Annotated in this window: 51 protein-coding genes and 1 pseudogene (2 of these 52 cut by a window edge); 43 read left to right on the top strand and 9 right to left on the bottom strand. The window is 35.6% G+C overall.

Annotation, left to right across the window (positions count from 1 at the left end; all coding sequences use genetic code 11):
• Both parC and AC0ONG_RS16395 read left to right on the top strand, forming a co-directional pair.
• Positions 1–73: the end of a DNA topoisomerase IV subunit A gene (gene parC, locus AC0ONG_RS16400; RefSeq protein WP_001147460.1), read on the top strand. Its footprint begins 2,351 nt before the window's first position; 73 of the gene's 2,424 nt are visible here — the last part of the coding sequence; the start codon falls outside the window, past its left edge; the stop codon is at positions 71–73.
• A 406-nt stretch (positions 74–479) separates the two neighbouring features.
• Entirely contained in the window at positions 480–1,511 is a 1,032-nt protein-coding gene (locus tag AC0ONG_RS16395; protein WP_000719767.1) for an oxidoreductase, read from the top strand.
• Between the two features lie 56 nt (positions 1,512–1,567).
• Here the strand turns inward: AC0ONG_RS16395 and AC0ONG_RS16390 are convergent, their stop codons facing one another.
• On the bottom strand, positions 1,568–2,011 hold the full coding sequence (locus tag AC0ONG_RS16390) for a VOC family protein (protein ID WP_000171339.1): 444 nt from the start codon (positions 2,009–2,011) through the stop codon (positions 1,568–1,570).
• 59 nt (positions 2,012–2,070) lie between these two features.
• Here AC0ONG_RS16390 and AC0ONG_RS16385 point away from each other — a divergent pair, with 59 nt between their 5' ends.
• Positions 2,071–3,039, top strand: a complete 969-nt coding sequence (locus AC0ONG_RS16385) for a helix-turn-helix transcriptional regulator (protein ID WP_000187492.1) — start codon at positions 2,071–2,073, stop codon at positions 3,037–3,039.
• 92 nt (positions 3,040–3,131) lie between these two features.
• Here the strand turns inward: AC0ONG_RS16385 and AC0ONG_RS16380 are convergent, their stop codons facing one another.
• Positions 3,132–3,734: a TetR/AcrR family transcriptional regulator gene (locus AC0ONG_RS16380; protein WP_003279377.1), complete on the bottom strand. Its 603-nt coding sequence runs from the start codon at positions 3,732–3,734 to the stop codon at positions 3,132–3,134.
• A gap of 155 nt (positions 3,735–3,889) precedes the next feature.
• Between AC0ONG_RS16380 and AC0ONG_RS16375 the strand changes: the two genes are divergently transcribed.
• From AC0ONG_RS16375 to AC0ONG_RS16330, 10 genes and pseudogenes are all read left to right on the top strand, one after another.
• Positions 3,890–4,783: an ABC transporter ATP-binding protein gene (locus tag AC0ONG_RS16375; protein WP_000626571.1), complete on the top strand. Its 894-nt coding sequence runs from the start codon at positions 3,890–3,892 to the stop codon at positions 4,781–4,783.
• Positions 4,776–5,582, top strand: coding sequence for an ABC transporter permease subunit (locus tag AC0ONG_RS16370; protein WP_001041417.1), 807 nt, complete (start codon positions 4,776–4,778; stop codon positions 5,580–5,582). The genes AC0ONG_RS16375 and AC0ONG_RS16370 overlap by 8 nt, the downstream gene beginning before the upstream one ends.
• Positions 5,583–5,777: 195 nt before the next feature.
• On the top strand, positions 5,778–6,311 hold the full coding sequence (locus AC0ONG_RS16365) for an RNA polymerase sigma factor (protein ID WP_000864724.1): 534 nt from the start codon (positions 5,778–5,780) through the stop codon (positions 6,309–6,311).
• 12 nt (positions 6,312–6,323) lie between these two features.
• On the top strand, positions 6,324–7,310 hold the full coding sequence (locus tag AC0ONG_RS16360; protein WP_000376636.1) for a hypothetical protein: 987 nt from the start codon (positions 6,324–6,326) through the stop codon (positions 7,308–7,310).
• A gap of 21 nt (positions 7,311–7,331) precedes the next feature.
• A complete protein-coding gene (locus AC0ONG_RS16355) occupies positions 7,332–8,369 on the top strand; it encodes an LCP family protein (RefSeq protein WP_000526731.1) in 1,038 nt (345 codons plus the stop codon).
• Between the two features lie 199 nt (positions 8,370–8,568).
• Positions 8,569–9,831, top strand: a complete 1,263-nt coding sequence (locus tag AC0ONG_RS16350) for a dicarboxylate/amino acid:cation symporter (protein WP_001216974.1) — start codon at positions 8,569–8,571, stop codon at positions 9,829–9,831.
• Positions 9,832–10,180: 349 nt separating this feature from the next.
• Entirely contained in the window at positions 10,181–11,884 is a 1,704-nt protein-coding gene (locus AC0ONG_RS16345) for a peptide ABC transporter substrate-binding protein (protein WP_016077387.1), read from the top strand.
• A 305-nt stretch (positions 11,885–12,189) separates the two neighbouring features.
• Positions 12,190–13,922, top strand: a pseudogene (locus AC0ONG_RS16340) (peptide ABC transporter substrate-binding protein).
• Positions 13,923–14,295: 373 nt separating this feature from the next.
• Positions 14,296–15,990: a peptide ABC transporter substrate-binding protein gene (locus AC0ONG_RS16335; RefSeq protein ID WP_016077389.1), complete on the top strand. Its 1,695-nt coding sequence runs from the start codon at positions 14,296–14,298 to the stop codon at positions 15,988–15,990.
• Positions 15,991–16,072: 82 nt separating this feature from the next.
• Positions 16,073–16,792 carry a class I SAM-dependent methyltransferase gene (locus AC0ONG_RS16330; RefSeq protein WP_000440865.1) on the top strand — a complete coding sequence of 240 codons (720 nt, stop codon included), beginning with the start codon at positions 16,073–16,075 and terminating at the stop codon, positions 16,790–16,792.
• Between the two features lie 40 nt (positions 16,793–16,832).
• Here AC0ONG_RS16330 and AC0ONG_RS16325 read toward each other — a convergent pair whose 3' ends face one another.
• A complete protein-coding gene (locus tag AC0ONG_RS16325; RefSeq protein ID WP_000555008.1) occupies positions 16,833–17,225 on the bottom strand; it encodes a hypothetical protein in 393 nt (130 codons plus the stop codon).
• A gap of 136 nt (positions 17,226–17,361) precedes the next feature.
• Here AC0ONG_RS16325 and AC0ONG_RS16320 point away from each other — a divergent pair, with 136 nt between their 5' ends.
• The 5 genes from AC0ONG_RS16320 (at position 17,362) to AC0ONG_RS16300 (ending at position 24,095) form a co-directional block, all read left to right on the top strand.
• The gene (locus tag AC0ONG_RS16320) at positions 17,362–17,697 is read left to right on the top strand and encodes a hypothetical protein (protein WP_000842916.1); all 336 of its coding nucleotides are present in this window, start codon (positions 17,362–17,364) and stop codon (positions 17,695–17,697) included.
• 71 nt (positions 17,698–17,768) lie between these two features.
• Complete coding sequence (locus AC0ONG_RS16315) at positions 17,769–18,107, top strand: VOC family protein (RefSeq protein WP_000511532.1); 339 nt, start codon at positions 17,769–17,771, stop codon at positions 18,105–18,107.
• Between the two features lie 257 nt (positions 18,108–18,364).
• Entirely contained in the window at positions 18,365–20,464 is a 2,100-nt protein-coding gene (locus AC0ONG_RS16310) for a vWA domain-containing protein (RefSeq protein ID WP_136996777.1), read from the top strand.
• Between the two features lie 76 nt (positions 20,465–20,540).
• A complete protein-coding gene (locus AC0ONG_RS16305; protein WP_000175112.1) occupies positions 20,541–23,903 on the top strand; it encodes a tubulin-like doman-containing protein in 3,363 nt (1,120 codons plus the stop codon).
• Positions 23,904–23,960: 57 nt separating this feature from the next.
• Positions 23,961–24,095, top strand: a complete 135-nt coding sequence (locus tag AC0ONG_RS16300) for a hypothetical protein (RefSeq protein ID WP_001116178.1) — start codon at positions 23,961–23,963, stop codon at positions 24,093–24,095.
• A 77-nt stretch (positions 24,096–24,172) separates the two neighbouring features.
• On the opposite strand, the gene AC0ONG_RS16295 is transcribed toward AC0ONG_RS16300, so the two are convergent.
• Genes AC0ONG_RS16295 through AC0ONG_RS16285 form a run of 3 tightly spaced genes read right to left on the bottom strand, consistent with a single transcriptional unit; the run spans position 24,173 to position 27,942 of the window.
• On the bottom strand, positions 24,173–25,309 hold the full coding sequence (locus AC0ONG_RS16295; protein WP_136996774.1) for a Ger(x)C family spore germination protein: 1,137 nt from the start codon (positions 25,307–25,309) through the stop codon (positions 24,173–24,175).
• The gene (locus AC0ONG_RS16290; RefSeq protein ID WP_000166526.1) at positions 25,310–26,407 is read right to left on the bottom strand and encodes an endospore germination permease; all 1,098 of its coding nucleotides are present in this window, start codon (positions 26,405–26,407) and stop codon (positions 25,310–25,312) included.
• Positions 26,404–27,942, bottom strand: a complete 1,539-nt coding sequence (locus tag AC0ONG_RS16285) for a spore germination protein (RefSeq protein WP_017763495.1) — start codon at positions 27,940–27,942, stop codon at positions 26,404–26,406. The genes AC0ONG_RS16290 and AC0ONG_RS16285 overlap by 4 nt, the downstream gene beginning before the upstream one ends.
• Before the next feature lie 299 nt (positions 27,943–28,241).
• On the opposite strand from AC0ONG_RS16285, the gene fdhF reads away from it, so the two are divergent.
• The 17 genes from fdhF to AC0ONG_RS16200 all read left to right on the top strand — a co-directional run bounded on the left by fdhF (position 28,242) and on the right by AC0ONG_RS16200 (position 43,732).
• Entirely contained in the window at positions 28,242–31,181 is a 2,940-nt protein-coding gene (gene fdhF / locus AC0ONG_RS16280; RefSeq protein ID WP_136996771.1) for a formate dehydrogenase subunit alpha, read from the top strand.
• Between the two features lie 12 nt (positions 31,182–31,193).
• On the top strand, positions 31,194–31,676 hold the full coding sequence (locus AC0ONG_RS16275) for a helical membrane plugin domain-containing protein (protein WP_000729897.1): 483 nt from the start codon (positions 31,194–31,196) through the stop codon (positions 31,674–31,676).
• A gap of 115 nt (positions 31,677–31,791) precedes the next feature.
• Entirely contained in the window at positions 31,792–32,136 is a 345-nt protein-coding gene (locus AC0ONG_RS16270; protein WP_000039580.1) for a Na-translocating system protein MpsC family protein, read from the top strand.
• A gap of 16 nt (positions 32,137–32,152) precedes the next feature.
• A complete protein-coding gene (fdhD, locus tag AC0ONG_RS16265; protein ID WP_000802662.1) occupies positions 32,153–32,950 on the top strand; it encodes a formate dehydrogenase accessory sulfurtransferase FdhD in 798 nt (265 codons plus the stop codon).
• Between the two features lie 16 nt (positions 32,951–32,966).
• Positions 32,967–33,983, top strand: a complete 1,017-nt coding sequence (gene moaA / locus AC0ONG_RS16260) for a GTP 3',8-cyclase MoaA (protein ID WP_000844115.1) — start codon at positions 32,967–32,969, stop codon at positions 33,981–33,983.
• Positions 33,984–34,174: 191 nt separating this feature from the next.
• Positions 34,175–34,954 (top strand): formate channel, encoded by a 780-nt coding sequence (locus AC0ONG_RS16255; RefSeq protein WP_000863998.1) that lies wholly within the window; start codon positions 34,175–34,177, stop codon positions 34,952–34,954.
• Between the two features lie 24 nt (positions 34,955–34,978).
• Positions 34,979–35,995 carry a molybdopterin-synthase adenylyltransferase MoeB gene (locus tag AC0ONG_RS16250; protein WP_000785263.1) on the top strand — a complete coding sequence of 339 codons (1,017 nt, stop codon included), beginning with the start codon at positions 34,979–34,981 and terminating at the stop codon, positions 35,993–35,995.
• A 17-nt stretch (positions 35,996–36,012) separates the two neighbouring features.
• Positions 36,013–37,320: a molybdopterin molybdotransferase MoeA gene (locus tag AC0ONG_RS16245; RefSeq protein WP_000442187.1), complete on the top strand. Its 1,308-nt coding sequence runs from the start codon at positions 36,013–36,015 to the stop codon at positions 37,318–37,320.
• Positions 37,301–37,765 carry a molybdopterin synthase catalytic subunit MoaE gene (gene moaE / locus AC0ONG_RS16240; protein WP_000531883.1) on the top strand — a complete coding sequence of 155 codons (465 nt, stop codon included), beginning with the start codon at positions 37,301–37,303 and terminating at the stop codon, positions 37,763–37,765. The genes AC0ONG_RS16245 and moaE overlap by 20 nt, the downstream gene beginning before the upstream one ends.
• A 4-nt stretch (positions 37,766–37,769) precedes the next feature.
• Positions 37,770–38,006: a molybdopterin converting factor subunit 1 gene (gene moaD / locus AC0ONG_RS16235; RefSeq protein WP_000628473.1), complete on the top strand. Its 237-nt coding sequence runs from the start codon at positions 37,770–37,772 to the stop codon at positions 38,004–38,006.
• Between the two features lie 72 nt (positions 38,007–38,078).
• Positions 38,079–39,128, top strand: coding sequence for a P-loop NTPase (locus tag AC0ONG_RS16230; protein ID WP_000957495.1), 1,050 nt, complete (start codon positions 38,079–38,081; stop codon positions 39,126–39,128).
• A 15-nt stretch (positions 39,129–39,143) separates the two neighbouring features.
• Complete coding sequence (locus AC0ONG_RS16225; RefSeq protein WP_000752380.1) at positions 39,144–39,368, top strand: hypothetical protein; 225 nt, start codon at positions 39,144–39,146, stop codon at positions 39,366–39,368.
• Positions 39,369–39,410: 42 nt separating this feature from the next.
• Positions 39,411–39,809 (top strand): hypothetical protein, encoded by a 399-nt coding sequence (locus AC0ONG_RS16220; protein WP_001056280.1) that lies wholly within the window; start codon positions 39,411–39,413, stop codon positions 39,807–39,809.
• Between the two features lie 182 nt (positions 39,810–39,991).
• Positions 39,992–40,240, top strand: coding sequence for a DUF1294 domain-containing protein (locus AC0ONG_RS16215; RefSeq protein ID WP_000871349.1), 249 nt, complete (start codon positions 39,992–39,994; stop codon positions 40,238–40,240).
• Between the two features lie 92 nt (positions 40,241–40,332).
• The gene (gene rarD / locus AC0ONG_RS16210) at positions 40,333–41,274 is read left to right on the top strand and encodes an EamA family transporter RarD (protein ID WP_000535543.1); all 942 of its coding nucleotides are present in this window, start codon (positions 40,333–40,335) and stop codon (positions 41,272–41,274) included.
• Between the two features lie 79 nt (positions 41,275–41,353).
• A complete protein-coding gene (locus tag AC0ONG_RS16205; protein WP_000447819.1) occupies positions 41,354–41,779 on the top strand; it encodes a divergent PAP2 family protein in 426 nt (141 codons plus the stop codon).
• A 99-nt stretch (positions 41,780–41,878) separates the two neighbouring features.
• On the top strand, positions 41,879–43,732 hold the full coding sequence (locus tag AC0ONG_RS16200; RefSeq protein WP_000928149.1) for a terpene cyclase/mutase family protein: 1,854 nt from the start codon (positions 41,879–41,881) through the stop codon (positions 43,730–43,732).
• 73 nt (positions 43,733–43,805) lie between these two features.
• Here AC0ONG_RS16200 and AC0ONG_RS16195 read toward each other — a convergent pair whose 3' ends face one another.
• The gene (locus tag AC0ONG_RS16195; protein WP_001035815.1) at positions 43,806–43,955 is read right to left on the bottom strand and encodes a YfhD family protein; all 150 of its coding nucleotides are present in this window, start codon (positions 43,953–43,955) and stop codon (positions 43,806–43,808) included.
• A gap of 132 nt (positions 43,956–44,087) precedes the next feature.
• Between AC0ONG_RS16195 and fabG the strand changes: the two genes are divergently transcribed.
• Positions 44,088–44,828: a 3-oxoacyl-ACP reductase FabG gene (gene fabG / locus AC0ONG_RS16190; RefSeq protein WP_000395038.1), complete on the top strand. Its 741-nt coding sequence runs from the start codon at positions 44,088–44,090 to the stop codon at positions 44,826–44,828.
• 50 nt (positions 44,829–44,878) lie between these two features.
• On the opposite strand, the gene dhaS is transcribed toward fabG, so the two are convergent.
• Positions 44,879–46,363, bottom strand: a complete 1,485-nt coding sequence (gene dhaS / locus AC0ONG_RS16185) for an aldehyde dehydrogenase DhaS (protein WP_136996768.1) — start codon at positions 46,361–46,363, stop codon at positions 44,879–44,881.
• Positions 46,364–46,636: 273 nt separating this feature from the next.
• On the opposite strand from dhaS, the gene AC0ONG_RS16180 reads away from it, so the two are divergent.
• From AC0ONG_RS16180 to AC0ONG_RS16155, 6 genes are all read left to right on the top strand, one after another.
• Entirely contained in the window at positions 46,637–46,915 is a 279-nt protein-coding gene (locus AC0ONG_RS16180; RefSeq protein WP_000656241.1) for a YhdT family protein, read from the top strand.
• Between the two features lie 3 nt (positions 46,916–46,918).
• Positions 46,919–48,352: a sodium/pantothenate symporter gene (gene panF / locus AC0ONG_RS16175; protein WP_001104822.1), complete on the top strand. Its 1,434-nt coding sequence runs from the start codon at positions 46,919–46,921 to the stop codon at positions 48,350–48,352.
• 122 nt (positions 48,353–48,474) lie between these two features.
• A complete protein-coding gene (locus AC0ONG_RS16170; RefSeq protein ID WP_000756467.1) occupies positions 48,475–49,407 on the top strand; it encodes a nucleoside hydrolase in 933 nt (310 codons plus the stop codon).
• A gap of 117 nt (positions 49,408–49,524) precedes the next feature.
• Positions 49,525–50,634: a serine hydrolase gene (locus AC0ONG_RS16165; RefSeq protein WP_000753478.1), complete on the top strand. Its 1,110-nt coding sequence runs from the start codon at positions 49,525–49,527 to the stop codon at positions 50,632–50,634.
• Positions 50,635–50,735: 101 nt separating this feature from the next.
• The gene (gene argH, locus AC0ONG_RS16160) at positions 50,736–52,244 is read left to right on the top strand and encodes an argininosuccinate lyase (RefSeq protein ID WP_000813972.1); all 1,509 of its coding nucleotides are present in this window, start codon (positions 50,736–50,738) and stop codon (positions 52,242–52,244) included.
• 66 nt (positions 52,245–52,310) lie between these two features.
• Entirely contained in the window at positions 52,311–53,144 is an 834-nt protein-coding gene (locus AC0ONG_RS16155) for a GNAT family N-acetyltransferase (RefSeq protein WP_016098797.1), read from the top strand.
• A gap of 35 nt (positions 53,145–53,179) precedes the next feature.
• Here AC0ONG_RS16155 and AC0ONG_RS16150 read toward each other — a convergent pair whose 3' ends face one another.
• Positions 53,180–53,929 (bottom strand): (S)-benzoin forming benzil reductase, encoded by a 750-nt coding sequence (locus tag AC0ONG_RS16150; RefSeq protein WP_001271058.1) that lies wholly within the window; start codon positions 53,927–53,929, stop codon positions 53,180–53,182.
• Between the two features lie 116 nt (positions 53,930–54,045).
• On the opposite strand from AC0ONG_RS16150, the gene AC0ONG_RS16145 reads away from it, so the two are divergent.
• Positions 54,046–57,671, top strand: partial view of a DUF7507 domain-containing protein gene (locus tag AC0ONG_RS16145; RefSeq protein WP_474203618.1) — the start only. It continues 3,847 nt past the right edge of the window; 3,626 of the gene's 7,473 nt are visible here — the first part of the coding sequence; its start codon is at positions 54,046–54,048; its stop codon lies off the right edge, out of view.

The raw sequence follows: 57,671 nt of genomic DNA, 5'->3' as shown, positions 1-57,671 counted from the left end.
TGGTAGCCTAGTGCTAGATGTTAATGATACTGGTGAAGTAGTAGAAACGTGGACGAAAAAACGACCGGAGTAAAGTGAAACTATAATCAGTGGGGATTTTGTTCATCCCCACTGATTATTAGTTGAACCAATCGGACTTTAACGGGCAGTTGGTCTCCCATCTAACTCCTTCGCGGTCGGGAGCCTTACTGCCCGTTCAATCGGGTTAAAAAAAACATCTTGCTATGAATAGTAGCAAGATGCTTTTTTCTAGGCAATTTATTATGTAAATAATAATAATCTTGTTATAATAACTGGATGAAATCGTTCTCATAAAGCGAAACTTTAATCAATGGGGATTTTCTTTATCCCCACTGATTATTAGTTGAACCAATCGGGCTTTAACGAGCAGTTGACTCCTCACCTAATTTCTTAGCTTTCGCTGGATTTTGAGTTAGGAATCTTACTGCCCGTTAAAGCTGGACAAATGGAGGGGCAACATGAAAAAAATAGGTGTAGGGATTGTAGGATTTGGTTTTTCTAGTACGACATTTCATATCCCACTATTACAAACAATAGAAGAATATGATATTCGTGCTGTATTATCCTCAAAAGAAGAGGTAGTAAAAGAAACATTACCAAACGCTAATGTTGTTAGTACAATTGATGAATTGGTGAAGCGAGCTGATGTTGACTTAGTTGTTATTACATCACCTAATACAACTCATTTTCCATATGTAAAAGAAGCAATTTTAAACGGTAAGCATGTTGTTGTAGAAAAACCATTTGTTGTTTCAATTGAAGAAGGGGAAGAGCTTATTTCATTAGCAGAGCAGCATAATGTAATGTTAAGCGTATATCATAATCGTCGTTTTGATAATGATTTCTTAACAATTAAGAAATTGTTAGGAGAAAACAGAGTAGGGAATGTATACGCATATGAATCAAATTTTGATCGTTTCCGTCCACATGTGCGTGATCGATGGAGAGAAAAAAATCTACCAGGTTCCGGTATATTATACGATTTAGGATCGCATTTAATTGACCAAGCGTTATCAATATTTGGGAAACCAGATGCGATAAGTGCAGATGTAATAAAACAACGACCAGGTGCAGAGGTGGATGATTATTTCCACATAGTACTGCATTACGGAGCTAAACGTGTCATTTTACGTAGTAGCAGTTATGTGAAAAAAGCTGGACCGCATTTTATAGTGCATGGAGAGAAAGGTTCTATCGTGAAGTACGGTATGGATTCGCAGGAAGAGCAATTAAAAAATGGAATGAAGCCAGGTGATAATGGTTATGGAGTAGATGATGAAGAGAATTTTGCTACTTTAGAAACAGAAGAAAGCTTAGAGCACATTCCAACAGAAGTCGGTTGTTATGACAATTATTATAAAGGTGTACGAGATAGTATATTAAATGGTGAGAAACTACCTGTAACAGCAAAAGAAGGCTTAGATGTTATTAAACTGATTCAATTAGCGATTGAAAGCAGTGAAAAGGGTAGAGTCATTTCTATAAAATAAAAAAGACACGAAATTCGTGTCTTTTTTATTAGGAATATGTGAATATGATTAATTATTTAGTTTAGTCGTTTATCATACATTAATTGGATTTGTATGCCATAAGGATCTTCAATAATACCATATGCTTCACTAAATATATTTTTTTCTAGGGGAGAGATTATTTTCACATGCTTATCGGAAATTAAATTATTATAAAACCTTTGTATTTCTTCTAAATTAGCGCTTTGAATGCAAAGTGACATGTTATTTCCAACGTTATAACGTTCATTAGGCTTCATTGTATCTTCTGCTATCATTAGCTTTGTATTCCCAATTTGTAAAACAGAGTGAGCAATATGATCTTTATTTTCACTTTTAATTTTAAAAGAACTATCTTTTTTCGCCAGTTCTTCATACGTAACAACCATTAACTTTTTGGCTTCTAAATGACGTGTATAAAAGTTAATTGCCTCCTTTGCTTGCCCATTCATTGAAAGAAAAATAGCTATTTCTAATGTCATAAATATATAACTCCTTTATTAGTTGATAATTATAATATAGATTAAAAGGGTTTCAATACATGACACCTTTTTGGGAGGGAAATATGAAAAAAACGGAACGAATAAATGATATGCTTATTTTCTTAAATAATAAAAGATATTTTAATTTAAAAGATTTAATGGTTAGATATGATATTTCTAAAAGTACCGCTTTGCGAGATATTCAATCATTGGAAGAAATAGGTGTACCCATATATTCTGAATTGGGTAGAAATGGAAGTTATAAAATTATAGAAAATAGTGTTTTATCGCCAATTTATTTTAGTGTGGATGAAATGTATGCCTTATATTTTTCAATTCTTACGCTAAATGGATACAAGACAAAACCATTTAATGTAGAAAGTATTGCGCTTGAAAATAAATTTAAACATGTATTACCTGATAATGCGAGTAAAAATATTTCAATTATGGAACGAACGCTTTCCTTTGAAGTAACAAATCATAGTAATTTTAGTCCGTTCTTAAAAGAAATTTTACAGGGGATTTTTGCTGAGCGAGTTTATCATTTAACATATTTAAAAAAAGGTGAGGAGAAAGCATTGGTTGCCCAATTTATTCGAATAGAATCTAAATTTGGCCAGTGGTATGCTAAAATCTTTAATTTTGAGACGAATAATGTTCAAATAATTAGATGTGATAAAATTCTTTCTATTGTGGAAACGAGCAATATTAATCCAAAAAATCTTGAAGAATTATTAAGTTATCTTACTACTTTTCACAGAAAGCCGGATGCAATTAATTTTAGCGTCATTGTTAATCAAAAAGGAAAAGACATTTTTGATAAAGAGAATTACCCTTCCATGAGGATGCAAAAGGAAAATGAAAATTACATTATAACAGGCTATTTTAACAAGCAAGAATTTGATTTTATTTCAAATTATTTTCTGAATTTCGGTGAAACGATTATTTCAATTCAGCCTGTTATGCTAAAAGAGTTAATCTATAATAAGGTGTTATCTATAAAGAAGCATTTAACTTCTTTAAGATAAAGTTAGTTTTAGACATTTTTTGATATGAAAAAGCCCTTGCGATTTAAATATCCAAAGGGCTTTTTGGTAATTCTATTTGTTCTTTAGAAAAATTATTTTTCTGGGACGGAGAGTCCATAAAAGAACATCGTAACGATATCTTGTATATGTTTTTCACGATCTCCTTCAAGAAGTTGTGCTCCAAATTCATCACCTAATTTTGTAAACATTTGAATGTAAAGTAACATCATTTCTTTAGTAAGGTGAGGATTAATTTCGTTTTTGCGCTGCGCTCGTTCTAATATTTCTAAATACCAGGGCAGGATTTTTTCATTTTGATAACTATAAATAAACTTCCGGAGTTCTTCGTCCCTTTGCATTATTTGTAGTAACATATCAGGTTGAAATAACCCGCCAGTATTCATTTTTCTTACAATCATTTTTTGCATCATATCATGAAAAGGTAATTTTTCTTCTGCAAGCTCTTTATAATATTGAAATTCAGATATGATAAATTCTTGTATAAGCTCCCTAAATAACGCATCTTTACTTCCGAAATGATTATAAATTGTAACTTGAGAAACGTTCGCTTCTTTTGCGATATGTTCTATTTTCACTTCATTAAATCCACGTTCTGAAAATAATACGAATGCTGCTTCTTTAATGGCACGTTTTTTCTTTTCTTTTACTCTTTCAAATCCGTTCAATGCAATCACCTCACTTAAAATATACAAGAAAAAATAATGGAAAACAATAATTTTGAAATATGGACTAATAAATATTTCAAAAAGTTGTTGCGAATATGAAAGATGAGGAGTACAATGATTTTGAAATATCACATATTAAATATTTCAAAAAATGAGGTGGAATTATGATTTCAGTTCAGGATGTCACAAAACAGTTTTCGAATGGAAAAGGTTTGTTTCATATTACATTTGATGTAAAAGAGGGAGAAGTATTTGGTTATTTAGGACCGAATGGTGCCGGGAAATCAACGACGATTCGTAATTTAATGGGATTTATAAAACCGACAGCTGGTAAAGCGACAATTTTTGGATTAGATTGTTGGAATGAAGCAGCGAAAATTCAAAGGGAAGTTGGTTATCTACCGGGTGAAATTTCTTTTATTGAAGGAATGAACGGATTAGAGTTTTTAAAATTAATGCAAGGAATGCGTGGATTAAAGGATACGACAAGACGAGATGAACTGATAGATCGTCTGCAATTTGATGTGAAAACACCGATTCGCAAAATGTCTAAAGGAATGAAGCAAAAAGTGGGGATAGTTGCTGCATTTATGCACGATCCAGAGGTGTTAATTTTAGATGAACCAACATCTGGACTTGATCCACTTATGCAGCAAGTATTTATAGAATTAATATTAGAGGAAAAGCAAAGAGGAAAAACAATCCTAATGTCATCACATATTTTCACTGAAATTGAGCGTACGTGTGATCGAGTAGCGATTATTAAAGATGGTCGACTCGTAACGGTTGAAAATATTCACGATTTACAAAGTATGAGACGACAGGTAATAGATGTAACCGTATCATCGCAAGAAGAGATTGAATCTCTTACAAAGTGTAATTTGCAATTTGAAGTGGTAAAAGGTAGAGAGGCATCTATCATTGTACAAGGAAACTATCAAACTGTTTTACAAACAATTTCAAACTATAATGTAACGGCACTTCAAACGAGAGCGATGGATTTAGAACATTTATTTATGCATTATTACGATAAGAAAGAAGGGGTAACGCATGAATAAGCAATTATTTTTAGCTAGTTTGAAAGAAACACAAAAAAATATTTTGAGTTATGCGTTTGGTGCGGCTTTATATTTGTGGTTATTAATTTGGATATTCCCGTCAATGGTATCAGCGAAAGGGCTAAATGAACTAATAGCTGCCATGCCTGATAGTGTGAAAAAAATCGTTGGTATGGAAAGTCCGATTCAAAACGTAATGGATTTTTTAGCTGGTGAATACTATAGTCTATTGTTTATTATCATTTTAACAATTTTTTGTGTAACAGTTGCAACACATTTAATTGCTCGTCATGTAGATAAAGGAGCAATGGCATACTTGTTAGCAACACCTGTATCTAGAGTGGAAATTGCTATTACACAAGCTGCTGTTCTCATATTGGGACTTCTGATTATTGTATCTGTTACGTATGTAGCTGGGTTAGTAGGTGCAGAATGGTTTTTACAAGATAATAACTTAAATAAAGAATTATTTTTGAAGATAAATGTAGTCGGAGGGCTCATATTTTTAGTCGTTAGTGCGTATTCATTTTTCTTTTCTTGTATATGTAATGACGAAAGAAAGGCACTAAGTTATTCAGCGAGTTTAACTATCTTATTTTTCGTATTGGATATGGTAGGTAAATTAAGTGATAAGTTAGAGTGGATGAGAAGTCTATCATTATTCACGCTGTTTCATCCGAAAGAAATTGCTGAAGGAACGTATAATATATGGCCGGTAAGTATAGGTTTAACTGCTGGAGCACTTTGTATTTTCATAGTAGCAATTGTAGTTTTTAAGAAGAGGGATTTACCGTTGTAAAGTAGAAAGTCCACTGAGAAAGTGGGCTTTTTTTATTTGTAAATTAAATCTAGTATGTTTATTACATAACACTTATAAAGGATATTTGTCTTTTTATTTACAAAAATATTCAAAAAAATGAACCTTTTCCTAGGTTCCTACGTCTAATACATGTAAAGTTAAATTTGAAGTGAGGATGAAACAGGAGGAGCAATTGTGAAAGTAATCCCTTTATATAAAATGATTATAAAAGAAGAAACCGATGTTTCTTTAGCGAAAAAAGGCGATCATGAAGCCTTTATAACGCTTATACATACAGAAAAAGTGAAGATGTATCGAATAGCAAAGGCGATGTTACGTGATGAGACAAATATAGAGGACGCGATACAGACAACAATTTTAAAAGCTTATGAAAATATAAAAAAACTAAAAAAAGAAGAGTTTTTTCAAACTTGGTTAATTCGAATTTTAATGAATGAGTGTAACAATATTATTAGAGCGTATAAAAATGTAATTGTGACAGAAGAGAATGATTACAATATGAGTGCGTGTGATCAGTATGAAGATATAGATTTGTATAATGCGATTCAATCGTTACATGAAGAATTAAGAGCTGTTACGGTGCTTTATTACTATGAAGATATGAATCAAGATAGTATTGCGAAGCTGTTAGAAATACCGAAAGGAACAGTGAAATCAAGATTATCGCGTGCGAGGGAACAACTACAAAAACGATTAAAGATGGAATAGGGGGTGTAAAGGGTGGATAGTGAAAAATTATTTGATGAGAAATTAAAAAAGAGAATAAAAAATGAAAATGTTATAGTACCTCCAGAGTTAAATGAGAAGATTAATGGTACACTACATAATCTTCAGGTAAAAAAGAAGAGTTACAAAATCCATATGATGATAATTAGTGCAGCGGTTTGTATACTTTCAGTGGTATCTATGTCTGAGTTTTCTATACAAAGTTTCGCGCAAAACGGTGGAGTATTTGAATATGTAAAGAAAAAAGCGTTTTCTGATTATGAAAATGAAGAAGAAATAAAATCAAATGTACATTATCCAGATAAAGAAAAGATTCATCAAAAGATGCTAGATTCTATTGATTATTTTAAAAATAGTTCAGGACAATTTGAGGAATATTCTAGCTCATCAAGAATTGCTACAACATATAAGTATGCAATTGATACGGAAAAACAAAGAGGTATCTCTTCGAAAGAAGATAAACTAGCGAAAAAACGAACAATTATATATAACGAGGGCAAGAAAAAAGAGTTTGATGATGAGAAGTATACCTATAAAGAGACAAAATGGAACCCGAAAGAAAGAAACAATGAATTATTAAAGTTAAATCCTACGGAAAGGTTATTGAGAAAATCAGGTGAAAAAAAGCGATATGATGATGAATATGTAGGACTAGCGAAATATAGTATTCAATCAGAATTCGCAGATTTGTTAATTCGATATAAAGATTGGAATTATAAAGAAACGAAATATCTTGGATTAGATTGTTACAAAATTGAAGGAGTCATCAATATAGAGATGCCTGTTAGCACCTCTGAAGATTTAAGAGGGAAATTCGAAATGGTTGTGGAGAAAAATACAGGGATTATGTTGAAATTTCTTAGTTTTCAAGAAGGCTTGATTCAATATTCACTTACGACAGAATGGATACAAATAGATAAGGGATTGAAAGAAAGTATGTTTCAAAAGGATAGCGCTAAATATGAAAAACATATTGGATGAATAGAAACAGGAGGAGAGTAAATGGGGAATCATTCATCTTTAAGGGAAGAGAAAAATAAGCAAAAATATAAAAAGAAAACGATAATAAGTTTACTACTAGCGGTATTGCTATTTGGTGGAATTGGCTATGGAGCCTATGTATATATGAAAACTTCTAGTCTCGTACAAAAATCTAATTTGAATTTAGCACGAGGTGAAAAATCCAATTTACGTGAGAAATCTGTAAAGCCAATTGCAAATCATGTTTCACTTTTAATTATGGGAATTGATGAAAATCAAGAACGACAAAAGGAGTATAATGGTGCATTTCATACAGATGCATTATTGTTAGCGACTTTTAATAAAGACGATAAAACAGTGAAATTAACGAGCATACCGCGTGATACATATACATACGTTCCAGTTGAAAAGAAAAAAGATAAAATAACCCATGCATATGGAAGTGGTTTCGTTAAAAATGGTAAAGATGGAGGACCGCAAGCTTCTGTGGAAGCGGTAGAAAAATTGTTACAGGTGCCCGTTGATTATTTTGTGAAATTTAATTTTGGTTCCTTTACTAAAATTGTTGATGGGTTAGATGGTATTGAAGTAGATGTCCCAGTTGAATTTACGGAGCAAAATAGTAAAGATGAACCTGATGCGATTCATTTGAAAAAAGGATTGCAAAAATTAAATGGGGAAGAAGCACTTGCACTAGCAAGAACGCGCCATATTGATAGTGATGCGATGAGAGGGCAGAGGCAACAACTTGTTATTGAATCGATTTTAAGTAAATTAAAAAGTGTAGGATCGATTACGAAGCTAGAAAAAATAGTTGAGGCAGTTGACGACGATTTTAAAACAAACTTAGTAATGGATGATATTTTATCTTTTTATAAATACGGTTTAAACGGTTCAGTTGAAAAAATACAACTAGCTGGTGATGATTTATATTTACCTAATGGTCCAAATGGGCAACGTGTATATTATTATAATCCTAATAAAAAAGATTTGCAGAGTTTGAGTAATACTCTTAGAACACATCTAGGGTTAAGTGAAAAGCAAATTGAGGAGAATTAAAGCAGACGTAATGTCTGCTTTTTATTGTGTATAATAGTATGTCATTTATTTTTAAATGTTATATACTATTTTCAAATTAAAGATAATAGTGTAACATAAAATTGTGGTTTAAGTTAAATAGCAAGGGGGCTATCACATAGAATAAATGTTATTGCTTAACATAGTTTGGGAGAAATGAAAATACAGGGGAGTAGCAAAAATGAGAATTGCAAAGAATTTAACATTCCAAGTTATTGTGGCCATTATTTGTGGTATTGCAGTAGGGGCAATTTGGCCGAGTGTTGGACAACAAATGAAGCCAATTGGTGAAACATTCATCAATATGATTAAAATGGTTATTGCACCGATTATCTTTTTAACAATTGTGCTCGGTATTGCAAGTATGGGAAGTATGAAAAAGGTAGGCCGTGTTGGTGGGAAGGCACTATTATATTTTGAAATTGTTACAACAGCGGCTTTAATTATTGGTATCATCGTAGCGAATGTTGTGCGTCCCGGAGACGGATTAGATCCCTCAAAACTAAAGGGCGGAGATGTTTCGCAATATGTACAAAGCGGACAAGAAATGAAATGGATGGATTTCTTTTTACATATCGTGCCGTCTAACATGTTTGAAGCATTCGCCAAAGGTGATATTTTACAAGTTCTGTTCTTCTCCATTTTATTCGGCGCAGGGTTAACGATGTTAGGGAAAAATGGACAACCGGTTATTGACTTTTTTGAAAGATTATCGAAAGTATTTTTTAACATTTTATCAATTGTAATGAAATTAGCACCGGTTGGAGCATTCGGTGGGATGGCATTTACAATTGGGAAGTATGGTTTAAGCACGCTCATACCACTTGGCAAATTAATGATTTGTGTATATGCGACAATGGCATTATTTGTTTTTATTGTTTTAAATTTTATTTGTAAACTGTACAAATTTAGTTTGTGGAAATATTTAGCTCACATTAAAGAAGAATTACTCATTGTTCTCGGGACATCGTCATCAGAATCAGTACTGCCGCGAATGATGACAAAGATGGAAGACTTGGGATGTTCGAAGCCAGTAGTAGGTTTAGTCATTCCGACAGGATACTCATTTAATTTAGATGGAACGACAATTTATTTATCGATGGCTACTATATTTTTAGCTCAAGTCTTTCATGTCGATCTTTCACTAGGTCAACAATTAACTATAATAGCTATTTTATTAGTTACATCTAAAGGTGCAGCAGCAGTAACTGGTGGAGGTTTTATTGTGCTAGCATCTACTTTATCTGCAATGAATGTTATCCCATTAGAAGGTTTAGCGCTATTACTTGGTGTAGATCGTTTCATGTCAGAAGCACGTGCTATCGTTAATTTAATTGGTAACGGTATTGCAACTGTAGTTGTTGCAAAAAGTGAAAATGAATTTGATGATGAGAAGTATACGAAAGTAATAGAGGAAATGAAAAGAGAAAAAATAGCCGGGTAAAAAGTCAGTTTTGCTGACTTTTTTTATTTTTGTAGGAAAGGAGTTTCTAAAAATATACATTATTTATTAACAAGAGCTCATAGATATTTAATGTGTAAATATGATAAATACCATTAAAGTGGTACATTTATATGAAAGAGAAATAGAATTTGAAGATCATATGGAATTTTTATGAATATTACTGTAAGAAAATAATTTTTTAAAAATTTTCAATAATAATACTTTACAAATTTTAAAAAATTAGTAGAATAAGAAGTAGTAAGAATCGTCTGATAAATATATAGAGAAAAACAGAATTATCAGAAAATTCTTGAATAGCTATCGTTTAGAATTAGGGAGGGTACAGAAAATGAAAAAGAAACAAATGAAAAAACTAACAGCAGTTGTAGCACCGGTTTTAGCAATGAGCATGGCGTTAACAGCATGTTCTACATCAGGTGGAGATAAGAAGACAAGCACAAATTCTAGCTCTGGTGGAGATAGTAAGTCAGGGGAAAAATTAGCAACGAAACAAGTGCTGAATCGAACAGTAACACAAGAAATTCCAACTATGGATTCTTCTAAATCAACTGATACAGTATCTTCACAAATGCTTGGTAATACGATGGAGGGTTTATATCGTCTTGATAAAGACAATAAGCCGATTCCAGCAGCGGCAGAATCTAGTACGAAAAGTGAAGATGGTAAAAAATATACGTTCAAACTACGTAAAGATGCAAAATGGTCAAATGGAGATCCAGTAACTGCAAAGGATTTCGTATATGCTTGGCAACGTCTGTTAGATCCAAAAACGGCTGCTGAGTATGCATTTATTGCATTCCCGATTAAAAATGCAGAAGTAGTAAATAAAGGAGAAAAACCTGTAACTGAATTAGGTGTGAAGGCGGTAGATGATCTTACACTTGAAGTTGAGTTAGAGCAAGCGGTACCGTACTTCTTAAATTTAGTAGCATTCCCATCATATTATCCATTAAACGAAAAGTTTGTTAAAGAAAAGGGCGAGAAGTTCGGTTTAGAGGCTGATACAACTGTCTATAACGGACCGTTCGTTCTTAAAGATTGGAAGCATGAACAAGGATGGCAATTAAAGAAAAATGATCAATATTGGGATAAAAAGACTGTAAAACTTGAAGAAGTTAACTTTAGTGTTGTTAAAGAGGCTGCAACTTTAGTCAATCTATATGATAGCGGTCAAGTTGACTTTGCTTTATTAAATGGAGAGTTCGTTGATAAATATAGAAGCAAGAAAGATGAATTTGGCACATATTCACAAGTGAGTACGTATTTCATTCGTATGAACCAAAAACGTGATGGACAAGACACGCCATTAAAGAGCAAAAAATTACGTGAAGCAATTGCGCTATCAATTGATAAAAAGAATTTAGCAAATGTAATTTTAAATGATGGATCAAAAGAAGCTGACTTCTTAGTACCAAAAGGATTAGCAACGGGACCAGACGGTAAAGATTTCCAAGAAACATTTAAAAACGGTTTGAAACCAAATCCTAAAAAAGCTGCTGCAGCTTGGGAAGAAGCGAAAAAAGAACTTGGAAAAGATCAAGTTACAATCGAATTCTTAAACTACGATACTGGTAATGCGAAAAAAGTTGGCGAATATATTAAAGATCAGATTGAGAAAAACTTAAAAGGTGTAACAGTTAATATTAAACTTCAACCATTTAAGCAAAAACTAAAATTAGAAACTGAACAACAATATGATATTTCGTATGGCGGATGGAATCCGGATTATGCAGATCCAATGACGTTCTTAGATATGTTTGAGACTGGACATTCACATAACCAAATGAGCTTCTCTGACCCTAAATATGACGGCATGGTGAAAAAAGCTGGGACGGAATTAATGAGTGATGCGAAAAAACGTTGGGAAGAGTTAGGAAAAGCTGAAAAAACATTACTTGAAGAAGATGTAGCGATTGTACCTTTATACCAACGTGGAGATTCTTATGTTTTACAACCAAATGTAAAAGGTGTAGTAAAACACAATATCAGTCCAGAATTCAGCTTTAAGTGGGCATATGTAACTGAAAAATAATAGAGTTGAAAAAGCATTTAAAAGTGGCTTAGCTACTTTTAAATGCTTTTTTTGTGAGCTTAAAATACTAATTTTTAGCATGGTTAAATAGAGGAGAATAAGGTGTATAGTATGTACATATAGTAGATGGGAGATAAATCCTACTAAAAAAATCAGAATATTTAAAATAAGAATATTTGCAATTAGGGAAAAAAGAGTAGAATGACATTAGTTGTAATCTTCTAAAAAAAGTCTTTAGTAAGGGGTCTCTCAAGGGTTGGTAATGTACATATAATTAGGGAGGGTACAAAAATGAAGAGAAAAAAATGAAAAAGTTAACGGCAGTTGTAATACCAGTTTTAGCGATGAGTGTTGCATTGACAGCATGTTCTGGATCAGGTGGGGAAAAGAAAACGACTACTACATCAAATAGTGGGGAAGAAAAAAATCTGATATTAAATATGCAGCGAAACAAGTATTAAATCGTACGGAAAACCAAGAAATTCCGACGATGGATACTTCTAAATCTACTGATACATTAGGTGCGCAAATTTTAGGGAACACGATGGAAGGCCTATATCGCCTTGATAAAGATAATAAGCCAATTCCAGCAGCGGCAGAGTCTAGTACGAAAAGCGAGGATGGCAAAAAATATACATTTAAACTACGTAAAGATGCAAAATGGTCAAACGGTGATCCTGTAACAGCGAAAGATTTCGTATATGGATAGCAACGCTTACTTGATAAAAATACAGCGGCAGAATATGCGTTTATCGCTTTCTATATTAAAAATGCAGAAGCAATTAATAAAGGTGAAAAACCTCTAACAGATTTAGGAGCAAAAGCGGTAGATGATTATACACTAGAAGTAGAATTAGAAAAGCCAGTACCGTATTTCTTGAATTTAATGGCATTCCCATCGTACTATCCTTTAAATGAAAAGTTCGTAAAAGAAAAAGGAGATAAGTTCGGTTTAGAAGCAGATACAACGTTGTATAACGGACCGTTCGTTATGTCTTCATGGAAACATGAACAAGGTTGGCAGCTAAAGAAAAATGATAAGTACTGGGATAAAAAGACTGTGAAATTAGAAGAAATTAACTATAGTGTAGTAAAAGAGGTTGCAACGAAAGTAAACTTATATGATACAGGATCAATTGATTTTACATTACTATCAGGAGAGTTTGTAGATAAATATAAATCGAACAAAGAAGAATATGGTGAGTATGCGGAATCAAGTACATTCTTCTTACGTTTAAATCAAAAACGTAACGGAAAAGATACGCCTTTAAAGAGCAAAAAACTTCGTGAAGCAATTGCATTATCAGTTGATAAAAAAGGCTTAGCGAACGTTATTTTAAATAACGGTTCAAAAGCAACAGATCAATTAGTACCAAAAGGGCTTGCGACAGGGCCTTATGGTGAAAATTACCAAGATGCATTTAAAAATGGTCTAAAATATGATCCGAAAAAAGGTGCAGCAGCTTGGGAAGCAGCGAAAAAAGAACTTGGAAAAGATCAAGTTACAATTGAATTGCTAAGCTATGATGATGGAACTGCGAAAAAGATTGCTGACTATGTAAAAGATCAAATTGAGAAAAATTTAAAAGGTGCAACAATTAATACGAAAATTCAGCCGTTCAAACAAAAATTAAAATTAGAAACTGCGCAAGATTATGAAATTCCTTATGCAGGTTGGAGTCCAGACTATGCGGATCCAATGACATTTATTGATATGTTTGAATCGAAGAGCCCGTACAACCAAATGAGTTATTCAAATCCAAAATACGATGAAATGGTAGGAAAAGCAGGTAATGAATTAATGAGTGATGCGAAAAAACGCTGGGAAACGTTAGGGAAAGCTGAGAAATTATTCCTTGAAGAAGATGCAGGGTCAGTTCCTTTATATCAAACAGGAAGATCGTACGTAATGAAACCGAATGTAAAAGGAATTGTGAAACATAACATCAGTTCAGAATATAGCTTTAAGTGGGCGTATGTAACTGAGGATGGCGGAAAAAATAAAGTGAAATGCTTTTTAGTATGTATAAGGGAATAAATCTCGTTAGCCTATTGAGAATCGGATAGGTAATAAAGAAGGTTCTATCCGAGGAAATTAGAGAGGTCAGTAAGTAGTAAGAAAGATGAATGATAGTAAGAGACCTCATGCTAATAAGAAAAATATAGAACGTAGTAATAGAGTGGAATAAGGGAATGGATGTTTACATATAGTAGACGGGGGATAATTCATATAGTAGTTAAAACAACAAGTTACTATCATAAAAAAATAAATTTTTAGAAAATTTACAAAAATACTTTACAAAACTAGAAAAAACAGTAGAATATTAATTAATAAGAATTTTCTGATAACGAAAGTTAGTAGGGAATCTCTAAATGTTAATAGCGTACATATAATTGGGGAGGGTACAAAAATGAAGAGAAAAAAGATGAAAAAATTAACAGCGGTAGTAGCACCAGTTCTAGTAATGAGTATGGCATTAACAGCTTGCTCTGGATCTGGGGAAAAAGATAAAGCAAGCACAACACCAAAAAGCGGTGAAAAAGAAGGCGGAAAGCTAGCGGCGAAGCAAGTGCTTAATTTAACAGAGTCTCAAGAGATTCCATCTATGGACTCTGCTAAAGCGACAGACCAAGTATCGTTTCTCGCTTTAAACAACGTAATGGAAGGTTTGTATAGACTTGATAAAGATAATAAAGCAACACCAGGGGTTGCTGAATCATATAAAAAGAGTGATGACGGTAAAAAATATACATTTACATTAAATAAAAATGCAAAATGGTCAAATGGAGAGTCTGTAACAGCAAAAGATTTCGTGTTTGCTTGGAAACGTGCGATAGATAAAAATACAGCAGCAGAATATGCATACATTATGTTTGATTTAAAAAATGCACAAGCGATTAATGAAGGAAAAGCTGAACTAGATACGTTAGGAGTAAAAGCTGTAGATGACTATACGTTAGAAGTAGAATTAGAAAATCCAGTTCCTTACTTTGTAGAATTAACTTCATTTGGAACATTTTATCCATTAAACGAGAAGTTTGTAAAAGAAAAAGGAGAAAAGTACGGTTTAGAAGCAGATACAACGTTATACAACGGACCATTTACATTAACAGACTGGAAACATGAAGAAGGTTGGAAGTTAAAGAAAAATGCACAATACTGGGATAATAAAACAGTTAAGTTGGAAGAAATTAACTTTAATGTGGTAAAAGATAGCGGTACACGTGTCAATTTATATGAAAGTGGACAAATTGATCGCTCAGGACTTACATCTGAATTTGTTGACAAATATAAATCAAGCCCCGATTTCTTTACACAAAAAACACCGTCAACGTACTTCTTACGCTTAAACCAAAAACGTGGTGGGCAAGATACAGTGCTAAAGAGCAAAGATTTACGTTTAGCGATTGCAAAAGCGTATGATAAAAAAGGCTTAACGAATGTAATTTTAAATGATGGTTCTACACCTGCAGATTACTTAGTACCAAAAGAATTTGCTAAGAGCCCAGATGGAAAAGACTTCCGTAAAGAAAATGGAGATATTTTAAAAACAGATGTGAAAAAGGCAAAAGAGCATTGGGAAAAAGCGAAAAAAGAACTTGGAAAAGATGCAATTACAGTAGAACTATTAAACTATGATGGTGATGGTGCGAAAAAAGTAGGAGAATTCTTAAAAGGAGAACTTGAGAAAAACTTACCAGGCTTAACAGTGAATTTGAAAAACCAGCCATTTAAACAAAAGTTAAAATTAGAATCAGATCTAGATTATGATTTATCTTACGCTGGTTGGGGCCCTGACTACTTAGATCCAATGACATTCATTGATATGTTCGTTACAAATGGTCCTCATAACCAAACAGGATATTCAAATCCTAAATATGATGAAATTGTGCAAAAAGGTAAAGGCGAGCTATTAACGAAAACGAAAGATCGTTGGGATAGCTTACTGAAAGCGGAGAAAATGTTACTGGAAGATGCAGCAATTGCACCATTATATCAACGTGGTGATGCAATTGTTCAAAGAGCAAAAGTAAAAGGAATTGTTCACCACCCAGTTGGTGGAGATTACAGCTACAAATGGGCATATATCGGTGAGGAAAAATAAGCTGAGGGGGCGCGTGATGCGCCCTTTTTTTATGCACTTTTCATTCTTCCTTGAATATATAAAATAAAAAAGGGAGAATCCCATGGAACGAAATACTTACATCGATTTCTTAGCTTATTACGGAATAGGAAGTGCTCATCCTGGTGGTTTTACGTTAACAAAACAATTGCTAGCACAACTGCCTCTTAGACAAGGAGCGGATGTCCTTGAGATAGGTTGTGGTACAGGGAAAACAGCGGCTTACATGACAAAAGAATTCGGTTATAAAGTAACAGCGGTTGAAAAGAATGAAATTATGATTCAAAAAGCGAAAGATAGATGGTTGTTTGAAAGATTGAATGTACAATTGATTCAAGGTGATGCAGAGCGATTACCTTGTTTAAATGATTCATTTGAGTTTGTGCTTGGGGAATCGATACTCGCTTTTACAGATAAAGAAAGGGTTATATCAGAGTGCTATCGTGTATTACAGAAGGATGGTAAGCTTGTTGTCATTGAAATGATTATTAATACACATATTGAGAAGAGTGAGGAAGAAAAAATTGCCCAATTATATGGCATGAAAGAATTATTAACTGAGAATGAGTGGGTACAACTATTTCAGAAAGCAAATTTCAAAAGAATTACAATTGCTGGCGGTGGTACAATTGCAGAAACGATATCTAGCTATATAGAAGAGCCGGAATGGAATGTATCAACATATATTCCGAATGAGTTATATGAGGCATGGGTACAGCATGAAAATGTACGGCTTATGTACCAACATATTTTAGGGCATCGTATTTTTATATGTGAAAAATAAAGAAAAAGAGTTGGCTAAAGGTAGTCAACTCTTTACTATGTTAAATGAAAAATAATGCAGCTAAAGTAATTCCGAAGATGAAACCAAATCCAAGTTCAACGCCCCAGCCACAACCGCCACCACAGCCGCCACCACCACAATTACCGCAACCACGACCGCCACATCCACAGCTACTGAATCCACCACCGCAACCAAATCCGCAACTATCACACCTGCTAATGCCGCCGCAAAGATCACAACCACCGTTTGCATATGCGTCATAGTATCCGAATCCTGTATCAAAAGATGAGCGCTGTTGCATTGGTTCGATCCATACAGATTCATTTGTCACATCGATTATTTTGCCTAAATGAATGCGACCATCGCGATCTTCAATTCGAACAACTTTACCGAAATAACGTCGGCACGTATCATAACATCTTTGTCTATGCATGTTCTGTCCTCCTTCCCCCTTACAGTAATACGATATGTAAGGGGGACAAGTGCGGCTTGTACGAATGACCTACCTATCATAATTGTTATATGAAAGGGGAAATATAGAGAAAGGATATAGTAAGGAGGGAAAGGCAATGAAATCTACAGATCAGTTTCAAACATACGAAGTACCGTGGAAAGAATTTATAGAAGCATTGCGAGATGAAATGAAGAAACAAGTAGGAGCGGATATTATTGATACAGTAGTTTGCAATTTAGAGGATGGATTTGAAGTGTATACATATATACAGGGGGATTTAGAGTTTGAATATAAAGAAGCGCTTGAAAGAAAATACGGAAGTGATGCTAAGACTCCTAATTTGTTAACAATTATGCTATTAGCCAGCATTTATAATACGAGTGAAGCGAATATACGCTTACATGCAGATAACAAAGATAATCCAATTGTTGAAGTATATGTGAAGCAATGAAACACGCTGTGAAAGGCGTGTTTTTTATTTGTATGATAAAATATTAGAAAATTGAGAAAGAAGGTGGAGGATTGGGAATTAAACATCTTAATTTAACAGTTACAGATGTAACAGCATCTAGAGAGTTTTTAGAGAGGTATTTTGGTTTAATTTGTAGTGGAACAAGGGGGAATGCCTTTGTAGTTATGCGTGATAATGATGGATTTATACTAACTTTAATGAAGGGAAAAGAAGTTCAGTATCCAAAAACATTTCATGTAGGATTTCCACAAGGAAGTGAAGAACAAGTAGATAAGATAAATCAAAGATTGAAGAAAGATGGATTTTTGGTGGAGCCTCCTAAGCATGCCCATGCATATACATTTTACGTTGAAGCACCTGGTGGATTTACAATTGAAGTAATGTGCTAATTAAAAAATCAAACTTTTTGTTGTGTGTTTTTAATATGAAAAGTAGGAAAAGTCTGTTTTAAGTATGAAGCTTAGACAGGCTTTTTTGCTTATATAATTGGATAGAAAATGCTATAAAGAATATTACCAAGTGTATATATATGTTTACATAATAAAGTTATGGTGGGTTAGTTGTCCTAAAATACAAGTCATATATCTTGTTTCCTCTCATAAATTTAAACATAGGAATTTGTCTACAAAGGTGGCGAAGCCTCATCATGAAAATTCGAATTTGTGCCACATTCATGTTGTTTCTATTTATATGGTTACATCCTTATTGGACTTTTGCAAAAGGAGAGGAGGCAAAGGAAAGGGTCGTTTCACTTGTATATGATGATTCGGGCAGCATGAGAAATAACGATCGCTGGAAATATGCCAATTACGCTTTGCAAAGTTTAGTTGCGCTATTAGATGAAAAAGATACATTTTCTTATGTTCCAATGAGCAAGCCGAATAATCCGTTAAACATTTCGTTAACGAAGGATAAAAGGCAAACAGAAATTGAAGGAATTGGAGCGTGGAAAACGTATTTAAATACTCCTTTTAGCGCAGTAGAGACGGCGATGCAATCTATAAAAAAGGAAGCAGATATAGATGGAAAACGTGAATTTTGGCTTATTGTATTAACTGACGGGGCATTTAATGATCTAGAAAAAGATAAAGTTGGCGGAAAAGAACAAATTACACAGAAATTAGCCCAGTTTAAGAAAGAAGTGGATGCAAAAAAGATATCGTTACATCCAGTCTTAATTACGATGGAAGAAGATTTAGGACAACAAGAAAAAGAACAACTAAATACGTTCAAGGAAATATGGAAGAAAGAGATAAACGGAGTTACGATGCCGTCAAGCGGAGAGGATGGCATTGTAAAAAGTGTAAATCAAGTGGCAGCATTAGTTGCGAATCGTGATCCATTCTCCTCAGTTGAATCGATTGTAAAAACGAAAGTAGTAGGAAAGAAAGTAGAGATTACAACGCCGTTCCCATTAAAGCGTATGACGCTTGTACGACAATCGCCTTCGCTGTCTAATTATCAGGTCACACAAATTTCGAAACCATTACAGTTACAGTCTTCTTTTTCCATACATGCACCCGGAGAAGCGAAATTATTCGGAAATATAGTTCATATAAGCACGGAAAATCAGGAAGTCATTAAACCAGGAACATATACGATAGAAGTGGATCGGGATATTGAGAAAGAAGGATTGCAAGTACTTGTTGAACCAGCGCTTAACTATACGGTTTCTACTTATGACAAAGATGATAATAGTCAAAAAAATGTTGAACAAATGTACGAAGGTGTTACTGCTGTTATTGAAGCAAAGCCTACTGAGTTACCAATTCAGTCTTCTTACTTTCAAGCAGAAGTAGAAATAGACGGAAAACAATATCCGATGAAGTGGAACGATAAGAGGCATGTGTTTTATTACGAAACGAAGATTGGTAAAGGGTTAGTACGTGGAAAAGTTCATATGAATATAAAGGGATTTTACAGACAGACGAAAGAATTCAAAATTGAAACAACAGAAAAGCCAAAATTATCACTTCAAACTGTTACGAAAGATTATGAAGAAAAAGTAACGAATTTAGAGAATAGTAAACCGTTTATTTTACAACCAAAGTTAGATGGTAAGCCGATGACAGAAGGGGCTGTAAAGAAACTATTAAAATCTACTGGTGTCACATCTAAACAATCAATCAACTATGAAATAAAACAACGTGGTAATCAAATTTACGTTTATCCTCGTCCTTATTACTCCGACACATTCAATTTCACAGATACTGGCACCGTAGAAGCTACCATCGTTATACAAGATGCGAAATTACAAGAAGTAAAGAAGCAAATATCACTCCATATTCAAAGTGCGCCGTTTTATGAAAAGTATGCGCTTATTTTTAAGTTTGTCATTCCTATCACTTTATTGCTGCTAGTAGTAGGCATAATCGTTTTAGGATGGATTGTTCGTCCAAGATTTCACCGGAAAGCGCTATTGTATTACGAATGGGATCAAGAAGTAGCGAAAGATTGGTTATATCAATCTGAACCAGAATTACTTCGAAATAAATGGTGGAAACATTATTTTGGTATCCCATTTCGAGCAGAAAGAAAAACTGTGCAATCCGTTACGTTTATAGCCAAGAAAGGTTCGAAATCTGTCTTTGTAGCGAAAGAGTCACAAGTAGTAGGAATGATTATTGATGGGATGTTTATAACAGAGGAAGAAGTAGGAATGGAGCATAAGACACTATATCCAAATGAACTTTTATTAATTGATAGAGGATATGGTAAGGAGATTTACAAATATGAATGTGAATAGTAGGTAGGGATAAGAGGGGAGTCTTAGCTTTCTTTCCCTTTCTTTTTAAACAAGCAAGAATAGGAAGGTGGTTCACATGACATTACAAGTTCCAACGATATTAATTGGATTAGGTGGAATCGGTAGTACTGTGACGCATCAAATATATGAAAAACTGCCTGAAGAGCGCCGAAAAAAGGTAGCGATGCACGTATTTGATACAGATGTGAATACATTGAGTAAATTTGATCATATTCGAAAGTTTAAGACACAAACGAGTTCAAGTAAAACGCCTAGAGAGTATATTGCAGGAGATCCAACGATTCCAGAGTGGTTTCCAATGGATCCAACTATACTTGATAAACCATTAACAGAAGGAGCAGGACAGTTACGCGTCATTTCACGTTTAGCGTTACGTGCTGCGATGAAAGAAGATAAATTGACGTCCTTTTGGCAAGAAATTGAGAAGATTTTTCCGGTTACAAGTGATCAAACGGAATATGGTGTGCGAGTTATTATTGTAACATCACTAGCAGGTGGAACAGGTTCGGGGATGTTTCTGCAAATTGCATTATATTTACGTGAAATGCTTCGGAAAAAACTGCAGCATCATAACATTTTAATACGCGGTGCATTTTTAATGCCTGATGTGTTAGTGAAGACGAGAACGGTTAGTGCGAAAGAATTTGAAACGGTGCAAGCAAATGGTTATGCGTCTTTAAAAGAATTGCATGCCATTACGCTCGGTTCAACTGGAGAATTATCAAAACGCGGTGGTGTAACGATTGAATTAGAATACCGTCCGGATCAAGTAGATGAGGATGGAAGAACGAATCATACGATTAAACAACATCATTTACCGTACAATTATTGTTTCTTATATGATTACGAAAACTTACATGGACACCATTTACACAATTTATCGGATTATATGGAGCAGATGGCAAATACGATTTATTTACAGTTATTTAGTCCGATGTCCACAAGTCATTTTGCACAGGAAGATAATCAAATTCAGCAATTGGCAGAATCAAGCGGGAAAGGACGATATTGCGGGGCAGGAACAGCAAAGCTCATTTATCCATATGAACATGTGTTAAAATATTGTGCTTTAAAATGGGCTGTGCAAGGTTTAGACGAATCGTGGCTTCATTTGGATCAACTCTTTCAAGAAAAGAAGCAAAGGTACGACCAAGATGTAAAACGTGGGATGCAGCGTGAAAAGCCGGAGAGAGGTAAAAGTTATTTAGAGGACTTGGAACATCTTGCTACCCGTCCAGAGCAAGCTCATATTTTCTATAGACAAATGTACAATGAAACGCGTGAAGGAGCAGAGGGGGGTAAGCTCGGAGTTGCGAAATCAAAACTGTTTTTAGAAGCTGTAGAAAGTTATGTACAACGCACGGTGCAAAAAGATGAGGAATTAAATCGTCTGCAACATGAGTGTAAAATTTCAGCTGCGAAGCTGAAAATGATGGAACAAATGAAAGGTGAAGTGGCAAGAGTGGATCATGCGGTGCGTTTATATGCGTATGCGATTCCGAGCCGTGTACATGAACATGTAACGACACTTTTATATGACATGATTGAATCAGACCGCTTTTCACCAAGTGGTTCTGAAGGGCAGTCCTATCAACTAAATACATGGTTTTTAAAGAAAACAGATCCAGTTCACCCAGTAGCAGCACGTTTTATGTTATATGAAATTCGAAAGCAGTTAGTAGAAAAAATGAATCGACTACATGAAAATAATGAACAAAAGCGTAATGTAATTCAAAACTACGATAAAAAATTTAATGTGGGTAATATCGATGGAACGGTAACGGCTGTACGCCGAGTAGAAATTGCTCAACAACAAGGCTGGTTTGGAAAAATGATTAATAATCAGCAACGTTTATTCAAAAGAGAATTTGAAGACATCGTAACGCAATATGTACACAAATTAAATGAATATCGAAAAGAAATGCTATTAGAACTTGTGTATCAATCGCTATATCAAACAGTTAATAAAATGATTCAATATTGGGAAAGGTTTTTTGATAATTTACATGAAACACGTGAAAATTTATTGTTTGAAATCCAAAAGCGCAGTAAGGAATTTGAAGGGAAAACAAACCCGACGAATGTATATGTATTAGCTGAGGAACAGCTGCAAGAAAAGATATGGCAAGATATGCAGCAACATTTAAATTTAGGTGTACTACCGAAAGATATATCAGCGGAAATTTATATGAGTTTGTACGGGGAATATTGTCGTGATGCGAAAACAGAAGAGATTCAGTCGAAAAAGGTAGAGGATTTCTACCGAGAACATATACTGAGCTATTGTTATGACGAACTGCAAGTACGCTATCGTGATAAATTAGAACTGAATATCATTGAGGCGTTGCGAAAAGAAGCGGATTATAAGAAACGTGATCGCGATGAATACGTTCGTGAAAAAATTGAAGACCTGTTCCATTTAGCGAGTCCATTCGTTCCGAAAGTTGCTCATCATAGGGAATTACAATATTGGGGTATACATCCTTCTTTAAAGAAAGAGCTGCAAGAGGAATTAATTCAAGAAATGTTTAAAGAAAAAGATACAGTACATGAAGCCTTTTCGCCATTTGAAGTGATCTGTTATCGAGCACATTACGGCTTATCGCTGCAAGACTTTCCTAAATTATCATCAGGACATATTTCAAACGGATTTATGAATGATAAAGGTGACTATTTCCAATCGTATTATCGCCGTGTAAACAAATTAAATAGTAAAAAATCTAGTTTAACGCCGCATTTAGATAAGTATTGGCACTTACCAGCCTTTATGCCAGATTTAAACGCGACTCAAACAAAATTAGATTATGATAAATGTAATCGTGCATTACTATACGCATATATGTATCGCTGGATTAGTTTAGTTGCTGTTGATGGACAGTTTGTGTATCAATATAACGGTGTGGGACGTAGCTTTTTAATTCAGTCGATGGGGAAAAATATTTCAAGCGAAAGTTATAAATTACACAGAGCATTGCTTCATAATCCGTTTATTTATGAAAACATCTTGTCACGATTTGAAGAAGAGCAAGAAAAGGCGATGATACAAGGTGGACATTTATATACACATCCGTTCGTATTAGGAGCCCAAGATGTAAGATGGCTTAGAAAAGAACATGTCCACAATCTTTTAGACATGATTTTAATGTATGACCGTGAAGCGAAGTATGATCCGACGTTAGAAGAAACATCAGATGAATTATTAAGACTATTCCTTGATGAAATCGAGTTGTATTTCCAGAACTATTACGGTACAGGTGCCGATATGGTGGCAAAGAAAGAGAAAGAAATGTTTATTAAACAATTGTGGGATCGCTCGCATGCAAAAGGATATGTAGATCCAAATAGCGCTCCGTATAAAAAATGGCAAAATTTATTAAGTGTTCAAGATGAAGAAGAAACGCCAAAAACGAATGTATAATGAATGAAAAGGGAATCCTTAAAAGTGGCAATACAACTTTAGAAAAGAGGGATTCTGATGCCGTTTTTAGGAAGTGTATATCAAATATTTGGATTATATCCAGAAATTTATTATGGAATGATTTCAGCTGAACTTGCGGAGCAGCAAAGGTTGGAACAAGCGGAAAACGAAGAACCAGAAACAGAAGCGTAACTGCATAAGCTTCAAAATAAAAAATGATAACACGCTACTTGCTCTTTAAACGTATAAGAGCAAGTAGTGTGTTTTTTCTATTTAATAATCCCATTTTCTAAAATTTTAATAGTTGGTGCTACTTTCACATTAGCTTTTGAAAAGGCACGTGGCCAATCATCTTCAACTTGTTTCCATTCTTTATAGTGAAATGCTCTCGCATAATCACCAAATCCGAATGGATCGAGTTGCTGTTTTTGAATTTTGTAGATTAATTCGTTTAAATCTTTGTTTAGTTGTTTTGTAATAAGAGAAGTTAATTTCTTTCTATCTTTATCTATATCCATGTTGAATGTAAGTTCAGATACGGCAATTTTTAAATCCATTTTAATATTAAATTTGAAGCGGTTATCGCTATAGTCTGTATCGATATCATGATTCATACTAAGAATATTTATTGTTATGAAATCGTCGCCTTTTGTATCTTTTAGATGGCTATTACTTTCAACTAAATTAGAGGGGATTTTCATTGTAAGTGAAACGGGTATATTAGCTTTCTTTTGCACCATAAGAAGAAGGGCACTTTCATAGCGATTTAAAGACATCTTATAAGTTCCACGAGAAGTTAATAGTGCCGAACCGGTAACAATAACATCTTTCTTCCCTTTTTTTATTTCTGAAATAGCAGGAGTTACGCCTTTATTAAAAGTTTGTCTATGAAATTCATGGAATGTCGTAAACACGGTCCGATTGTATAGTTTGTTCGTATTAATTAAATCTGTTAAATATTCAGGAAGAGCAGGCTTATCTTTGAAATTATTATATATAACAGAAGAAATGGGGCCACCTACTGCAACCATGCGCATATTTCCTGTATTTTTAGGATCGCGATACCAAACATCCAGATAAGGCATAGCTCCTTCTTGTTTTAAAAAATTTGTGCTAAACAATATGAGCTGTAACTTTTCTGTGGACACTAAACCGCTGCTTGAACTGTTAAACGTATCTTTTGCTTCTCGGGGTGTATGTACTTTCGCTTCATGAATTTCGTACTTTTTCTCTACATCTTCATTAAAAATAGGGTTTACGTGATACACAATTAATTTTCCTTTTGGTTTTGCGTCAAAACCGTAAATTAATGAGATGGATTGTTTTTCTAAATCAAGCCGATCTTCACAGCCTACTAAAAAAATTATGAGGAAACAAAATATAATAAAATGAATACAACGTCTCATTTAAATTTTTCTCCTTTTCCAATGCTGATAAAGTGTCATGTATAAGAGAAATACCACTGGGAATAGAAAAACGATAAAATAACTAGCAGTTCCCCAAAATTCCCGCAACGCACTTATCTGATAAGAAGAAGGGATATAAAAGAATAAGATGAAAATACATCCGAATAATAAAAAATAAATAGGTAATGAACTGCCTTTTTTGTTAAGTAATTGATTAATTCCATCTGAAGCAGTGAAAATATAAGGAATACAGGAATCAAAAATAATAAAGAGATAAAATGACAAAAAGATAATTTCAAATCGCTCAAGAAATGAGAAGTGAAACGGTGTAACAAGAGAAAGTGTCGGCCATAAAAACTTTGTTATACCATCTGGACTAAAATAAATAAAAGAAACGAACGTGATTTGAAGATAAATAAATAACGTAATCAAATTCGCAATAACGATTCCTTTTTTTGCAGATGCTTTGTTAGTTAAATAAGGATAAAGGACAAACGAAAACTCGAATCCGAGAAACGCAATGATAGTTGATTTCACGGTGTTTATAATTGGTAGCCATCCTTCCTTGATAAGAGGAAGTAGATATATAAAATGCCCATCTTTAAGAGGAATAAATAATAATAATGGCATCCAAAGTGTAAAGATGACAGTGAAAACAGCAAAACGACTAATAATAAGTGCTCCTTTACATGCAAGCATAAGCATTGGAATAGATAGCAAAATCATAATTAAAGACATAGGAGATCTAGGTAAAATCCAAATATGAATAACGTATAAGAGGGAAAAAATTAAGGAAACAGCTGCGAGTACAGCATATAAAATCCAAAAAATCATTACTACTCTTCCTAGCCATTTTCCAAGATAGCGTATCAGCACATCAAGTAAAGTATATCCTGGATGTTTTTCCATAATTTTTACAATACATAGACTGACTAAAGTAGTAATGACACATCCGATAATAATAGACATCCAGCCATCTGTATTCGCCCCTTGTGCAACTTCACGCGGGAGTGTAAGTACGCCAAATCCGACTTGAACACCACTAATAGTTAAAATGTATTGAAATAAAGTGATTTCCCTCTTTGCACGTTTTGTCACTTATTCTCCTCCTTTTCCTCAACATCGCTTTGCCGGTTATTTTGTTTTAATTGTAGAGATAGTGGCCGTTTCTTCATGATTTTCCATGGGAAACGTACAAGGGTATCTTTTAAGTCCGAAGCATATGACGGAGAAAAAGGACTACCATATGGCACACCAAGTGATTCCATAGAAAGAATATGGATGATAATGATTGCCATTCCAACCATAATTCCAATGACGCCAAATAAAGAGGCTGCTATCATCATTGGGAATCGAAGAAGCCGAATTCCTGCTGACATTTCTAAGTTAGGAATAATGAAAGAGGCAACCGCAGTAATTGATACGACGATAACCATAACGTTACTAACAATCCCAGCTTGAACCGCAGCTTGTCCAATTACAATTCCTCCTACGACGCCGATTGTTTGTCCAACAGGCCCAGGAAGCCGAATCGCTGCTTCTCGGAGCATTTCGAGAACTAATTCCATTAATAAAGCTTCTAATATGGGGGGAAAAGGAATTTTGGCTCGAGATTCTCCAATCGTTAACAACAATTTGAGTGGAATCACTTCATAATGGAAGGAAATCATAGCAATATAAAGAGCAGGAGCAAATATTGCAATAAATAACCCAGTGAAACGAAGGAGTCGTATAAAAGATGGAATCATAGGTCTGAAGCTGTAATCATCTATCGTCTGAAAAAAGGATGAAAAGGTCATCGGTCCTATTAATACGCCTGGTGAGCGATCTACAACAACAGCAATTCGCCCATTCAAAATATGATGTGCCGTTGTGTCAGGACGTTCAGTGATAGACAATTGTGGGAAGAGAGTATAGGAATTATCTTCAACAAATCCTTCTAATTCACCGGTAGTAAGAATAGCATCTACTTTGATTGATTCAATGCGGCATGCCATATCTTGTACAACATCTTCGTTTGCAACATCTGCAAGATAAAGTAAAAAAACTTTAGAGGTTGCTCGTTCGCCAACAGTGAATTCCTTCACTTTTAATTCGCGATTTGGAATATAGCGACGAATAAGTGCGATACTATCACTTGCCACTTCATTAAATCCTTCGTGTGAGCTTTTTATGGAAGTCTCTGTTGTAGGTTCTTCAATACTCCTTTTTGGCGCCGCTTGTGTATCTAGTTCTAAAGCTGATAATTGCCCGTTTATAAATAAAATACTTTTGCCATGTAAGAGAGATTGCTCAATGTCTATCCACTTCTGAACTTTTTTAATATTCCCTATAGAAACAGAAGATTCCCAAAAATCATCTTCATTCCATTCTTTAAATAAGAGAGGACGAAGAATATCTACATTAATAACAGTTTTATCTACAAGTCCTTCCATATATATAAGAGCAGCTTCTTTTCCGTTTTTTAACGGGAAAGTGCGTGTAATTAATTCTGGAATACCACTAAATAATTTGGATAAGTGTTTAAGATTAAGCGGCATGGAGGAAGAAATTTCTTTATTTAATACAGTTTCAGATTGCTCATGTGTAGAGAAAGATTTTTCGCCCCTTATCCATTTTCGAAAAGATCCCATATATTCACCTTATTCCTCGTTGAACTTTATATGGGTTATTATGGATAGTTACATACAGACATATGCGCAGTTTAAAATTTATATTGTATATTTGTACATTTAACGCTATAATTATAGTGTTAAAGATGGAATCGTGATATGACCTGTTATGAATCTATCGTTTTATTTATGAATAAATGGATTGGTATTTTAGCAAGATGTGCTAATAAACTACTCCACCATGATGATAGCGTGCCCAAAATGTGGTGCGTATATTTTCGTGGTGGAGTTTTTTTTATTCTCAAAAAGGGGGAAAGACCATGAATGACAACATGGTTCATATTACAATTGACGGAAAAAAGTATACAGCGGAGCCTGGTTCAACGATATTGGGTGTTATTAATGAGAACGGGATTGAACATCCGCAAATTTGTTACGTGCCGGAAGTAGATCCTATTCAAACATGTGACACTTGTATTGTAGAAGTTGACGGAAAGTTAATGCGTTCTTGTTCGACGATAGCAACGGAAGGTATGAACGTTGAGCGTGCTTCTGTTCGCGCAAAAGAAGCACAAACAGAGGCGATGGATCGGTTACTAGAAAATCATTTATTATACTGTACAGTATGTGACAACAACAATGGGAACTGTAAACTGCATAATACAGCAGAATTAATGGAAATTGAACATCAAAAATATCCTTATGAACCGAAAGTAGATGTAAGTGAAGTTGATATGACGCATCCGTTTTATCGCTATGACCCTAATCAATGTATTGCATGCGGTCAATGCGTTGAGGTGTGTCAAAACTTACAAGTAAATGAAACGTTATCGATAGACTGGGAAGCGGAACGCCCACGAGTTATTTGGGATGAAGGAGTAAATATTAATGATTCTTCATGCGTTAGCTGTGGTCAATGTGTAACGATTTGCCCTTGTAACGCTTTAATGGAGAAAACGATGCTCGGTGAAGCTGGATTTATGACGGGATTAAAACCAGATATTCTTGAACCGATGGTAGATTTAATTAAAGAAGTTGAGCCTGGATATAGCGGTATTTTTGCGGTATCAGAAGTGGAAGCGGCCATGCGTGATACTCGTACGAAGAAAACGAAAACAGTATGTACATTTTGTGGTGTAGGTTGTTCGTTTGAAGTGTGGACGAAGGGGCGTAAAATCCTTAAAGTACAGCCATCTTCAGATGCACCAGTTAACGCAATTTCCACTTGTGTAAAAGGGAAATTTGGTTGGGATTTCGTAAATTCTAAAGAACGAATTACAAAACCTTTAATTCGTAAAAATGGAACGTTTGTTGAATCTACATGGGAAGAAGCACTGAATGTAGTTGCAAATAAATTAGGTACTATTAAAGAAGAGTACGGTAAAGGTTCTATCGGATTTATTTCTTCATCTAAAATTACGAATGAAGACAATTACGTTATTCAAAAACTAGCCCGACAAGTATTTGAAACGAATAATATTGATAACTGCTCACGTTATTGCCAATCACCAGCAACGGATGGTTTGTTCCGTACAATTGGTATGGGTGGTGATGCAGGAACGATTAAAGATATTGCGCAATCTGGTCTTGTTATTATTGTAGGATGTAATCCGACAGAAGGTCATCCTGTTTTAGCTACACGTATTAAACGTGCACATAAATTACACGGACAAAAGTTAATTGTAGCTGATCTTCGTAAAACAGAAATGGCAGAGCGATCAGATGTCCTTATTAGTCCAAAACAAGGAACAGATCAAGTATGGTTAATGGCTGTTACGAAATATATGATTGATCAAGGTTGGCATGATCAAGAATTTATTAATGAGAATGTAAACTTCTTTGAAGATTTCAAAGAGAGCCTGAAAGAATATACACTTGAATATGGAGAAGAAATGACTGGTATTTCAAAAGAAACACTTATTCAAATGGCTGAAATGATTCGTGATGCAGATGGTACATGTATCCTTTGGGGGATGGGAGTAACGCAAAATACAGGTGGCTCTGATACTTCCGCTGCGATTTCAAACTTACTTCTTGCAACAGGGAACTATCGTCGTCCAGGAGCAGGTGCATACCCACTTCGAGGTCACAATAACGTACAAGGTGCTTGTGATATGGGTACTTTACCAGGATGGCTTCCAGGATATCAGCACGTTACTAACGAAATGGAACGTGCGAAATTTGAAACTGCTTACGGAGTGAAAATTGATAGTGAACCAGGTCTTAATAATATTGAAATGCTTCACGCAATTGACGAAGGAAAAATGAAAGCAATGTATCTTGTCGGAGAAGATATGGCTCTTGTAGATTCTAATGCAAATCATGTACATGAAGTGTTAACGAGCCTTGATTTCTTCGTTGTGCAAGATGTTTTCCTTTCTAAAACTGCTCAATATGCAGATGTTGTATTACCAGCAGCGCCATCTCTTGAGAAAGAAGGTACTTTCACAAATACAGAGCGCCGTGTCCAAAGATTATATCAAGTTCTTCCTACGCTAGGAGATGCGAAACCAGACTGGTGGATCGTCCAGGAAGTTGCGAATAAACTAGGTGCAAACTGGAATTATAGCCACCCAAGTGAAATCTTTGCTGAAATGGCAAGTTTATCACCATTGTTCTCGCAAGCGAACTATGAAGTGCTTGAAGGATGGAACAGTTTCCATTGGGGAAGTTTTGATGGAACGAATACACCACTTCTGTTCCAAGATGGATTTAACTTCCCAGATAAAAAAGCTCGTTTTGCGATTGCTGACTGGGTACGTCCAGCTGAATTTCCAGCCGAGTTTGACCTTCACATTAACAACGGTCGTATGCTTGAGCATTTCCATGAAGGGAATATGACAAATAAATCAACAGGTATTCAAACGAAAGTACCTGGTGTTTTCGTTGAAATCTCTCCAGACCTTGCAAAAGAACGTGGCGTAAAAACAGGTTCGTTAGTTCGTCTTGTCTCTCCTTTTGGAGCATTAAAATTACGTGCACTCGTTACAGATCGTGTAAAAGCGAATGAGTTATATTTACCGATGAACTCTACAGATAACGAAACGGCAATTAATTTCTTAACAGGTCCTGCTGTGGATGTACGTACGAATACACCTGCGTATAAACAAACGAAAGTACGTATGGAAGTGTTAGAAGTTGATGGCGAAAATCCGATGCCAAAAGCGAACCCACGCAATAAAAAACGTCACCCTCAAGCTGGAATTGAGGTACATCGTAAGTGGGCACGTACAGGGTATGTGCATTTAACGGATAAGTAGGAGGAGAAAACTATGGCTGCACCTATAAAAATGATTCAAAAACAAGAATTAACTGAGGAAGAAATAAAACAGCAAAAGTTAGATGATTTAAAAGAGCTTCTAACTAATAATGAAGAAGCTCTAAATCAGATGTTTAATATAGTAGGGGAATTAAATGACATTGGAATGCTAGAAGCTGCAAATTCTATGCTAAAAGCGAAAGAACCAATTGCGAAGATTGTTCTAGGTCAAGTAACTCGTGAGCCTGTTACAAATTTAATTAATAATATGATGGGCGCTGCAGGTGCGTTAACTGAACTTGACCCAGAACTTACGAAAAAGCTTATAGGTAGTTTATTAGTCGGGCTAGAAGAAGGTAATGAACATCTAGAAAGTAATAAAAAAGTAGGGGTATTCGATCTTATGAAAGTATTGAAAGACCCAGATATTAACCGTGCGATCGGGTTTGGGCTTCATTTCTTAAAAGGTATGGGGAAAGGGTTAAAAGACGAATAAACTTCATGAAGTGAACCTTTTCGCCCAAATATTTGTACGAAATAGTTTGGGCGGAAGGCTCATTTTGGTAAAATATATAATAAAGTAAAATGAGGCTTTTGGGAGGTATAATTGTATGTCAAAAAAAGTACATGAATTTAATGATATGATCCGAAAACTTCGAAAGGAACTTTTCGGAAAAGGACCGGAACGAATTCATACTGTTTTTGCAGAAAATATGGCTATAGCGACTCTTTATGGAAACTTAACACCTACTGAAAAATTTATTTCAAGTACGATGGACGGTGCGGAAATGGTTCATCTGGCTAGAACAAAAATGATTCAAGAAGTGTATGCTGCGAATTCCCGTGAACATTTGGAGGAACTTGTTGGCGCGAAATTAGTGAATTTGTTTTCAGATATGAAAGTAGAAGAAGATATTGCAGTTTCGGTATTTGTTTTTGATAAAAATATAACGTGAGAGAAGGATACTGATCGTGAAACCGATACAGGTAGAAAGAGAAATCTTTCGTTATGAACAAGAGGTATTTAAGCATATAGAGGACAGCATTGTAACAGAGTTTCCTGTCACCATTAAAATGAACGGACAGGAGTTTGTTACAATGGTTAGTACTCCAGAATATATAGAAGATATGGTAATAGGCTTCTTAGCATCTGAAGGAATCATTCGAAAGTATGAAGATATTGATAGTGTATGGGTGCAGGAGAAAGAAGGATTTGTACATGTAACAACGACAAAAGTAAATCCGTATTATGAACAAATGCAAAATAAACGATATATTACGTCTTGTTGTGGTATGAGTAGGCAAGGATTTGTTTTTGCAAATGATGCACTAAGTGCAAAAAAGATGAAGGGTGTCCATGTACAGGTTGCTGCCGATGATTGTTTTCGGTTAATGAAAGAAATGCAGCAATCTGCGGATACGTTTCATCATACTGGCGGGGTTCATAATGCAGCTTTATGTGATGTGAATGGTATTATTTTAAGCCGAATGGATATTGGTAGGCATAATGCACTAGACAAAATTTACGGTTATTGTTTAAAAAACGATATTTCTATAAAAGATAAAATCATTGTTTTTAGTGGTCGTATTTCTTCGGAAATATTATTGAAAGTTGCAAAAATCGGTTGTGAAATTATACTATCAAAATCAGCTCCAACTGAGTTAGCTTTGCAACTAGCGGAAGATTTAGGTATTACGACAATAGGATTTATTCGTAATCACTCCTTAAATGTGTATACCCATCCAGAGCGTGTTTTAAATATAAAATAAAAGTGAGGCAATGAAGATGAAATCAGTTACATTAGACAAGTTGCAACGTCCGTTAAAGGATTTACGTATTTCAGTTACTGATCGCTGTAATTTTCGCTGTCGATATTGTATGCCAGAAGAAATATTTGGTCCTGATTACTCGTTTTTGTCTAATGACAAAATTTTATCTTTTGATGAAATTGAAAGGATAACACGTATTTTCGTTTCTTTAGGTGTGAGAAAATTACGGATTACAGGCGGAGAACCGTTACTTAGAAGAGGGCTTCCAAAGCTTATTGAGCGGCTTCATAAAATAGATGGTGTAGAAGATATCGGTTTAACAACCAATGGATCGTTACTTAAAAAATTTGCTCCTGATTTATATAAGGCGGGACTATCACGTGTAACAGTTAGCTTAGATTCCTTAGAAGAAGAGCGGTTTTTCTATTTAAATGGTAATAGGAGCAAAGTGCAAAGGGTTCTGGAAGGAATACAGGCTGCAGCTGAAGTTGGAATGAAAATTAAAATAAACATGGTCGTTCAAAAGGGAAAAAACGAACAGGACATTTTGCAGATGGCGCAATACTTTAAGGAAAACAAGCATATTCTTCGTTTTATTGAGTATATGGACGTTGGAAATTATAATGGTTGGGATTTAAAAGAGGTCGTCTCTAAACAAGAAATAGTAGATACGATTCATCAAGTTATGCCGTTAGAACGGATAGAAGCAAATTATTCTGGTGAAGTGGCTACTAGGTATCGTTATATAGGAAGCGACGAGGAAATAGGTATTATTTCATCGGTAACAGATTCTTTTTGCTCATCATGTACGAGAGCTCGTATTTCTGCAGAAGGAAAATTATATACTTGCTTATTTGCTTCTAAAGGAAATGATTTAAGAGAATTGCTTCGTTCTGAACATACAGATGAGGACATTACAGATGTAGTACGCGATATATGGAATAATAGGGAAGATCGTTATTCAGATGAACGCTTAAATCATAAAAATAAGAATACAATACCTAAAATTGAAATGTCACATATCGGTGGTTAATATATAAAGCTAGCGTCATAGTGAAAAATGGGGAATTTACAAGAGTTGTGGATTTTCTATTTTATAGTAAAAGTGATGATTGATATCTCTGTAAAAGATGTGCAGAGAAATTAAGCAGCATTCAAAAACCTTTATTTTGAGGAGGTTTTTTGAAGCTGCTTTTTTATTTGGAGAAAATGGAGGAATGGGTAATGGCATTTCATAAGCCGGAACAAATTGCTGAGCTTGTCATTGAGGCCGGTGTTCAAAAAGTAAGACAGACATTGCCAGCGATGCTTATTCTCGGTTTTTTAGGAGGAGCGTTTATTGCGATAGGTTTTTTACTTAACATTCGAGTTTTAGGGAATTTACCTGAGCGCTGGGGGAGTCTAGTGAATGTTTTAGGAGGAGCGGTATTTCCTGTTGGACTTATGCTCGTAGTATTAGCAGGAGGAGAATTAATTACGGGAAATATGATGTCACTGTCTATGGCGCTTTATGCAAAGAAAATTACATTGATAAGTGTACTGAATAACTGGGTTTGGATTACTCTCATGAATTTTATTGGGGCAATTTTCGTTGCGTATTGCTTTGGACATCTTGGCGGATTAACAGAGGGAGAGTATTTAAATAAAACAGTAGCGATAGCGGAAGGGAAGTTACATGAATCATTTGGAAGAACTTTAATTTTAGCAATTGGTTGTAATTGGCTCGTTTGTCTTGCTCTTTGGCTCGCTTACGGGACGAGTGATTTTGTCGGAAAAATCATCGGAATTTGGATTCCAATTATGGCATTTGTAGTGATTGGATTTCAGCAAGTAGTAGCAAATATGTTTGTCATTTCCGCTGTTATTTTTGCTGGTCATCTAACGTGGATGGATTTGGCTAAAAATTTTGTTCCTGTTTTTATCGGAAATGTAATTGGAGGAGCTGGGTTTGTTGGTTTTGCTTACTTTGCTTGTTATCAGAAACAACATTCTAATATGAAATAGAGTTCTTGAGAGGAAGGGTATGTAATGGCTGATCGGTATTCACGACAACAGTTGTTCAAACCAATTGGGAGTAAAGGACAAGAAAAAATTCGAAATAAACATGTGTTAATTGTAGGGGCAGGCGCATTAGGAAGTGCAAGTGCCGAAAGTTTCGTACGTGCAGGTGTTGGCAAGTTGACGATTATTGATCGTGACTACGTTGAATGGAGTAATTTACAAAGGCAACAATTGTACTCTGAACAAGATGCGAGAGAGAAAATGCCGAAAGCAATTGCTGCAAAAAATCGGTTAGAACAAATTAATTCGGAAGTACAAATACATGCTTTCGTAATGGATGCAACTTCAGAAAATATGGAAGGTCTATTAAAAAATGTAGATGTAATCATTGATGCAACAGATAATTTTGATATTCGATTTGTAATAAATGATTTATCACAAAAACATAATATTCCTTGGGTATATGGTTCTTGCGTTGGATCGTATGGTATGAGTTATACAATTATTCCGCAAGAGACACCGTGTTTACATTGTATGCTGAAAAATATTCCTGTTACAGGTGTGACATGTGATACCGCTGGAATTATTAGCCCGACTGTTCAAATCGTCGCAGCATATCAATTGGCAGAAGCACTCAAAATTTTAGTGGAAGATTTCTCAGCAATTAGAAAAACATTTTTCATGTTTGATATATGGAGTAATCAAAATCATTTTATAAAATTAGGGAAAATAAAAACAGACGCTTGTCTCTCATGCGGTTTGAATCGAACTTATCCTTATTTATCATACGAAAATCAAACGAAAGCAGCTGTTTTATGCGGAAGAAATACAGTTCAAATTAGAACAGTAGACAATAGGAAATACAATTTTGATGATATAGAAAAAGTATTACAAAAACTGGGGAAAGTAGATCGGAATCCGTATTTACTATCTTGCCAATTCGATGATTACCGCGTGGTTGTTTTTCGAGATGGTCGTGTTTTTATTCATGGTACAAATGATATTTCGAAAGCGAAACAACTATATTATCGCGTATTCGGTTAATAGAGAGGGTGTCAACAATGGAAAGAAGAGTGCCAATTACGGTTGAAGAAGCTGTTCGTAAAGTGATGGGATTTGCTGATAAAGGCTTAAAGGAGCTATTACCAATTGAATTAGCTTATGGACGTATATTAGCAGAGGATTTAATAGCTGACCATGATGTACCGTCATTTAATCGTTCGCCGTATGACGGATTTGCTATTCGAGCAGAAGATACTAATTTAGCAAGTTATGAAACGCCAATTGTATTTGAAGTAGTGGGTGAAATTGGTGCAGGATCGCTATTCCATGAGAAAGTAGGTCCGTTTCAAGCAGTTCGAATTATGACGGGAGCACAAATTCCGAATGGGTGTGATGCGGTTGTTATGTTAGAGCTGACTCGTCAATATGAGAAGAATGGCAACAATTATATGGAAGTGAAGCGATCATTCAAAAAGGGCGACAATATTTCTTTTCAAGGTGAAGATGCTCGTAAAGGAACGGTTCTTGCAAAGAAAGGATCGTACATTAATCCAGGTATTTCAGCTCTTCTTGCTACATTCGGTTATAGTGAAGTGCCAGTTGCGAGAAAGCCTGTAATTGGACTGTTAGCGACTGGGAGTGAATTGCTTGATGTCGATGATTCATTACAGCCAGGGAAAATCCGAAATAGTAATACGTATATGATATTGTCTCAAATTCGAAGAGCAGGCGGCAGAGTAAAATATTTTGGGAAGTTTAGTGATGATTTTAATACATGTTTTACAGCTGTGAAAGAAGCGCTTGGGCAAGTGGATATGTTAATTACAACGGGCGGTGTATCAGTAGGAGATTACGATTATTTACCAGCTATTTACGAAAAGTTAGGTGCCTCTGTTCTTTTCAATAAAGTTGCAATGCGGCCAGGGAGTGTTACGACTGTAGCACAATTAAATGGCAAGTTATTATTTGGTTTATCAGGAAATCCATCAGCTTGTTATGTAGGGTTTGAATTATTCGTAAGACCGTGTATTCGGGCGTATATGTTTAGTGAAAAAGTACATTTAAAAAGAGAAAAAGCGTTATTAGGAGAAGATTTTCTAAAACCGAATCCATTTACAAGATTTGTACGAGCGAAATTGCAATATGATGAGGGGAAATTAATAGCTTATCCATCAGGTTTTGATAAATCTAGCTCAGTTTCCTCATTGGCAGAATCAAACGTGTTTATCGTATTGCCGGGCGGGACAAGAGGATATAAAAAAGATATGTTTGTCGATGTTCTTTTATTAGAAGATAACGAAGGTAGTGAATGGCCTTGGACATTTCATAAAGTGAGAGGTGGTTCTAATGGGACAAGTGTTATTTGAGATTGTAGATAATCCGATTTTAGTTGAAGAAGTAACGAATAAAGTCGCAAGAAGGGAAGCGGGTGCGATTACAACATTTATTGGTACCGTGAGAGAACTTACAAAAGGAAAACGAACGCTACATTTAGAGTATGAAGCATATAAACCGATGGCAGTAAAACAACTTATGAGAATTGGTGAAGAAATTAGTGAAAGATGGCCGGATGCAAAAGTAGCAATTACGCACCGTGTAGGGCGGCTAGAAATCATGGATATTGCGGTAGTCATTGCAGTTTCATCACCGCATCGTAAAGTAGCTTATGAAGCGAATGAGTACGCGATTGAACGTATAAAACGAATCGTTCCAATTTGGAAAAAAGAATTTCGGGAAGATGGAACGATGTGGGTTGGAGATCAACTTGAAAACACACCATATCCAGAAGGAAAACCAAAGAAGGAAGAATGAGAAAATGATTACAATTTTATTGTTTGCAAATTTGCGTGAGGAAGTCGGATTGGATCAATTAATAATTTCAGAAAAACAAGAAATGACTGTTGGGCAATTAAAAGAATGGTTGAAAGATAGTTATCATTTGCAATCCTTGGATACAGTAATGGTTGCAATTAATGAAGAGTTTGTAACGAATGAAGAGATGATAAAAGTAGGAGATATAGTCGCATTAATCCCGCCCGTTAGCGGAGGGTAATAAGCTTTTTCAACAGATGAAGCGCCAAGAAGATGTTGTATATAAATTAGAATAAGAGAAGGGATGAGTTCTATGCTTACTCAAGAACAAATAATAAATGCATTAAAACATGTAGAGGATCCAGAGTTACACAAAAGTGTTGTAGAATTAAATATGGTTAGAAATATACAAATGAACGGAACAGAGGTTAAACTTGAAGTAGTACTAACAATACAAGGTTGTCCGTTAAAAGCAAAAATTCAACAAGATATTGAAGAATCACTTCACGCAATTGGTGCCTCTAAAGTGGATGTAACATTTGGTTCTATGACACAAGAAGAACGTGCAGCTTTAACAGAGAAGTTAAAGAAAAATAGTAGAACAGAAACTGGTATGCCGAGCATGCTTCGCCTTGATTCAGGAGTACGGTTTATTACTGTAACGAGTGGAAAAGGTGGAGTTGGAAAATCAACGGTGACAATTAATCTTGCAACTGCACTAGCTCGTATGGGCAAAAAAGTGGGGATATTAGATGCAGACATATATGGTTTTAGTATTCCAGCTATGATGGAAACGAATAAGAAACCAACGATGATTGATCAAACAGCAATTCCGGTCGTTAGTCACGGTGTTAAAATTATGTCGATGGGATTTTTTACGGAAGGAAATAACCCGGTTATGTGGCGCGGACCGATGTTAAATAAATGGATTCAAAATTTCCTTGCGAATACGCACTGGGGAGAATTAGATTATTTACTTCTTGATTTACCACCTGGTACAGGAGATGTTGCTATTGATGTTGCAGCAATGATCCCGCAGGCGCAAGAAATTATCGTTACAACACCACACAATGTAGCTTCGTTCGTAGCATCTAGAGTAGGAGTTATGGCAAAGCATACGAAACACGAGATTTTAGGGATTGTAGAAAATATGGCTTATTATGAAGAGCAAGATGGATCGAAAAACTATCTCTTCGGAAAAGGTGGCGGCGAAATGCTTGCAGAACAATTGCAAACAGAAGTGATCGCGAAAATACCTTTTGCAAAACGAGAAGAAAATAACGGTTCATCTGTATATGATGAAGACTCTCTTGTAGGAGAAGTGTTTACATCGTTAGCTGAGGATATTATTTATAGAGGATAGAGGGGGAAGTTTAATATGGCATGTAACATTGATCATTCTATTGAAGATGTGATGAATAAGCTTGAAAGTCAAAAGAGTTTTTTACCTGAAGGGATCTTTAAAGAGTTAAAGAGTTTTTTGCAAGGTATTCATTCACAGAAATTATTAAATGATGTTTTTCACCTCCTAAAAAAGTATGATTTAGTCAGTGAGGAAGAACGAGAGACGAGAAACGCACAATTATTGTACATTTTGAATTAAGTACTCTTTGGCTTTAGAATTTTTTCAGAAGGGGTGAATGTAATGAATATGAAAAAGATGATTGAAATGGTAGAAGCAACTAAAGTGACTGACGAAGAATTATCGATTTCTACTTTACATCAAAAGCTTGTGAAGTTGTATAGTCAAAAAGATTGTGCAGAGGATACGGAGTTATTAAAATATATTTTATCATTATCCGTGCAGCTGAAGCTGAATCTCGTATTGAAATATTTTGGTGTGCGTCCGGTTGTTGCTGCAGACGAGCGTATGCAATTTCAAGAGATATTTAAATGCTTAGCTAAGAAAGATGAGAATGGGGAATGGTTTCTAAATTTTGTTTCTTTATATGTAGGGCTAATTGTAGTTCTTCATTTTGATGAGAAAGTGATTGAGAGCAATTTTTTTGATGATATGGTAGTGGGTGAATGTAATGAAATATAAGATTCTGCTCATAACGTTTTTCTATTTAAATGCTTTAATTGCGATTTTAGTTGGTTATATAAATATGAAGGCAATTAATTAAGAAAAAGGAATGAAACTAGTTGGATAAAAAGAGTTCTTCAGTTGTTTCCGTCGTTTTTTCGTGTTACTATTAATCGAATTTTTCATAAGGAGAGAAAGCGATGAAATGGATTTATTTTCTTATTATTAACGTTATAGCTTTTAGCCTTATGGGGCTTGATAAACGAAAAGCAAAGAAGAAACAGTGGAGAACGCCAGAAAGTACGTTGTTTTTATCGGCGGCAGCTGGAGGAGCAGTTGGAGCTTGGATCGGCATGTATATGTTTCATCATAAAACTCATAAAAAGAAATTTGTTTTCGGCATACCGTTACTTGTTGTAATAACGGTATGTTTATTATTCGTTGTATGAGAAATGTCGAAAGAAATGCAGATTGATTATTGGTAAAGTGAGCATGTGAGACCGTATAATGGAGAAAAAATGAGAAGAGGAGAAAAAGGAAGATGGGGAGTCAATCAGCAGAGCAAAAAAAAGGGATACTATATGCGGCTGGTGCTTACACGATGTGGGGAATTCTACCGATTTATTGGAAATGGGTTGAGGAAGTTCCAGCAGATGAAATATTAGTGCACCGCATCGTTTGGGCATTTGTTTTTATGTTACTTGTATTAGGTGTTACGAAGAGGTTTCGCCAGTTTATTGGGGAATTTGTGAATCTTTTTAAACGACCTAAATTATTAATGTCATTAACAATAGCTTCAGTCTTGATTAGCGGAAACTGGTTTGTTTACATATGGGCCGTTAATCATAATCATGTTATTGAAGCGAGTCTTGGCTATTATATTAATCCGCTTATTAGTATTTTACTTGGTACAGTCGTTTTAAAGGAAAAGTTAAACTTTTGGCAATATGTTGCAGTTGGTTTAGCAGGAGTAGGGGTTGTCATTTTAACAGTACGTTTCGGATCTATTCCGTGGGTTTCTCTTTCACTTGCCTTTTCATTTGGATTATACGGATTAACGAAAAAACTATTAAACTATGATGCTACAATTGGACTTACGATGGAAACCATGTTAGTGACGCCGTTTGCGATCATTTATCTTGTTATGACAGGAGCACATGGTTTCGGCTCATTTGGATCTATTTCAATGTTATCAACGTTACTTTTAATAGGAGCAGGTATTGTAACAGCATTACCACTATTTTATTTTGCAAAAGGAGCACAACTTATTCCGCTTTATATGGTGGGATTTTTACAATATATTGCGCCAACAATTAGCTTAATTTTAGGTGTATTTGTATTTGGTGAACATTTCACATCTACACATATGATTGCATTTTTCTGTATATGGGTTGCTTTATTTGTATTCTCGGTAGCGAAAACAAAGTTTTTAGTGCAGAAACAACCGAAATTTATAAAAAATAAATCAGCAAAAGTATCATAATGCGTAGTATTTTCTACGCATTTTTCTTTATACTTATATTATATAGAATTTCCATTATAGTCAGTAAGGAGCTGAGAACATGGAAACAATTTTACATAATGATCCGCTTATGGCAGCTGTAATTTCATGGTTTTTAGCACAATTAACGAAAGTAGTCTTTAAATTAGTTAAAACGGGTGAATTTGATTTTGCAAAGTTTTTTGCTTCAGGTGGGATGCCAAGTTCTCATGCTTCAACAGTTACAGCGCTTGCTACAGGAGTTGGAGTTGTGGAAGGTGTGGAAAGCTCGATGTTTGCGGTTGCTGCTATTTTTGCCATTATTGTTATGTATGATGCTTCAGGAGTAAGGCTTGCAGTAAGTAAACAAGCAAAAATATTGAATGACTTTTTTCACGGTAGAGAAACAGAATATAAGAAGTTAAATGAACTTGTTGGGCATACACCGTATGAAGTAGTAGTCGGTGCTTTATTAGGGATTATTGTCGGAGTAGGATATTGTTTATGAGCAGAACATTTTATATGTTCTGCTTTTCTTTGTTTTCATACATATTCAGCTACCTTTTTGAATATCGTTATACGGATTTCGAAAGGGTGGGTGAGTAACTTGTTATTATATGAAAAAGTGCATGAAGAAATAGCGAGAAGAACAACTGCACTTCAAACGATGCAACGGCAAGATGGTACGTGGCGGTTTTGTTTTGAAGGAGCGCCACTAACAGATTGTCATATGATTTTTTTATTAAAATTATTAGGTAGAGATAAAGAGATAGAACCGTTTGTAAAAAGATTAGCATCACTCCAAACAAATGAAGGAACATGGAAATTGTATGAAGATGAAGTGGGTGGTAATTTATCTGCTACAATTCAATCTTATGCTGCCTTACTTGCATCGGAAAAATATACAAAAGAAGATGCGAATATGAAGCGAGCGGAAATGTTTATAAATGAGCGCGGGGGGGTGGCGCGTGCTCATTTTATGACGAAGTTTTTATTAGCGATTCATGGAGAATATGAATATCCTTCTCTCTTTCATTTGCCAACACCAATAATGTTTCTGCAGAACGATTCCCCCCTCAGTATATTTGAATTGAGTAGCTCAGCACGTATCCATTTAATTCCGATGATGTTGTGTTTAAATAAAAGATTTCGAGTAGGGAAAAAGTTATTGCCAAATTTAAATCACATTGCAGGCGGGGGCGGAGAATGGTTTCGGGAGGATCGGTCTCCAGTTTTTCAAACGTTATTAAGTGAGGTGAAGAAAATTATAACGTATCCACTTTCTTTGCATCATAAAGGATATGAGGAAGTAGAACGTTTTATGAAAGAGCGTATTGATGAAAATGGAACATTATATAGTTACGCAACTGCCTCGTTTTATATGATTTATGCTTTACTTGCATTAGGGCATTCTATTCAATCGCCAATTATTCAGAAGGCTATAACGGGAATCGCATCTTATATATGGAAGATGGAGAGAGGGAGCCATTTGCAAAACTCTCCGTCAACTGTATGGGATACAGCTTTACTCAGTTATGCTTTGCAAGAAGCTCAAGTTCCGAAAGCAAGTAAAGTGATTCAAAATGCATCAGCGTATTTACTAAGAAAACAGCAAACGAAGAAAGTAGATTGGAGTGTACATGCACCGAATCTATTCCCAGGTGGTTGGGGCTTTTCGGATGTGAATACGATGATTCCAGATATTGATGATACAACTGCTGTGTTAAGAGCACTGGCGCGAAGTAGAGGGGACGAAAATGTAGATAATGCTTGGAAGAGAGCGGTTAATTGGGTTAAAGGATTGCAAAATAATGATGGTGGTTGGGGAGCTTTTGAAAAAGGGGTAACGAGCCGTATATTAGCAAATTTACCAATCGAAAATGCAAGTGATATGATTACAGATCCTTCTACACCAGATATTACAGGAAGAGTGCTAGAGTTTTTTGGGACATATGCGCAAAATGAATTGCCCGAGAAACAAAAACAAAGTGCGATAAATTGGTTAATGAATGTACAAGAGGAAAATGGATCATGGTATGGGAAATGGGGAATTTGTTATATATATGGTACATGGGCAGTGTTGACTGGTTTACGGTCACTAGGAATACCATCTAGCGATCCATCATTAAAACGAGCAGCTTTATGGCTTGAACATATACAGCATGAAGATGGTGGCTGGGGAGAATCTTGCCAAAGTAGTGTGGAAAAAAGATTTGTTACTTTGCCGTTTAGTACACCATCACAAACGGCATGGGCGTTAGATGCTCTCATTTCTTACTATGAAAAAGAAACACCAATCATTCGAAAAGGTATTTCATATTTGCTCTCCAACCCTTATGTAAATGAAAAATATCCTACTGGAACAGGTTTACCAGGTGGGTTTTATATTCGTTATCATAGTTATGCTCATATATATCCGTTGCTTACTTTGGCTCATTATACAAAAAAATATAGAAAATAAACCGAGAGATGTCTCTCGGTTTATTTTGTTGGGTAGTAGGTCCCTTTTGAAAAGAATAAGGTTGTGATGTACCTTATTTTTCGGTTGACTGGCGTTTTTGACGTGCATCAGCGGCATTTGCACGTGCGTTTGCTTCTAAGTCATTGTGGTCAGCGAGTTCGCGAGAGAACTCAACATCAATGCCATCAGTTGCTTTGCTTTGTTTGAAATTCTTTTTGTTCATTCGACACAATCTCCTTGCGTTTATGCGACGTTGCAAAGTTAGTTTGACACAAATAGACTTTTTTATACAAAGAGGAATTGGAAAGCAAAAAGCCGAAATATACAGTATAAGTAATAGAAGTGGGGGATAGGAATGGAGTTTTTAAATGGGAAAACAGCTGTTGTAACAGGAGCTGCACAGGGAATTGGAAAAGAGATTGCAAGGGTTTATGCAAAACTAGGGGCGAAAGTATTAATTAGCGATGTAAATGAAGAGAATCTACAAAAGACGACACGTGAGTTATCAGATGAAGGATATGAAGTGTGCTCATATCGATGTGATGTGAGTAATCAAAATGAAGCAAAGTCGTTAATTGAATATGCGGTTCAAAAATTTGGTACATTACATATTTTGGTGAATAATGCTGGAATTACAAGAGACGCAATGTTACATAAAATGGAGAAGTCTGCTTGGGAACAAGTATTACAAGTGAACTTAACTGGAGTTTTTTATTGTATGCAACCAGCGCTTCTTTACATGAGACAACAAGGGTATGGACGCATTATTAACATATCTTCAATTAGTAGAGAAGGAAACATAGGTCAAGCAAATTATGCGGCTACAAAGGCAGGAGTTGTAGGATTAACAAAAACAGCAGCGAAAGAAGTTGGAAGTTTCGGTATTACTTGTAATGCGATTTGTCCGGGGTTTATGGATACAGATATGACAAAAACGATACCAGATAAAGTGAAAGAAAAGATGGTGGGCGCTATTCCAGTTGGTAGAATTGGAACGCCAGAAGATATTGCGAACGCAGCAGCCTTTTTAGCATCAGAATACGCATCTTATATTACAGGTGAAGTATTAAATGTGAGCGGAGGACTGCAAGTTTAAAGGAATACATAATGAAAAGAACCTGACCAGGTAAGTCAGGTTCTTTCTCATTAATTTAAGTTAAGCCAAACGCTCTTCACTTCTGTATAGTTATTTAATGCGTAAGATCCCATTTCACGGCCGAGACCAGATTGTTTAAATCCTCCAAATGGAGATGCTGCATCAAAGACGTTATAACAGTTTACCCATACTGTACCTGCACGTACTTTACTTGCAACATAGTGTGCAGTTTTAACATTTTCTGTCCATACACCAGCAGCTAAGCCAAATTGAGATTTATTCGCACGTTCAATTACTTCATCAATATCGTTAAACGGTATTGCAGAAATAACTGGACCGAAAATTTCTTCTTTTGCGATCGTCATTTCGTCATTTACGTCAGCGAATACTGTAGGAGAAACGAAGTAGCCTTGATCGAATGGATTATTTCCTCCGCAAAGTACTTCAGCGCCTTCTTCAATCCCTTTTTCAATGAAGCCCATTACACGTTTTTGTTGTTCTTCGGAAACGAGAGGACCGATTGTAGTTTCTGGACTTAGACCAGCGCCTTGATTTAATTTTTTAGAATAAAGGACGAGATCAGCCATGACATTATCATACATTTTCTTCGGAACAAATAAGCGTGATCCAGCAGAGCATACTTGTCCTTGGTTAAACATAACACCAGAAAGTGCACCAGGAATCGCGCGAGATAAATCAGCATCTGGCAAGATGATATTTGGTGATTTACCGCCTAACTCAAGTGTAACGCGTTTTAATGATTCGGATGCTTGTCGCATAATTTGTTTACCGACAGGAGTAGAACCGGTAAATGCAATTTTATCAACGAGTGGATGATTAACGAGAGCTTGTCCAGCTGATTCACCGAATCCAGGTACGATATTAATAACACCTTTCGGGAATCCAGCTTCTTCAATTAATTCAGCTAAGTATAGAGCAGATAGTGGAGTTTGTTCTGCAGGTTTTAAAACGATTGTACATCCTGTAGCAAGCGCTGCTCCCATTTTCCACATTGCCATAAGAAGCGGGAAGTTCCAAGGGATAATTTGACCAACGACACCAACAGCTTCATGGCGTGTATAGTTAAAGTAATCACCGGAAACAGGAATTGTTTGACCAACGATTTTCGTAGCCCAGCCAGCGTAATAGCGCATATGCTCAATTGCAAGTGGTATGTCTGCTGCCATTGTTTCACGGATTGGCTTTCCGTTATCTAATGTTTCGAGCTGTGCAAGCTCTTCTTTATGTTCTTCCATTAAATCAGCTAACTTGTACATGAGACGGCTTCGCTCAGCAGTGCTCATACGAGACCAAGGACCTTCGTCAAAAGCCATACGAGCTGCGACTACAGCTTTATGAATATCTTCACGACCAGCTTCAGAAACGACGGCAAGTGTTTCACCAGTTGCTGGGTTAGGTGTTTTAAATGTTTTTCCGGAAGCGCTTTTAATGAAAGATCCATTCACATATAACTTTTTTGTACCTTGAAGAAAATTTTCTACCTTTTCATGAAGATTTACAGCTAGTTGACTCATTGTATAACCCCCTTGAAAATATAATGTAAACGCAGTACGAGACGGCGCTTATTCCGAAATCAAGGATGTGGAAACTAGATGGAAAGCCTCTAATTAAAATCATAATTAATAAATACTGAAAATTCAAATTTCATTTGTGTTACAATTGTAAAAAATATGTAATGTAACAGAACCTTCTATATGATTGTAAAAAATCCTGCTTGTTTTTGCTTTCTAGTAGGAAAAACTAGAAGAACAATGGTACAATAATACATCGTGAGAGGAGGGGGAAAAATGAAAGATTATCATGATGATCCACGCTTTCGAATAGCCCATAGAGAAGCGTTAATTGGTCTTGGACTTGCTATTATTAATTTTATAATATGGTACGGATTCGCTTATGGGCTTGGTAGTAAAAATCCGAGTGAATATACATATGTATTCGGTTTTCCCGCATGGTTTTTTTATAGCTGTATCGTTGGATTTATCGTTATGGTTATTTTACTTAGTTTAGTTGTTCGTTTTGTATTTCAAGATATTTCACTCGATGAGGAAGAAAAAAGTGAGGAATAATAGATGAATTGGTATGTAATCATTCCAATGATAATTTCGTTTATCGTTGTATTTTTAATTGGTGTATATGCTTCAAGACGCGTGCAAGCAACTGCTCATAATAAATTTTTACAAGAATATTTTCTAGGTGGGCGTGAGCTAGGCGGTTTATTATTAGCGATGACAATGATTGCTACGTACGGTAGTGCAAGTAGCTTTATTGGTGGCCCTGGTATTGCTTACAATATGGGGCTTGGATGGGTACTGTTATCTGCGATTCAAGTTGTAACAGGGTATATCGTTTTAACGGTTATCGGTAAAAAGTTTGCAATTATCGCTAGGAAGATGGAAGCAATTACTCTTATCGATTATTTAAAAGGGAGATACAATAATAAAGCAGTTGTTATACTCTCTGCGTTATGTATTATTATCTTTTTATTTTCGGCGACAGTAGCCCAGTGGGTCGGCGGTGGACGATTAATTGAGTCACTAACGGGTCTATCGTATACAACAGCACTATTTTTATTTACTTTTTCTGTACTTGTGTACGTATTAATTGGTGGATTTCGTGCAGTCGCGCTATCAGATACATTATTAGGAATCATTATGTTAGTTGGAACGACAATCATTTTAATTGCTACTGTCATTGCTGGTGGTGGAATTGAAAAGATTATGCAGGAACTTGTTCAAATTAATCCAAATTTAATTACACCATTCGGAGCAGATGGCAGTTTAACGAAATCATATGTTACATCATTTTGGATTTTAATTGGAATTGGCGTTGTAGGTTTACCGCAAATTAGCGTGCGTGCCATGTCTTATAAAAATTCAAAAGCTATGCACCAAGCTTTAATAATTGGAACAGTTGTCGTTGGTACAATTATGATCGGTATGCATTTAACAGGTGTATTTGCAAGAGTAGTACTTCCAGGTATAACGGTACCAGATAAAGTAATGCCGCTACTTGCGATGGAAGTGTTGCCACCGTGGTTAGCTGGAGTTTTCTTAGCCGCACCAATGGCAGCGATTATGTCTACAGTAAACTCTTTATTATTACTTGTAAGCTCGTCAATTATTAAAGATATATACGTAAATTACATAAAGAAAGATGCAGCAGACAGTACGATAAAAAAAGGAAGTTTGTGGATTACTGGTATTGTAGGACTACTCGTTTATGCAGCGGCGATTAAACCACCAGATTTTTTAATATGGCTAAATTTATTTTCTTTCGGTGGATTAGAAGCAGCATTCATTTGGCCAATCGTATTAGGGTTATATTGGAGGAAAGGAAATGCTACAGGAGCGCTTGCTTCCATTTTCGTTGGAGTAGGTTCATATATGTGTATTCATCTTTTCTATCCAAATCCGTTCGGTATACATACAGTTGTCTTCCCAATTTGTTTTGCGTTTATCGCTTATGTTATTGGAAGTATGAGTGCTGTAAAAAAAACAGTATAGGTTAGCTGAAGAACGTAGTCCTTATAGGACTGCGTTTTTTCGTATGAAATTGTTCTTTTTTATTCTGTATACCAATTGTTATTCATAAATTAATAACAATTGAGGGGATGGAGTTGAGGTCGATGAAAAAAGTATTATTTTTAGGAGACCCAGGAATTGATGACTCTTTAGCAATTATGTATGGATTGTTGCATCCTGATATTGATATTGTTGGTGTAGTAACGGGATATGGAAATGTAACACAAGAAAAGGCGACAAGTAATGCCGCATATTTGCTGCAAATGGCAGGACGGGAAGATATACCTGTTATTAATGGTGCAAAAATCCCTTTATCCGGAGATGTTACGACGTATTATCCAGAAATTCATGGGGCAGACGGTTTAGGACCAATTAAACCTCCAAAAACTTTTTCACCAAATATAAAGTCTTTTTGTACATTTTTTGATCTTCTTGAAAAATATAAAGGAGAATTAATAATAGTCGATGCTGGTAGATCAACAACGTTAGCGACAGCATTTATTTTAGAAAAGCCGATGATGAAGTATGTGAAAGAATATTATATAATGGGCGGTGCTTTTTTAATGCCTGGCAATGTAACACCAGTCGCAGAGGCGAATTTTCATGGTGATCCCATTGCGTCACAATTAGTCATGCAAAATGCCAAAAATGTGACATTAGTACCACTTAACGTTACATCGGAAGCAATTATTACACCGGAAATGGTAAAATATATTACGAAACACTCTAAAACGAGTTTTAATAAGTTAATCGAGCCGATATTTACGTATTATTATAAAGCTTATAGAAAGTTAAATCCGAAAATAAAAGGAAGTCCAGTGCATGACGTCGTTACAATGATGGTTGCGGCAAATCCATCCCTTTTAGATTATGTATATCGTCGTGTCGATGTAGATACAGCTGGAATTGCAAAAGGAGAAAGTATTGCAGATTTCCGTCCTCAACCTGATGCAAAAGCCTTGAAAAATTGGGTGCGAATTGGTTGGTCATTACATTATAAAAAATTTCTTGAGGATTTTGTGAAAATCATGACGTAGACATAATAGGAGTATACAAGTTAAAATAATGGAGATGGTTATTCAAATGACCATCTCCATTATTTTGTTTTTTAATGATAAATAGAGAAGAGTTATACAATAGGAGAGGAATTTTACTTGAAAAAAACTATGGTATGCGCAGTAATTGTGGGTATTTTCGTTTTGCTAATATCGGGTAACTTTTTAGTGAAAAAAGTATGGAGTTCAAATAATGATGATGCACAGTATATTGCATCTTTTATTGAAGAACATAAAGATGAAAAAAATAGTGCACTTCTAGTAAAGAGAAATGATAAAGTTGTTTATTCTGTAAATCCCAATGTTGTATTGCCAGTCGCTAGTACAATGAAATTAATTGTGGCGCTTGAATATACGAAACAAGTTACTGAAGGGAAAATTGATTCGTCTAGTTTCGTTTCGATTAATGATGTGAATCGTTATTATGTTCCGAATACAGATGGGGGTGCACAAGATAGATGGCAAAAGTATTTGGAGAAGACAGGCAAGATAACTGAAGGAGCGGTTTCTTTAGAAGAAGTGGCAAAAGGAATGGTTAAGTTTAGTTCGAATGCGAATGCTGAATACTTAATGGAATTGTTAGGATTAGATAACATTAATCGGAATTTACAAAGTTTATCACTTCCTGCACATCAACCACTATTTCCAATCGTTTCATCTTTATATATCCCGGGATATTTGCATAAAGAATTGCATGTTCCAAAATATAAAATAGAAAAAAAGTTAAAAGAAATGTCTCAAGAGCAATATCGTGAATATGCGATGAATATTCATGAACGCTTAAAGAAGAAGGGACCATTATTACAGAAGGAAATTCCGCTTTATTTAGAGGAACGTTACGACAAAATTTGGTCAGATAGATTACCAGCAGCTTCCGCAAATGATTATATGGTATTACTTCAAAAAGCAAACCATAAAGGCGGCTTGACAGAGGCTGAAGAAAAAGTATGGGCAAATATCGTTGAAACAGACATGAGTGCCAAGAAATACCGTAAAACATTTAGACATGCTGGGCAAAAGAATGGTTACACACCATGGACGGTGACAAAAGCAGTTTACGCTATGGATAAACGTGGAAACTGTACAGAAATTGTGTTTTTAGCGAATAATTTAAATGAAGACGATAGTGCAGAAATACGGAAACATTTAGCAAACTTACATTTCCAAGTGTTGCAAAGTGATAAGTATGATGCGACTTTTATTAAATAAACTCGGTGCAGAGAGCACCGAGTTTATTTTTATGTACAAGCACTTTTTTTCTATCTCTGGGTATGATGGGTAGTAATACTTAGGTGAGAGGGGAAAAGGTGATGAAACAGAGTAAGGAAGAGTTTATAAAGAGTGAAGGCGCTGATTTCCCTGGAAAAACATATGTGGATTGTGTATTACAACATGTATTTGATTTTCAACGAAATTACTTATTGAAAGATATGTTTCAAGTGCATAAAGCACATATTACGATGTTGACTGAAGAAAGTTTAATGAAAATAGAAGAAGCTAAAGTTATATTAAACGCACTTAGAAAAGTAGAGCGAATACCAAAAGATAAATTGGTATATACAGAGCAGCATGAAGACCTCTTTTTTTTAGTCGAACATTTAATTTCTCAAGAAGCGAAATGCGATTTTGTAAGTAATATGCATATTGGTAGGAGTAGAAATGATATGGGTGTAACGATGTATCGCATGAGTTTAAGGCGATATGTAATACGGTTAATGGAGCATCATTTGTTATTGCAAGAAAGTATATTACAACTTGCCGATGATCACAAGGAAACGATTATGCCAGCTTATACACATACACAACCAGCACAGCCAACAACATTTGGTCATTATACTTTAGCAATTTATGATACGATGCAAAGAGATTTAGAACGAATGAAAAAAACGTACCAACTTTTAAATCAGTCTCCAATGGGGGCGGCTGCACTCTCTACAACAAGTTTCCCGATTAAACGAGAACGAGTTGCTCATCTACTTGGATTTACAAATGTAATTGAGAACTCATATGATGCTGTTGCCGGGGCGGATTATTTATTGGAAGTTAGCTCGCTACTTATGGTAATGATGACGAACACGAGTAGATGGATTCATGACTTTTTGTTGTTAGCAACGAAAGAATATGACGGTATTACTGTTGCAAAGCCATATGTACAAATCAGTAGTATAATGCCGCAAAAACGAAATCCCGTTTCAATTGAACACGCTCGTGCAATTACGAGTGGTGCTTTAGGAGAAGCATTTACAGTATTTCAAATGATCCATAATACGCCATTTGGTGATATTGTCGATACGGAAGATGACTTGCAGCCGTATTTATATAAAGGAATTGAAAAGACCATTCGTGTTTTTTGTATGATGAATGCAGTTGTTCGAACGATGAAAGTAGAAGAAGAAACGTTGAAAAGTCGTTCCTATAAACATGCAATTACGATAACTGATTTCGCAGATGTTTTAACAAAAAATTATGACATTCCATTTCGGCAGGCGCATCATGCAGCAAGTGTTATTGCGAAAATGTCATTGGAGCAACAAAAGGAGCTGCATGAATTACATTTAAAAGATGTAAATATATACTTACAAGAAAAGTTTAAAATACATTTATTAGAAAAAGAGTGGGAAGAAATTGTATCGCCAGAAGCTTTTATTCAAAAAAGAAATGTATACGGTGGACCGAGTAAAAAAGAAATGGAGCGCATGATTAAAAATCGAAAAGAGTCATTTCAAAATGAAGAAGAGGTATTTGAAAGGGAAAAACAAAGAATTTTACAAGCTGAAACGAATTTGAATTCATTAACTTTGAATATTGTTGAATCGTAAAAGAGGAATTTAATGAATTAATCGCCAATACTTTATGAAACTATAAATAGAGAGAAGAGATTGTCGATGATTCAATTATATGTATATGAAGAGATTTTTCATTTTAAAGAAGATGTTACAACATTTCTAGAAAAGAATGAGCAGGAAAACAATCTCATATTAGGTGTATTACAAATGGTCCAAGAACCGATATTTATGGGGATAGCGAAACAAGGAGAAGAAATTGCCGTTGTATTTCTGCAAACAGAAGAGAAGAAACAAATCATTGTTGCAACTTCTGAAATTGCAGGAGTAGCTATTGAGGAACTTGCAAAAGAGTTAACGAAAGTATACCCGGATATTCCTGGATTGATCGGTAATAAGAAAATTGTACAGAAATTAGCGGAAGAGATTGCGGTATTAGAAAATAAGAAAACGAATGTTGCAATGGAGCAAGGTGTGTATGAGCTGAACAGAGTAAAGAAGAGGTGTAATGCGAACGGACTTTTCCGGGCAGTAAATAATGATGAATTACCATTAATAGAACAGTGGATATATCAATTTTGTGAAGATGTAAAGCTTCCTACTACGAAAGAAGAAGCAAAACAAACTGCGCATACATTAATAACTACAAATCGACTGTTTGGTTTGGAAGTGGATAGGAAACTCGTTTCTGTAGCTGCAAAAACGAGACCAACTAAAAATAATATAACAGTTAATTTTGTATATACGCCGAAAGAAGCAAGGAAAAAGGGATACGCATCTAATTGTGTAGCGGCACTTAGTCAACGTATGTTAGATGAAGGGTACAAGACGACTACGTTATATACTGATCTAGCGAATTCGACATCTAATAAAATTTATCAAGAAATCGGTTATGAGCAAATTGCGGAGTCTGTGCTTATATTTTTAGAGAAGTAGAACAAAAAGGTGTGCTAAAATAGCACGCCTTTTTATTATTCATCAATCCTAATAACCTCGCCTTGAGGGAAGTCCTCAGTTTCTAGTAAGTTACGAATAGCTTTCGCAACATATTCAGGTGATAATAGTTTTCCTTCTTCTTTTAATGCAATGAAGCGGTCCAAATTTATAAAATCTTCTTTATTTGTTTCACGAATTTGTGATTGCATATTTGTATCAACAACACCAGGTGCAAAAGCGACGATTTTTACTGGATATTCTTTTTCTACTTCTTCAGTTGCTACGCACTGTGTAAACATATTTACACCAGCTTTCGTTGTGCAATAAGCGCCCCAGCCAAAGTAAGGATTTTTTCCTGCACCAGATGAAATGTTAATAACGCGTTTATCTACTTTCCAGCCTTTCGTATGCTTCATAAACGTAGATGTAAGAATCATAGGTGCAAGTAAATTAATGTGAACGTTCGTAATGAATTGTTCGCTTTCAGCTTTTTCGATTGGCTTCATAGGTGCAACTGTACCCGCATTATTAATTAAATGAATAGAGGATACATTTTCTTTTCTAATAGATGAAATGATCTCTTTAAAGTTAGTTTCTAAGTTATGTACATCTTGAAGATCTAGGGAATGAAAAATGCAATTGCTGTTATATTGTTCTGCAAGTTTAGTAAGCTCTTTATTTTCTCTTCTAGAAATAGAGATGACAGTTGTATTTTTTTCTAATAATTGCGTGGCAATAGCTTCCCCTAAACCTTGTGAAGTTCCTGTTATAATAACATAGCGCATAGTTTTATAAACTCCTCTCATATGTGCGGAATTTTGTTGGACAACGTACATCCCATAGGTTGTCTACATTTTATAGTATAGAGCACTTTTTACTATAAATGAAATGAGATGATTGTGTGCCTTTTATAAATCGTTTTACGACAACAGTACCTGGTGCCGTCACGTTCACTGGGAATACACTGGGACTTAGTCCTACATCACCTGCACCAGGTAATATTTTTGGTACACTTGCTGTGTTTACGACAGTAAATACAGCATTGCAAGTACCAGGATTCCCAGCAGGGACAACAGATGAATGGGAATTGAATTCTTCAAGTGCAATTTTAAATCTTCCAGCGGGAAGCAGTGTGTTATATGCAGAATTAGTTTGGGCTGGTACGTTCCGGACTGATACGGAAGATGTGTTACCATTTTTAAATGATAACATTACATTTACAACGCCAGCAGGGACGTTTTCTGTTACGCCAGATCCTGTTACCGCGCAGCAAGGTTCAGTAGGAAACCAGTTTTATTATGCTCGCTCTGCCAATGTAACGAATCTTGTTAGTGCAGGTGGAGCAGGAACATATACAACGGGTGCTGTGCCAGCTGCAAGAACTTCAGCCGACCCAACAATCAGTCGTTCAGCTGGATGGACGCTTGAGGTTGTGTATCAAAATGCCAATTTACCACTTCGAAATTTGTCAGTATATGCAGGTCAAGAAATTATTGATGCTTCATCACCACCAGTTGATGCCACTATTTCAGGATTTGCTACTCCAGCTACAGGAGCTGTAACAGGACGAGTGCTCGTAACTGCTCAAGAAGGTGATTCTAACATTGTTGGAGATCAACTTCGCTTTGGACCGAATGCAAATGCTACAGTTGCATTATTCGGACCGAGAAATCCTGCGAATAATTTTTTTCAGTCACAAATTTGTAATGACAGTGGAAATTTAGATACGAGTGGCACGTTTGGAGATTTGAATCAGCCGTTAGGGATAGCTTTGGCCGTCCGAAGACAGGGGTGGGAAATTACAAATGTAGATGCCTCCTCATCTTTAGTAAACAATCAAACATCAGCAACGGTTCGATTCGTTACTAATGGAGATGGATACGCTGCAGCTGGTTTTGGGGTTCAAATTGATGCAACGGGGCCAATTATTAATCCTGTTAAATCGGTCAATAGAACAGTTGCAGGAGTTGGAGATATTCTTACCTACACAATTACAGTTCCTAATACAGGTACAGGAAGTGCAGAAAATGTTATATTACAAGACAGTATTCCGAACGGAACGACGTTTGTTACAGGTAGTGTAACAGTAGGTGGAGTAACACAGCCGAATGCGAACCCTGCTAATGGAATTAATTTAGGCACAATCCCAAATAACACGCAAAGAATTGTTACATTTCAAGTACGAATAACATCGTTTCCGAACCCAAATCCTATTCCAAATCGTGCAATGGTGTCATATCAATTCCGTCCTTTCGTTAGTAGTCCTCCTATTACAAGTACGTCTTCTTCAAACACAGTACAAACGACAGTGAATCAAGCGACTATAAGTATGCAAAAATCTGTAGATTTACAGACGGCAACGCTTAATGATGTATTAACGTACACAGTTAATGTCACAAATAATGGGAACGTTACTGCAAACAATGTTATTTTTGTTGATAGTATACCTGCTGGAACAACATTTGTTCCAAATAGCGTTACAGTGAATGGAGTAGCACGCCCAGGAGCGAATCCAGCAAGTAGTATAAATCTTGGAAGTATTAATGCTTCGCAAACGACTATAGTGCGCTTTCAAGTTCGAGTAACATCTAATCCTCTTGTCAATCCAATTCCCAATCGTGCAAGTGCTACATTTACCTTTACTCCAGTGCCTGGTCAACAACCAGTTTCAGGGCAAGCGACAAGTAACACTGTAGTTACGACCGTTAACATAGCTGATATAAGAACGAGAAAAACAGTGGATAGAGCTTTTGCGACGGTAAATGATGTTCTTACGTACACTGTTACAATTGAAAATACAGGAAATGTACTTGCGACGAACGTTATTTTTCAAGATCCGATCCCAATTGGAACGACATTTATCGCAAATAGTGTGACTGTGGACGGGGTTTCACAACCTGGGGCAAATCCAGCAACTGGGTTTACAGTAGCTAATATATCTCCTGGCGGAAGTAGGACTGTTACATTTCGAGTACGAGTTACATCTACACCATCGGGAGGTACGATTGCGAATCGCGGAAATGTGTCTGCTAATTTCGTCGTTATTCCGAATCAGCCACCGATAACAATTAATAGACAAACGAATACAGTTGTGACACAAGTTAATACAGGCGGTTTAAATGTAATAAAAGAAGTGAATACAACGCAAGCGGCGGTAGGGGATACTTTAACATACACAATTGCCGTCCAAAATACAGGAAACGTTCCGTTAACAAATGTATTTTTCCAAGACCCTATTTCTTCTGCTGTTTCATTTGTTGCAAATTCTGTAACAATTAATGGAGTATCGCAAAGTGGATTGAATCCGAATACAGGATTTTCTCTTCCGAATATTCCTGCGGCTCAAACAGTTGTAGTCACATTTGACGTATTAATTGTACAGGATCCAGAAAATGAAGATATTTTAAATCAAGCAAATGTAACAGCAAGTTTTCAAGTGAATCCGAGTGAACCACCAGTAACCATCAATGTTCCGAGTAATGTTGTGAATACGACAGTACAAACAGGGAACTTTGAAGTTGTGAAATCAGTGAATACGGCTGTTGCAACTGTAGGGGATATTTTAGTATATACAATCGAAGTTATAAATGCAGGTAGTGTACCAGCTACAAATGTATTTTTCCAAGATTCAATTCCACAAGGGACATTATTTATTGAAAATAGTGTAGTTGTGAATGGTGTTTTACAAGAAGGGGCAGATCCAGAACTTGGATTCCCATTAAATGATTTGCCTACTGGCGCGAGTGTTATTGTTACGTTTGAAGTATTAATTGATGAAATTCCCCAAGGGAATAATGTCGTAAATAATGCGAATGTAACTGGAGATTTCCTTGTAAATCCAACAGAGCCACCGATTACTGTAACAGTACCAAGTAATACTGTTATGACGATTGTGAATTCTTCAGGGTTAAATGTAATGAAAAGTGTAAGTGCTACTGAAGCCGGTGTAGGAGATACGTTAACGTATACAGTTCGTATACAAAATAGTGGAACGGTGACAGCGACAAATGTATCATTCCTTGATCCGATTCCAGTTGGAACCACTTTTGTAGCGAATAGTGTAACAATAAACGGGACACCTCAACCAGGTTTAAACCCGACAATTGGATTTCCACTTGCTAATATTCCAGTAGGAGGTATGGTGACGGTCACTTTTCAAGTGGCAATCACGAGTGTACCACCAAATAGAGTTCTTCCGAATAATGCGAATGTAACTGCTGATTTCCAGGTAAGTCCTCTCCAGCCACCAATTACAATTGTAACGATTAGTAATATTGTTGTGACGCGAGTGAATGTAGGATCACTTAATGTAATGAAGAGTGTAAATACACCACAAGCTGGTGTAGGAGATACGTTAACGTATACGATTCTTATTCAAAATACAGGAACTGTTCCTGCAACAAATATTGTTTTTCAAGATCCAATTCCGTCTGGTACTGCGTTTGTAACAAATAGTGTGACGATAAATGGAGTTGTTCAGCAAGGTGCGGATCCTATGCTAGGTTTCCCGGTACCAAATATTCCGGT

The sequence above is a fragment of the Bacillus sp. TCT6 genome, from assembly GCF_056033845.1.
This window is presented reverse-complemented; position numbering and strand designations above follow the sequence as displayed.

Bases quoted from the DNA above. Each gene is read 5' to 3' on its own strand.
- argH (WP_000813972.1), top strand. From the start codon at position 50,736: ATGAAACAGAGTAAGGAAGAGTTTATAAAGAGTGAAGGCGCTGATTTC.
- AC0ONG_RS16205 (WP_000447819.1), top strand. From the start codon at position 41,354: ATGGAAACAATTTTACATAATGATCCGCTTATGGCAGCTGTAATTTCA.
- AC0ONG_RS16325 (WP_000555008.1), bottom strand. From the start codon at position 17,225: ATGCATAGACAAAGATGTTATGATACGTGCCGACGTTATTTCGGTAAA.
- AC0ONG_RS16170 (WP_000756467.1), top strand. From the start codon at position 48,475: ATGAAAAAAGTATTATTTTTAGGAGACCCAGGAATTGATGACTCTTTA.
- AC0ONG_RS16225 (WP_000752380.1), top strand. From the start codon at position 39,144: ATGGCATGTAACATTGATCATTCTATTGAAGATGTGATGAATAAGCTT.
- AC0ONG_RS16180 (WP_000656241.1), top strand. From the start codon at position 46,637: ATGAAAGATTATCATGATGATCCACGCTTTCGAATAGCCCATAGAGAA.
- AC0ONG_RS16255 (WP_000863998.1), top strand. From the start codon at position 34,175: ATGGCATTTCATAAGCCGGAACAAATTGCTGAGCTTGTCATTGAGGCC.
- AC0ONG_RS16270 (WP_000039580.1), top strand. From the start codon at position 31,792: ATGTCAAAAAAAGTACATGAATTTAATGATATGATCCGAAAACTTCGA.
- AC0ONG_RS16275 (WP_000729897.1), top strand. From the start codon at position 31,194: ATGGCTGCACCTATAAAAATGATTCAAAAACAAGAATTAACTGAGGAA.
- moaD (WP_000628473.1), top strand. From the start codon at position 37,770: ATGATTACAATTTTATTGTTTGCAAATTTGCGTGAGGAAGTCGGATTG.
- AC0ONG_RS16390 (WP_000171339.1), bottom strand. From the start codon at position 2,011: ATGACATTAGAAATAGCTATTTTTCTTTCAATGAATGGGCAAGCAAAG.
- AC0ONG_RS16355 (WP_000526731.1), top strand. From the start codon at position 7,332: ATGGGGAATCATTCATCTTTAAGGGAAGAGAAAAATAAGCAAAAATAT.
- AC0ONG_RS16385 (WP_000187492.1), top strand. From the start codon at position 2,071: ATGACACCTTTTTGGGAGGGAAATATGAAAAAAACGGAACGAATAAAT.
- fabG (WP_000395038.1), top strand. From the start codon at position 44,088: ATGGAGTTTTTAAATGGGAAAACAGCTGTTGTAACAGGAGCTGCACAG.
- AC0ONG_RS16230 (WP_000957495.1), top strand. From the start codon at position 38,079: ATGCTTACTCAAGAACAAATAATAAATGCATTAAAACATGTAGAGGAT.
- panF (WP_001104822.1), top strand. From the start codon at position 46,919: ATGAATTGGTATGTAATCATTCCAATGATAATTTCGTTTATCGTTGTA.
- AC0ONG_RS16155 (WP_016098797.1), top strand. From the start codon at position 52,311: ATGATTCAATTATATGTATATGAAGAGATTTTTCATTTTAAAGAAGAT.
- AC0ONG_RS16250 (WP_000785263.1), top strand. From the start codon at position 34,979: ATGGCTGATCGGTATTCACGACAACAGTTGTTCAAACCAATTGGGAGT.
- AC0ONG_RS16395 (WP_000719767.1), top strand. From the start codon at position 480: ATGAAAAAAATAGGTGTAGGGATTGTAGGATTTGGTTTTTCTAGTACG.
- AC0ONG_RS16220 (WP_001056280.1), top strand. From the start codon at position 39,411: ATGAATATGAAAAAGATGATTGAAATGGTAGAAGCAACTAAAGTGACT.
- moaA (WP_000844115.1), top strand. From the start codon at position 32,967: ATGAAATCAGTTACATTAGACAAGTTGCAACGTCCGTTAAAGGATTTA.
- AC0ONG_RS16305 (WP_000175112.1), top strand. From the start codon at position 20,541: ATGACATTACAAGTTCCAACGATATTAATTGGATTAGGTGGAATCGGT.
- AC0ONG_RS16245 (WP_000442187.1), top strand. From the start codon at position 36,013: ATGGAAAGAAGAGTGCCAATTACGGTTGAAGAAGCTGTTCGTAAAGTG.
- AC0ONG_RS16310 (WP_136996777.1), top strand. From the start codon at position 18,365: ATGAAAATTCGAATTTGTGCCACATTCATGTTGTTTCTATTTATATGG.
- fdhF (WP_136996771.1), top strand. From the start codon at position 28,242: ATGAATGACAACATGGTTCATATTACAATTGACGGAAAAAAGTATACA.
- AC0ONG_RS16345 (WP_016077387.1), top strand. From the start codon at position 10,181: ATGAAAAAGAAACAAATGAAAAAACTAACAGCAGTTGTAGCACCGGTT.
- dhaS (WP_136996768.1), bottom strand. From the start codon at position 46,363: ATGAGTCAACTAGCTGTAAATCTTCATGAAAAGGTAGAAAATTTTCTT.
- AC0ONG_RS16375 (WP_000626571.1), top strand. From the start codon at position 3,890: ATGATTTCAGTTCAGGATGTCACAAAACAGTTTTCGAATGGAAAAGGT.
- AC0ONG_RS16295 (WP_136996774.1), bottom strand. From the start codon at position 25,309: ATGAGACGTTGTATTCATTTTATTATATTTTGTTTCCTCATAATTTTT.
- rarD (WP_000535543.1), top strand. From the start codon at position 40,333: ATGGGGAGTCAATCAGCAGAGCAAAAAAAAGGGATACTATATGCGGCT.
- AC0ONG_RS16320 (WP_000842916.1), top strand. From the start codon at position 17,362: ATGAAATCTACAGATCAGTTTCAAACATACGAAGTACCGTGGAAAGAA.
- AC0ONG_RS16300 (WP_001116178.1), top strand. From the start codon at position 23,961: ATGCCGTTTTTAGGAAGTGTATATCAAATATTTGGATTATATCCAGAA.
- AC0ONG_RS16215 (WP_000871349.1), top strand. From the start codon at position 39,992: ATGAAATGGATTTATTTTCTTATTATTAACGTTATAGCTTTTAGCCTT.
- AC0ONG_RS16150 (WP_001271058.1), bottom strand. From the start codon at position 53,929: ATGCGCTATGTTATTATAACAGGAACTTCACAAGGTTTAGGGGAAGCT.
- AC0ONG_RS16330 (WP_000440865.1), top strand. From the start codon at position 16,073: ATGGAACGAAATACTTACATCGATTTCTTAGCTTATTACGGAATAGGA.
- AC0ONG_RS16285 (WP_017763495.1), bottom strand. From the start codon at position 27,942: ATGGGATCTTTTCGAAAATGGATAAGGGGCGAAAAATCTTTCTCTACA.
- moaE (WP_000531883.1), top strand. From the start codon at position 37,301: ATGGGACAAGTGTTATTTGAGATTGTAGATAATCCGATTTTAGTTGAA.
- AC0ONG_RS16195 (WP_001035815.1), bottom strand. From the start codon at position 43,955: ATGAACAAAAAGAATTTCAAACAAAGCAAAGCAACTGATGGCATTGAT.
- AC0ONG_RS16335 (WP_016077389.1), top strand. From the start codon at position 14,296: ATGAAGAGAAAAAAGATGAAAAAATTAACAGCGGTAGTAGCACCAGTT.
- AC0ONG_RS16350 (WP_001216974.1), top strand. From the start codon at position 8,569: ATGAGAATTGCAAAGAATTTAACATTCCAAGTTATTGTGGCCATTATT.
- AC0ONG_RS16370 (WP_001041417.1), top strand. From the start codon at position 4,776: ATGAATAAGCAATTATTTTTAGCTAGTTTGAAAGAAACACAAAAAAAT.